Raw genomic sequence first — 56591 nt, 5'->3', positions numbered from 1 at the left:
GGTCTGGTGGCGCCCTGCGGGCCGCCTGTGAGGTGTCTGGACGCCGGTCAGCGGGGGAGGCCGGGGAGCACCCGGCCGCGGGCCACCAGCTCGGTGACGATCCACACGGCGAGCACCTCGGCGGCCAGCAGCCCGACCAGCACCAGCAGCTGCGCGGCGCCGGCGGCCGTCGGGCTGCCACCGCCGAGCAGGACGCCGACGTAGGCGCCGGGCAGCGTGACCAGCCCGACCGTGCGGGTCTGGTCCAGCGGCGGCACGAGCGCGGTGGCGGCCGAGGGGCGGCCGACCTCGAGGACGGCGTCGCGGGGGAGCAGCCCGAGGGCGAGCGCGGCCTCGACCTCGCCGCGGCGCCCGGCCAGCTCGTCGCGCAGGCGCCGGCCGGCCAGCGACGTCGCCGTCATCGCCCCGCCGATGACGATGCCCGCGACCGGGATGACCGCCTCGCCGCGCAGCGGGACGGTGCCGCTGGCGAGGACCAGCGCCACGACCGGCGCCGCGCCGCCGGCCACCGCGAGCGCCGCCGTCGCCACCCGGCGGGCCGCCCCGGGCGACCGCAGCGGCAGGCCGGTGACCCGCCCCGCCGCGGTGACCGACGCGACGGTGACCATGACCAGCACGAACGCCGCCGACAGCCACAGCGAGCGGACGACGGCCAGCAGCACCGCCGACACCGCGGCCAACTGCGCGGTGGCCCGCAGCGCCGCGACGGCGACCGGCCGCTCCTGCCCGAGCCCGGACAGCCGGCCCCCGGCCGCGGCCAGCGCGGTGAGCAGCGCCAGGACGACGGCCAGCGGCAGGCCGGGCTCGACGACGGAGGTCCCCACGTGCGGCGATCCTGCCGGGCGGCGTCCGGCGCGCCGCGACACGCCCGTGCACGGTGTGCGACCGGACGGTCGCGGGGTAGGAGGGGAGCCCGGCCGGTCCCCTGGGAGCGGCCGGGCTCGTCCTGCCCGGCCTGCCCTCCTGGAGGCTGCTCGTGTCCGACCGCGGACTGCCCGCCCGCCTGCTCCTGGGGCTCGCCGCCCTCACCGCGACGGCGGTGGCCGTCGTCGGCGGGCTCGCCCTGCGACCGCCCGGGCTGCTGGCGGTGGGGCTGGCGGCGGTCGTCACCGCCTGCCTCGCCGGTGGCGTCGCGCGGGAGTCCGGCGCCGAGTCCGGCGCGCCCGCCGACGGCCGCACCCCGCTGGAGGCGGCCTGGCGCACCGGCGTCGCCACGATCGGCGTCCTGCTGTTCATGTCCGGCACCGCCGCGCTCGGCGGCCCGGTGCTCACCGTGCTGGCCGGCGCCGTGCTCGCCGTCGGCGGGCTCGGGCTGTGGCTGCTGCACGCCGGGCGCCCGCCGCGGCGCAACGCCGTCCCGGCGCCGCCGTCGTCCGGGGGTGCGGCGCCGGCCGCGGGGCCGCGCCCGGTGGGCGCGCGGCCGGCGGAGGCCCGCGCCACGGTGACGTTCTCCCCGCCGGTGGCGACGCTGTCGACCGCGGCGCTGGGGCGGGAGTGGCTGAGCACCTCGACGGCGCTGGGCGGCCGGCTGGAGGCCGGCACCCGGCAGTCGGTCGTGCGCCGCCGCGAGGAGGTCCTCGACGAGCTCGAGCGGCGGGACCCGGAGGGCTTCGCCCGGTGGCTGGCCGACGGCGCGCTGGGCAGCGACCCGGCGGGCTACCTGCGGGAGGGCCCGGCCGCCGGCACCGACGCCGCCGCCTGAGCCGCCGGCTCGAACACCACTCCGGGGTCGACGTTCATCACGACCTCGCAGTCGCAGAAGCCGCCGTACTCCTCGAGTCCCTCGTGCAGGCGGTCGAGCGCGATGCCCTGCCGGGCCGCCCACTCGTCGGTGGCACGGGTGGTCTGGTCGCAGCCGGACGCGGCGAGCAGCGCCTCGACGTGCCCGCGCAGCGCGTCGAGCTGCGTGCGGTCCAGCGGCAGGAGGGAGGTCCCGTCGTCGGTGGGTGCCACGTCGGGATCATCGGCAGCCCGGGCGCGGACTCGACCCGTCCGCCGCGGCCGCGCCCGCCGTGTCCCTATCCTCGTGGTGCCGGGGACGGAGTCCCCGGTCCCGCCGGCGTGGCGCAACTGGTAGCGCACCCGACTTGTAATCGGGCGGTTGGGGGTTCGAGTCCCCCCGTCGGCTCAGTCGAAGCTGCCGGCCCCGCCGACGCGGTAGGGGAAGCGGGCCTCCACCCGGGCGTCGCGGCGCCGCTCGGCGCGCTCCTCGCGGATCCGCGCCGCCGTGCCCGCGGGGTAGCCGGCCTTGGCCACCCGGTGCTCGGTCGTCTCCACGATGAACGCCATCGAGTACATGAGACCCACCAGCACGCCCCCGAGCGCCGCCGTCAGCCGGTAGACCAGCGGCACGGGCACGAACAGGCAGAGCGCGACCAGCGGCGAGAGCTGCACCAGCGAGCGCGTGACGTGCCGCCGCACCCAGCCCGGCCGGGTCGTGTCCGACAGCACCCAGGCGGACAGGTCGCGGGGCAGCCGGCCGCCGAGGGCGTAGCGGAGCCACTGCAGGGCCGTGGGGGACGCCGGGGCGGCGTCGTGCCGGATGGTGCGCACGCGACGACGGTAGGCCCGTCCGGCCGGTCGCGTGCCTCCGCAGCGTCACGCCCGGCGGCGCCGCGTGACCGACACGCGTCCCGGGCGTGGCCCGCGCCGCGCCGCCCTCCGGCCGGGCCGCCGCGGAGCAGACTGCGGCCCGGCCGGAGGGAGGAGACCTCGTGCGCATCGCCCACCTGCTCCACCGCAAGGGTCCCGACGTCGTCACCGTCGAGCCCGGCGCCGGCGTCCGGGAGGCGCTGGCGCTGATGGCCCACCACGGCGTCGGCGCGCTCGTCGTCTCGCCGGGGGAGGGCCGGGTCGCCGGCATCCTGTCCGAGCGCGACGTCGTCCGCGCGCTGCACGCCTCGGGTGACGCCGTCCTCGACGGGCCGGTGTCGGCGCTCATGACCGCCGAGGTGCACACCTGCCCGCCCGGCGCCTCGGTGCACGACCTGGCCCGCACGATGACCGACCGCCGCGTGCGGCACGTCCCCGTCGTCGAGGACGGCAGGCTGGTCGGCATCGTCTCGATCGGCGACGTCGTCAAGGCGCGCCTCGACGAGCTCGAGGAGGAGCGCGCCCACCTCGTCGACTACATCCAGGCGGGCTGACCCCCGGGCGTAGCGTGCCCGCCGTGGACGAGCGGCGGGCGGGCACCGCGGCGGGGCTGTCGGCCTACCTGCTGTGGGGCTGCTTCCCGCTGTACTTCCCGCTCCTCGAGCCCGCCGGCGGCGTGGAGATCGTCGCCCACCGGGTGGTCTGGTCGCTGGTCTTCGTCGCCCTGCTGCTGACGGCGCTGCGCCGCTGGCCGCTGGTGCGGGCCGCGGTCACCGACCCGCGGACGATGCTGGTGCTCGCCGGCGCCTCGGCGCTGATCGCCGCCAACTGGCTGGTGTTCGTCTACGGCGTCAACTCCGGCCACGTCGTCGAGACCTCGCTCGGCTACTTCGTCAACCCGCTGGTGAGCGTCCTGCTCGGCGTCGTCGTCTTCGCCGAGCGGCTGCGGCCGCTGCAGTGGACGGCGGTCGGGCTGGCGGGCGTCGCGGTCGTCGTCCTGACCGTCGACCACGGCCGCCCGCCGTGGATCGCGCTGACCCTCGCCGCCACGTTCGGCGCCTACGGGCTGCTCAAGAAGCTGGTCCGGGTGGAGGCCGCGCCGGGGTTGTTCGTGGAGACGGCGGTGGCGTTCGTGCCGGCGCTGGTCCTCCTCGGCGTCCTGCACGGCACCGGCCGGGGGACGGCGGGCAGCGAGGGCACCGGCCACCTGCTGCTGCTCGTGGCCTCGGGCATCGCGACGGCGGTGCCGCTGCTGCTGTTCGCCGCGGCGGCCCGGCGGATCCCCCTGTCGACGATCGGCCTGCTGCAGTACGTGACGCCGCTGATGCAGCTCGCGCTGGGCGTCTTCGTCTTCCACGAGCCCATGCCGCCGGCGCGGCTGGCCGGCTTCGCGATCGTCTGGGCGGCGCTGGCCGTGTTCACCGTCGACAGCCTCCGCGCCGCGCGTGCGGCGGGCCGCCGGGCCGCGGCCGAGCAGGTGCCGGCCGTGGCCTGACGCCGCGCGCGAGCACGCGCGGAACGTCGGTACCCGGGCCTACCGTCGTGGGTGACGGCTTCCCCCCGATCGAACGGACCCGACCATGACCCCCGACCCAGCCCCCGCGGTCTCCCCGCCGGGGGGCTCGGCGTCCGGTGAGGTCCCCGCGCAGCCCGCGGGCCTGACCCGGCGCGAGCACGAGATGCTGGCCTTCGAACGGCAGTGGTGGCGCCGCGCCGGCGCCAAGGAGACGGCGATCCGCGAGCAGTTCGGCGTCCCGCCGACGCGGTACTACCAGGTGCTCAACGCCCTGGTCGACCGGCCCGCGGCTCTCGCCGCCGACCCCATGCTGGTGCGCCGGTTGCGGCATCTGCGCACCGCGCGGCGCGCGCGTCGTTCACCGTCCCTCCTGGGCAAGGGCTCTCCTGCCATCTAGATTTGGTCACCGTGGGCAGGCACGCGGCGTCAGGTGGTGACCAACCGGACCGGCCGTCAGCCCCGGTGGCCGGTGGGCGACGCCGCACCGACCAGCCCGCCGACCGCCCGGTGCCCGAGTTCGGGGCCGACACCCTGGCCCCTGGCTACGGGGACCTGAGCGACCACCCCACGACGCCCGGCCCGCTACGCAGCCGCGCCGACCGGCGCCGCGACGCGCTGCTCGGCGACGAGACCGACCGGCGCCGCCTGACCGGTGGCCCGGGAGCGCCCGCGGCCGCCCCGGCCCGGCCGTCCGCCCGGCCGCCCCGCCCGGCGGCGCCCACGCCGGCACCCGCCCAGCCCGCCACCTCACAGGCGCCGGCGCAGGCCCCGCCGGCCCGCCCGCAGCCCGCCGCGCCCCCGGCCGGGCGCGGTCGTACCCCTGCCGCGCGGCCGCCGGTGCCGGTGAACGGGGCGACCCGCCAGGCGCCGGCCGCGCAGCCGCCCGCCGCGCCGGCGCCCCCGGCTCCGCAGAAGCCCGCCGTGCCGCCCACCGCGGTGCGGCTGCCGGCGCCGCCGCCGAAGCCCGAGGCGCAGGCCCCGGCGCGGCCGGCCGCCCCCGAGACCTCCGTGGCGCCGTTCCAGGCGGTGCCCAGCCCCGCCCCCGACGCCCCCGCGCCGGACCGGCCCGCCGACCGGCAGCGGCCGGAGCGACCCCCGGCCCAGGCCCCCGCGGTCCAGGCCCCTGCGGCCCGGGCCCAGGCCCCGGCCGCCCCGGCCGGCGCGCCGGCCACCGCGGCCGCTCCCACCGTGGCCCCCGGCCCAGGCGCCACGCCCTACCGCGACTGGACCCGCCCGAAGGGTGCCCCCGAGCCCGCCGCACCCCCCGCCCCGGCCACCACGGCGATCCCGGACCGGGAGCCCGCCCGGGCCCGCGCCGCCGCGCCGCTGACCGAGGCGATCCCGGAGCGCGAGCCGGCCCGCGCCCGCGCCGCGGCGCCCCTGACCGAGGCCATCCCGGACCGCGAGCCGGCCCGCGCCCGCGCCGCGGCGCCGCTCACCGAGGCCATCCCGGACCGGCAGCCCGTCCGCACCCGCGAGGGACGCGACGACCGCGGCGACCGGGACGAGCGCCGGCCCGAGCGTCCCGAGACCGGCCCGGCCACCGGCGGCACCGGTGTCGTCGGCAACCGCGCCGCCATGCGCGCCGAGCGCCAGGCCCGGGAGGCCGAGCGCCAGGCGATGGAGGCCGAGCGCCGCAAGGCCGCCCGCCGCGCCGGTGTCTCGCGCGCCGCCCTGCGCGCCGCCGAGGGGGAGGACGCCCCGCCGCGGGGGCGCCGCACGGGGCTCCTGCTGCTCGCCGTCGTGGTGGTCGCGCTCGTCGTGCTCGGCGTCTACAGCTTCACCTCCCCGGCGGCGCAGGAGGCGGGCTCCACCACGCCGCCGGCCACCACCAGCGCGCCCGCTCCCGCACCCACCGCGCCGCCCAGCGGGGCGCTGCCACCGCTGTCGGTCGAGCCGCTGCCGCCGGTCGACCAGGCGCCCAGCACGCCGGTGCGCGTCCCGGTCACCGTGCTGAACGCCACGTCCACCAGCGGCCTGGCCGCCGACGTCGCCGCGCAGCTGGGTGCCCAGGGCTGGACCTCGGCCGGCGTCGGCTCCTACGACGGCCCCGACGTCGCCGTCACCACGGTCTTCTTCACCGCGGGCGACGAGACGCAGCGCCAGTCCGCCCTGCAGCTCATGGACGCCTTCCCGGCGGTGCAGACCGGCCCCGTCGACCGGTTCTTCGAGGTCCCCGGCGTGGCCGACCCGGGCCTGGTCGTCGTCGTCACCGGCGAGTGGCAGTCCTGACCGTCGCCTGCGATCCACCGCACGGCCGCCGCCGGAACCCGGGCGCGACACCGTCCGTTGGCCGCTCCGTGCGTTCCGCCCGCGCGGCCCTCGGTGCCGTGCTCGCCCTGCTGGTCACCGGCACGGTCCTCGTCTCGCTCCCCGGCACCGCGGTGGCCGCCGAGGACGTCCGCACGGAGGACGCCCGCGTCCCCTCCGGTTCCGGCGCGGACGCCGTCGAGCTCGACACCACGCTGTACCTGCCTGCCTCGGCCACCGCGGACGCCCCGGCGCCGGCCGTCGTCCTGGCGCACGGCTTCGGCGGCAGCAAGCGGTCGGTGGCCGACGACGCGCAGGACCTCGCGGGCCGCGGCTTCGTCGTCCTGACGTACTCGGCGCGCGGGTTCGGCGAGAGCACCGGCCAGATCGGCCTCGACGACCCGCGCTACGAGGTCGCCGACCTCTCCACGCTGCTCGACCTGCTCGCCGAGCGCGACGACGTCCTCCTCGACGGCGACGGCGACCCGCGGGTCGGCGTGGCCGGCGCCTCGTACGGCGGGGCGCTGTCGCTGCTCGGCGCCGCCTACGACGACCGGGTCGACGCCATCGCGCCGCAGATCACCTGGAACTCGCTGACCGCCGCGCTCTTCCCGTCGCAGACCGGCGCGGCCGACGACGCGCAGGCGCCCACGACGCCCGCCGCGACGCCGCAGACCGAGGGCACCGGCGTCTACAAGCGCCTGTGGGCCGGGCTGTTCTTCGGCGTCGGCTCGGTCCCCACCGGCGGACTGCTCGACGCGCTCGGCGGCGGGGGAGCGGGCGACGCCGGCGACGACGAGGGCACCACCGAGGACACCACCGCCGACACCGGCGGCGCGGCCCCGGCGTCCGCCCCGTCCCTGCCGCAGCTGCCCGACCTGGCCGGCGTCGACCCCGCGGCGGTGGAGCAGGCGCTGACCTGCGGCCGGTTCCGCGCCGACATCTGCGCCGCCTACCAGGACTCCGCCGCCACCGGCACCCTCACGCCCGAGGTGGCCGCGGTCCTCGACCGCAGCAGCCCGGCCGCCGTCCTCGACCGGATCACCGCGCCGACCCTGCTCGTGCAGGGCACCGAGGACTCGCTGTTCGGCCTCGGCCAGGCCGACGCCAACGCCCGCGGGATCGCCGCCAACGGCACCGAGGTGAAGGTCGTCTGGTACGCCGGGGGCCACGACTCGCAGGCCTCCGAGCGCGAGACCGCCGAGCTGCGCGACCTGGTCGCCGGCTGGTTCTCCTGGCACCTGCGCGACGGGGACGACCCGGCCCGCGGCGAGGACCCCGGCACCGGCTTCCAGTACCCCGCGCCGACCGGCCTGGGCAGCACGCTGGGCAGCGTCCAGGGCGGCACCCAGAGCGTCGTCGCCGACGCCTACCCGGGCCTCGACGGCGCCGCGTCGACCGAGCGCACCGACCTCGCCCTCGACGGCCCGCTGCAGCCGGTGGTCACCCCGGCCGGCGGCACGCCCGCGGCGATCACCACGGTGCCAGGCCTCGGGTCGATCGCCTCCGCGCTGGCCGGCACCGCCGTCGAGATCCCCGGCCAGTTCGCCGCGTTCTCCACCGAGCCGCTCGACGAGGCCGTCGAGGTGGTCGGCGCCCCCACCGTCGACCTCGCCGTCGCCTCGCCCAGCGGCACCGCGACGCTGTTCGCCAAGGTCTACGACGTCGGCCCCGACGGCGCGCAGACCCTGCCCGGCGGGCTGGTGGCGCCGCTGTCGCTGACCGGGCTGTCGGCCGACCCGACGGCGCCGACCGAGGTCACCGTCACGCTGCCGGGCATCGTGCACCGCTTCGAGGCCGGCCACACGATGCGCGTCGTCGTCTCCTCCACCGACCAGGCGTTCGCCCTCCCGGCCGAGGCGGGCGTATACTCCGTCGCGCTGGCCGGCGCGGGCAACGGGGGCAGCGCGCTCGCCGTCCCGACGGTCGAGGGGCAGGCGCAGGCCGACGGCGGCACCTCGCGCTGGTGGCTGCTGCTCGGCGCCGTCGTCCTCCTCGGCCTGCTCGGCTGGGCCGCGGCGGTCCTGTGGGGCCGCCGCCGTCGACGGGTCACCTCCGTCGTCGAGCCCGACGGCGAGGACGTGCCGCTGCGCTTCGAGGGCGTGACCAAGGCCTACAAGGACGGCTTCGTGGCGGTGAAGGACCTCTCCTTCGAGGTCCGCCGCGGCCAGGTGCTCGGCCTGCTCGGGCCCAACGGCGCGGGCAAGACGACGTCGCTGCGGATGCTCATGGGCCTGATCCGCCCGAACGCCGGCCGGATCAGCGTCTTCGGCCACGCCGCCGGCCCCGGGGCGCCGGTGCTGTCGCGGCTGGGCTCCTTCGTCGAGGGCACCGGCCTCATGCCGCACCTCTCGGGCCGCGACAACCTCACCCTCTACTGGGCCGCCACCGGCCGGCCGGCGGAGGACGCGCACATGGAGGAGGCGATCGAGGTCGCCGGCCTCGGCGCCGCCATCGACCGCCCGGTGCGCCGCTACAGCCAGGGCATGCGCCAGCGGGTGGCCATCGCCCAGGCGATGCTCGGCCTGCCCGACCTGCTGGTGCTCGACGAGCCGACCAACGGCCTCGACCCGCCGCAGATCCACGCGATGCGCGAGGTGCTGCAGTCCTACGCCGCCACCGGCCGCACGGTCATCGTGTCCAGCCACCTGCTCAGCGAGATCGAGCAGACCTGCACCCACGTGGTGGTCATGGCGCGGGGCCAGAAGATCGCGCAGGGGACGGTCGAGGAGATCGTCGGCACCGGGGGTGCGGTGCTCGTCGGGCTCGCCGACGACTCCGACGCCGACCGCGCGTCCGCCGTCCTGTCCGGGCTGCCCGGGGTCACCGTCGAGCGCACCGACGAGGGCCTGGTCGCCGACCTCGGCGCGCAGACCTCCCGGGCGCAGGCGCTGCAGGCGCTGGTGGCCGCCGACGTCGCCGTCGACCAGTTCACGCCGCGCCGCCGCCTGGAGGACGCGTTCCTGGCCCTGGTGGGGGAGAGCTGATGACCGCGACGGAGCACGTCCAGCCCACCGGGGCGGTCGCCGGCTACCGCCCCGGCCGCACGCTGCGGCTGTCGGTGGAGCTGCGCCGGCAGTTCAAGCGGCGGCGCACCATCGGCGTCTTCGCGCTCATGGTGGCCCTCCCGCTGGTGCTCATCGCCGCGCTGCAGCTCGGCGCCAGCGAGGAGGCCTCGGAGAACACCCGGATCAACCTCGTCGACGTCGCCACCTCCAGCGGGCTGAACTTCACGCTGTTCGTGCTGTTCGCGACGACGTCGTTTTTCCTCGTGGTGGTCTACGCGCTGTTCTTCGGCGACACCGTGGCCAGCGAGGCGCAGTGGGGGTCGCTGCGGTACACGCTGGCCACCCCGGTCCCGCGGGCGCGGCTGCTCCGGCAGAAGTGGGTCGCCGCGCTGGTGCTCTCGGTCGCGGCGCTGCTCACGCTCGCGGTGGTCGCCGTCGTGGCCGGCGGGATCGCCTTCGGCTTCGACGACATCCGGACGCCGATCGGGGTGACCCTGTCGCAGGGCGAGGGCCTGCTCCGGCTGGCCGGGATGCTCGGCTACCTCGCCGTCCACCTGCTCGTCGTCGGGGCGCTCGCGTTCTGGCTGTCCACGGTCACCGACGCGCCGCTGGCCGCCGTCGGCGGGGCGGTGTTCACGATGGTCGTGTTCGCGATCCTCGACCAGGTCGAGCAGCTCGGCGCCATCCGCGACTGGTTCCCCACGGCGGAGGAGTTCGCCTGGACCGACCTGCTGCAGACGCCGGTCGACTCCTCCGACCTCTTCCGCGGCGTCATCCAGTCGCTGGTCTACGCCGCGGTCTTCACCGCCCTGGCGTTCCGCTCCTTCTCCCGCCGCGACGTCACGAGCTAGAGCGAGGCCCGTACCGCCTGGGCCCAGCCGACGCCCATCGCCTCGTCGGTGACCGACGCGTTCGGGACGGCGGCCAGCAGCCCGGCCATGCCGTCGACCTCGGCCCCGTTCGCGGTGATCCACAGCCGGCCGACGGCGGGCGCCATCTCCAGGTCGCTGGCGCTGTCGCCGATCGCGACGGCGTCGGCGGGGTCGACGCCGCGCCGCTCGAGGTCCCAGGCGATCGCCTCGCCCTTGGAGATGCCGCGCGGCATCAGGTGGTAGACCCGGGCCAGCTGCCCCTCGGGCGCGAGGTCGAGCTTCGCCGTCGCCGGGATGGCGCCGTTGTCCTTGAGCGTCAGCCAGCCCAGGCCCCGCTCGGTCAGCCAGGCGTCGACGGCGACCGGGTCGACGTAGCCGCGCAGCAGCGCGTCGCCCTCGTGCGTGGTGTGCCAGGGCGCGTGCCACTCCAGCCGGCCCGGGTGGGCGGCGCACAGCGCGTCGACGACGCCGAGCTCGGCCATCACGTCCATCGGCGTGCGCCCGGCGTACTCCGCGGGCAGCGCGCCGGTGAGCTGGTGGCGCGACCGGCCGCCCTTCCACGTGACGAGCGAGCCCAACTCGGCGATCGCGCCGTCGGCGGCGAAGATCCGCCCGGCCTCGGTGACCTGGTCGGCGGTGCGCCCGCTGACGATCACCAGCGCCACCCCGGCGGTGTGCAGCTCGAGGAGGGCGGCCGCGGGCTCGGCGGTGGGAGAGCCGTCGGAGGCGTGCCAGAACGACCCCCGCGGGCCGACCATCGTGCCGTCGAGGTCGGTGTAGACGATGCGCGCAGCCACACGCCCAGCATGGCCGGGACCGGGACCGCCGCCGGACCCCGGGTAGACTCGGGGCGTTCCACTCATCCAGAGGGGCAGAGGGACACGGCCCGACGAAGCCCCGGCAACCGCGCTCGCGCGAGCGGCGAGAGGTGCCAATTCCGTCCCGCGCGGCTCGACGGCCCGACGCGGGGAAGATGAGGAGGTAGTCGTCGCATGACCCTGACCGCTCCCGGTTCTGTCCAGGCCGACTCCGCTGCCGGCGGCCCCGTGCCGCCCAGCCCCGCCCGCGGCCTCGTCTGTCGCAACTGCGGCGCCACCTTCGGCCTGATCGCCGAGCACGCGTGCGCGGAGTGCTTCGGCCCGCTGGAGGTCGACTACGACCCCGAGCTGATGGCCGCCGTCACCCGCGAGCAGATCGAGGCCGGCCCGCAGAACATCTGGCGCTACGCCGCCCTGCTGCCCGTGGGCCAGGACCCGGCCGACCGCGTCTCGCTCGACCCGGGCATGACGCCGCTGGTCCGCGCCGACCGGCTCGCCGCCGAGCTCGGCATCACCGGCGGCCTGTGGGTCAAGGACGACTCGGCCAACCCGACGCACTCGTTCAAGGACCGCGTGGTCAGCCTCGCCGCCACCGCGGCCAAGCGGCTCGGCTACCGCAAGATCGCCGCCGCCTCGACCGGCAACCTGGCGAACTCCGTGGCCGCCCACGCCGCCCGCGTCGGCCTGCCGTCCTACGTCTTCATCCCGTCCGACCTGGAGCCCGGCAAGGTCGTGCAGTCGGCGGTCTACGGGCAGACGCTGGTCGCCGTCGACGGCTCCTACGACGACGTCAACCGGCTCACCAGCGAGCTCGCCGAGACCGATGAGTTCGAGGACACCGCCTTCGTCAACCAGAACGTGCGGCCCTACTACGCCGAGGGCTCGAAGACGATGGGCTACGAGATCGCCGAGCAGCTCGGCTGGCGCATCCCGGCCCAGGTCGTCATCCCGATGGCGTCGGGCTCGCTGCTCACCAAGGTCGACAAGGCCTGGCGGGAGCTGGTCAAGGCCGGGATCGTCGCCGACACCGAGTGGCGCGTGTTCGGCGCCCAGTCGGCCGGCTGCGACCCGATCGCCACCGCCTTCGACAACGGCTGGGACGTCGTCAAGCCGGTCAAGCCCACCGGCATCGCGAAGTCGCTGAACATCGGCAACCCCGCCGACGGCCCGTACGCGCTCGACGCCATCCGCCGCACCGGCGGGTCGGTCGGCCGGGTGGGCGACGAGCAGATCGTCGAGGGCATCCGCGACCTCGCCCGCACCACCGGCGTCTTCGCCGAGACCGCCGGCGGCGTCACCGTCGCGGTGCTCCGGCAGCTGGTCGAGGACGGCCGGCTCGACCCCACGCAGGAGACCGTCGTCCTCAACACCGGGGAGGGCCTCAAGACCCTCGACCCGCTGCTGCCGGTGGTCGGGTTCACCCACCGGGTGGAGCCCTCGCTGCGGTCGGTCCGGTCGGCGGGCCTCATCTCCTGAGGCGTAGAGTCCTCGTCAGCGCCGATCCGGTCGGGTGACATCCCCGACCCGATCGTGGCCGAGTCGTGTGGGGAGGATCTCCCCGCGTCGGCCTCCTTGTTGTACCGTCTCGCGCGGTCAGTTCCACGCACGTGATCACGGGCGGAAGAGCTGGATCCCGGCCCCCGGATCACGGGGGTCGTCCGCACGCACGACCGTGGGAGCGCACGTGGCACAGGGCACCGTGAAGTGGTTCAACGCCGAGAAGGGCTTCGGCTTCATCGCCGTCGACGGCGGCCAGGACGTCTTCGTCCACTACTCGGCCATCCAGATGGACGGCTACAAGAGCCTCGACGAGGGCCAGCGCGTGTCCTTCGAGGTCGTCCAGGGCGAGAAGGGCCCGCAGGCCGACGCCGTCCGCGCCGTCTGACCCTGCGCCCGTCCCGAGGCCCGGTCCCCCGCGGGGGCCGGGCCTCGGTCGTGCCCGGGGCCAGGACGAGAGGAGCGGCCGTGCCGCGCTGGAGGATCACCTACCTGGAGGACGCGCCGGCGCTGGCGCACCGGCCGGGGCTGGAGCTCAAGTACGACGACGGGCGCAACCGCGTGTGGCTGCCCACCGGGGACGGCGCGGTGCTGGTCGAGCGGCTGGACCCCGCGACGGGGGTCTGGCACGCCGACCCGCCGAGGGACTGACCCGCCCCGGGGAACAGCCGGCCCCCACCCCCCGTTCTTGCACTCGGCAGGTGCGAGTGCCAGACTTCCGGTTGGCACTCGACAGTGCCGAGTGCCAATCAGGTCGGAACGGTGAGGCACCGGAGCGCGGACCGACGGAGCGTCCGCGGCGCCGGTGTCGTCCGTCGCGGGCGCCGGTCCCGGCCGTGCAGCGATCCATGCATGGAGGACATCACCACATGGCCAAGATGATCGCCTTCGAGGAAGAGGCGCGCCGCGGCCTCGAGCGGGGCATGAACACCCTCGCCGACGCCGTCAAGGTGACGCTCGGCCCCAAGGGCCGCAACGTCGTCCTCGAGAAGAAGTGGGGCGCTCCCACCATCACCAACGACGGTGTGAGCATCGCCAAGGAGATCGAGCTCGAGGACCCCTGGGAGAAGATCGGCGCCGAGCTGGTCAAGGAGGTCGCGAAGAAGACCGACGACGTCGCGGGTGACGGCACCACCACCGCCACCGTGCTCGCCCAGGCGCTCGTCCGCGAGGGTCTGCGCAACGTCGCCGCCGGCGCGAACCCGATGGCCCTGAAGAAGGGCATCGAGAAGGCCGTCGCCTCGGTCACCGAGTACCTCCTCTCGACCGCCAAGGACGTCGAGACCAAGGAGCAGATCGCCGCCACCGCGTCGATCTCCGCCGCTGACCCCGCCATCGGCGAGCTCATCGCCGAGGCGATGGACAAGGTCGGCAAGGAAGGCGTCATCACCGTCGAGGAGAGCAACACCTTCGGCCTCGAGCTCGAGCTCACCGAGGGCATGCGCTTCGACAAGGGCTACATCTCGCCCTACTTCGTGACCGACCCCGAGCGCATGGAGGCCGTCCTCGACGACCCGTACGTGCTCGTCGTCAACTCGAAGATCAGCTCGGTCAAGGACCTGCTCCCGCTGCTGGAGAAGGTCATGCAGTCGGGCAAGCCGCTGGCCATCATCGCCGAGGACGTCGAGGGCGAGGCCCTCGCGACCCTGGTCGTGAACAAGATCCGCGGCACCTTCAAGTCGCTGGCCGTCAAGGCCCCCGGCTTCGGCGACCGCCGCAAGGCCATGCTGACCGACATCGCCATCCTCACCGGTGGCCAGGTCATCAGCGAGGAGGTCGGCCTCAAGCTCGACACCGCCGACGTCTCCCTCCTGGGCCGCGCCCGCAAGGTCGTCGTCACCAAGGACGAGACGACGATCGTCGAGGGCGCCGGTGACAGCGAGCAGATCGCCGGCCGGGTCAACCAGATCCGCAACGAGATCGACAAGTCGGACTCCGACTACGACCGCGAGAAGCTCCAGGAGCGCCTGGCCAAGCTGGCCGGTGGCGTCGCCGTCATCAAGGCCGGCGCCGCAACCGAGGTCGAGCTCAAGGAGCGCAAGCACCGCATCGAGGACGCGGTGCGCAACGCCAAGGCCGCCGTCGAGGAGGGCATCGTCGCCGGTGGTGGCGTCGCCCTCGCGCAGGCCACCGCCGTCGCGTTCGACAAGCTCGAGCTCGAGGGTGACGAGGCGACCGGTGCCAACATCGTGCGCGTTGCGCTCGAGGCCCCGCTGAAGCAGATCGCCGTCAACGCCGGCCTCGAGGGCGGCGTCGTGGCGGAGAAGGTGCGCAACTCCGAGGTGGGCCACGGCCTCAACGCCGCCACCGGCGAGTACGTGGACCTGGTCTCGGCCGGCATCATCGACCCGGCCAAGGTCACCCGCTCGGCGCTGCAGAACGCCGCCTCCATCGCGGCGCTCTTCCTCACCACCGAGGCCGTCATCGCCGACAAGCCGGAGAAGTCCGCCCCGGCCATGCCGGGCGCCGACGGCGGCATGGGCGGCATGGACTTCTGAGTCCCGCCCGCTCCTCGCACTGAGGGGCACCGCACCACCAGCACTGCCCGGCAGGGGCGGTCCCGCACCACGCGGGGCCGCCCCTGTCGGCGTCCGCGCGGCGTTCCGCGGAGGACGACCACACGGTGAGCGCCCTCTCCGCCGGCGGGAGAGGGCTCCTGCCGTGTGGTCGTCCCGGGCGCCCCTACGGTGACCTCGTGCCCGGGGCCCTGTCGTGCAGGACTGGATGCTCGAGGCTCTGGCGGTGGCCCTGCGCGATGCGGGTTGTCCCGCCCCCGTGGCACACCGGCTCGCTCGAGGCGTGCGACTGGCCGAGCGGGACGGCGAGTGGCTCGCCCTCCTCGGCAGGCACGGCACCGGCGTAGCCGCGACTTCGGGGAAGTCGTCGTCCGCGGACGGCTCCAGGCGACGACTTCCCTGAAGTCGTCGATGGGCGACGGGCGTCAGTCCCGCGGGGGCGGGAAGCAGCAGAACTCGTTGCCCTCGGGGTCGGCGAGCACGTCCCAGCCGATCTCCCCGGCGTCCTCGTCCGCCTCGTGGCCGGGGCGCTCGTCGGACGCCCGCACCACCGTGGCACCGGCGGCCTGCAGCGCTGCGGAGTCGCCGACGACGTCGAGGTGCACGCGGTTCTTCACCACCTTCTCCTCGGGCACCGGGTTGACCCAGATCAGCGGCCCGGCGCCCGCCGGGTCGACGATCGGCACCGGCCACTCCCGCGGCCGCGTCCAGCCCGGCTCGGGTGGCGCCACCTCGTCCCGGCGGACGTAGCCCATGGCGGCGCACCACCAGTCGGCGAGCGCCTGGTGGTCGCGGGCGTCGATGCAGAGGTCCTTGAAGCGGGCGGGTGCGTCGGCCATGGGGGCGCAGGGTAGGCCGACGGCGTGGCCGTGGTGATCGGGACCTCGGGGTGGCAGTACCGCGACTGGCGCGGCCGCTTCTACCCGCAGCGCCTGCCGCAGCGGCTGTGGCTGGAGCACCACGCGCAGCACTTCGCCACGGTCGAGAGCAACGCGGCCTTCTACCGGCTGCCCGCCCGCGAGACCTTCGCCGCCTGGCGCGAGCGCACCCCGCCCGACTACCGCTGGGCGGTCAAGGCGAGCCGCTTCCTCACCCACGTCAAGCGGCTGCGCGAGCCCGAGGAGCCGGTGGCCCGCCTCGTGCAGCACGCCGAGGGCCTCGGCGACCGGCTCGACGTCGTCCTGCTGCAGCTGCCGCCCACGCTCAAGGCCGACGCCGGCCTGCTGCGCGACTGCCTCGCCTGCTTCCCGCCCGGCGTCCGCGTCGCCGTCGAGCCGCGGCACGTCACGTGGGAGACCGACGAGGTCCGCGACCTGCTCGAGCGCTACGGCGCGGCGCTGTGCTGGGCCGACCGCGCCGAGCGGCCGGTCACCCCGCTGTGGCGCACCGCCGGCTGGGGCTACCTCCGGCTGCACACCGGCGCGGAGGGCTGGGGCTACCCGCCGGCGGTGCTCGAGGAGTGGGCACAGCGCCTGGCGGCGGCCTACGCCGACGACGAGGACGTGTTCGTCTACCTCAACAACGACCCGGGCGGGGCCGCCGTCGTCGACGCCGTCGCGCTGGCCGGCGCGGTGCGGCGGGCCGGGCGCACACCCACCCGCGTGCCGACCCCGGAGCAGGCCACCGGATCGGCCTGGGCGGCCGCCTGACCTACAGGGCGTGCGGGTCCTCGCGGTGGTGGACGCCGAGCTGGTGCGCCGCCTGCTCGAGGACGTCCTGCACCGCCAGGGTGTCGGTCAGCGGCATGACGTCGCTCTCCGTGCGGCCCGCCTGCAGGCAGCGCGTCACCTCGGCCAGCTCGTGCGAGTAGCCCGTGCCGTCCGGCGGGAGGGTGATCTCCTCCGGGTCGGCGCCGGTGCGGTGCAGGACGATCGTCGCCGGGTGGTGGAAGCGGGGGAGGACGTCGATCCAGCCGCCGGTGCCGAACACCCGCGCCTGCCCGGGCGTCGGGTAGCGCAGCGAGGTGGTCAGCGTGGCGCTGCGGCCGTCGTCGTACGTGAGGAGCAGCGCGGCCTCGGCGTCGGCGCCGGTGGGGAACGTGGACCCGGCGGCGGTGACCCGGTCCGGCGCGCCGAGCAGCATCTGGGCGAAGGAGACGACGTACACGCCGAGGTCGAGCAGCGCGCCGCCGCCGAGCTCGAGGGCGAACAGCCGGTCGGCGGGGTCGTAGGCGCGGTCGACGCCGAGGTCGGCCTGCACCGAGCGCACCTCGCCGATGGCGCCGTCGGCGATCAGCTCCCGCATCCGGACGACGGCCGGCTGGAAGCGGGTCCACATCGCCTCCATGACGAACACCCCGCTCGCGCGGGCGGCGTCGACCACATCCCGCGCGCCGGCCGTCGTCGCGGTGAACGCCTTCTCCACCAGCAGCGCCTTGCCGGCCTCGATCGCCGCGAGCGCCACCGCGTGGTGCTGCGGGTGCGGGGTGGCGAGGTAGAGGACGTCGACGTCGGGGTCGGCGACGATCTCGGCGTACGAGCCGTACGCCCGCTCCAGCCCGTGCTGCTGCGCGAACGCCTGCGCCCGGTCGGCCGAGCGGGACGCCACGGCCACCGGCCGTGCCCCCTCCACGTGCCCGAAGTCGCCCATCACGCTCTGCGCGATGCGCCCCGGCCCGACGACGCCCCAGCGGATCTCGTTGCCCACGGCGACGACCGTAGCCGGAGGGCAGACTGCACCTCGTGTCCGTGCTGATCGACAGTCCCGTCTGGCCATGGCGCGGCCGCCGGTGGTCCCACCTGGTCAGCGACGTCTCCCACGAGGAGCTGCACGCGTTCGTCGCCGCCGAGCTCGGCATCCCGCGGCGGGCCTTCCAGGGCGACCACTACGACGTCCCCGAGGACCTGTACGACGTCGCGGTGGCCGCCGGCGCGGAGCCCGTGGGCGCCCGCGAGCTGCTCGCGCGGCTGACGGCGGCGGGCCTGCGGGTCAGGAAGCGCGACCGCGCAGCAGGCTGAGCTCCGCGGCCAGGTTGGCCCGCGCCCGCGGCTCCCACTCCCGGGTGGCCGGCAGCCGGTAGAGCGCGGGCAGCTCCAGCAGCGACTCGAGCACGGCGGTGCGCCCGGCGGTGAAGACGTCGTCGGGCAGGTGGCCGTACTCCTCGCGGACCGCGGACGCGTAGGCGGCGTAGGCCTCCGGCGGCCCGGCCAGCACGGCGAGGTCGGCGTCGCAGAGCACCGCGCCGTTCGTGTCGCCGGGCTCCGCGGCGTGCCCGGCGGTGAGCAGCACCAGCCGCTCCACCTCGGCCAGCCGCGCCTCCGGCACCAGCCCGGCGAGGCCCGCCCGCGCGCGGTCGGCGCTGGCCCGCTCGTTGTCGCCGCGGCGGGGGTCGTACACGACGTCGTGGTACCAGGCGGCCAGCGCGACGGCGGCCGGGTCGGTGGCGGCCGCGCCCAGCTCGCCGACCAGCCCGAGGACGGCGGCCAGGTGGCGCAGGTCGTGGTAGCGGCGGTGCGGCTCGCTCCACGCGGCCACGACGGCGGCCCACTCGTCGCGCGCGGCGGGGGAGTCACCGGTGAGCGCGGCGAAGTCCGCCTGGCCGATCACGCGACCCCGCAGCGGCGCAGGGTGAGCAACGCGAGCGCCCGCGCCACCGCCGTCACCTCGGCGACGGGCACCCGCTCGGCCGGGCCGTGCGCCAGGTGCAGGTCGCCCGGGCCGAGGTGCAGCGCGGGGATGCCGGCGGCGGCGTAGAGGCGCAGGTCGGTACCGGCGTTCACGGCTCGCTCGGCGGGCTCGCGGCCCCCGGCGTCGACCACCGCGCCGCGCACGTCGGCGAGGAGCGCGTCCCCGGGCGGGAGCTCGCCGGGCGCGAAGGCGCCGCCGGTCCAGGTGACCCGCACCGGGTGCACGGCGAGCCACGGGTGCCCGGCGCAGAAGCCGGCGACCCGCGCCTCGAACGCCGCGCGGGCGGCGGCCGGCGACTCGCCCAGCCGGACGCCGTAGCGGCCCTCGGCGACCAGTCGGTCGGGGACGGTGGAGGCCCAGTCACCGGCGCGCACGGTGCCGATCGAGAGCCCGTACGGGTAGCGCTCGCCGGCGAAGCGCGTGTCGGCGTCGCGCTGCCGGTCGGCCTCGAAGGCCCGCAGGTCGGCGTGCACCTCGGCGAACAGCTCCACCGCGCTCACCCCGCGGTCGCGCATCGCGGCGTGCGCGGCAAGGCCGGACACCTCCAGGCGGAAGGTGAGCGCCCCGGCGGCGGCGGTGACCAGCGCGCCGTCGGTGGGCTCGGGGATGACGCAGGCGTCGCCGCGGTGCCCGCGGGCCAGCGTCGCCCACGCGCCGAGGCCGCCGTCCTCCTCGCCGACGACGCTGTGCAGCGCCACCGGCCGGCGCAGCCGCACCCCGGCCGCCCGGATCGCGGCCAGCGCCGCCAGCGACGCGGCGACCCCGCCCTTCATGTCGCAGGCGCCGCGCCCGAGCACGTCGCCGCCGACGATCCGCGGGGTGAACGGGTCGCCGTCCCACAGCGCCCGGTCGCCGGTCGGGACGACGTCGGTGTGCCCGCACAGCACCAGCGCGGGGTCGCCGTCGTCGGCGCCGGGCAGCGTGCCGACGACGCCCCACGCCTCCTCGCGCCCGACCTCCTGACCGGGCGCGTCCGGCGCGGTCGCCGCGGCGGCGAGGTCGACGGCCCAGCGGTCGACGTCGCAGCCCAGCCCGTCGAGCTCGGCGGCGACGAGGTGCTGCACCTCCGACTCGGCCGCGGTGCCGCCCACGGAGGGGACGGCGACCAGCCGGCACAGCAGGTCGACGGCGGCGGCCTCGTCCACGGCGTCGAGCACGGCGGCCTCGGTCGGGGTCAGGTCGGCCACGGCTCGGCAGTCTGGCACGCCGGATCCGGCCCGACCCGTGTACCGCGGCCCGGGGAGGGGTACCGTCGGTGTCGTCCGGACCGGGCGATTCTGTGTCCCCGGGTGCCAATTGGATACCGCCTCCACGGACTACCGCCCCGGCCTCGGCCGGGGGCCTGGAGCCGTGTTGTGCAACTCGCCGCGAGGCGACCAGAGCCCGGTCCGGACCTCAACTCCCCAGCACCCACCCGCACGGGTCGGCGAGCGCCTGCGCGTCCGCCGGCCCCCAGGAGCCGGGCGCGTAGGGCTGCACCTCCGGCGGGGCGTCCAGCACCGGCCGCACCGCCCGCCAGGCCTGCTCGAGCCCCGCGCCGGTGGTGAACAGCGATCGGTCGCCCACGAGCACGTCGTGGATCAGCGAGGCGTAGGCCGGCAGCGGCTGGCCGCCGTCGACCTTGCCCAGGTCCAGCGTCGCCTCGGCCACCGCCATCTCCAGGTCGGGACCGGGCCGCTTGGTCACCAGGCCCAGGTCCAGCTCGCCCGCGCCGGACAGGGACAGCGACACCGTGTTGCCGCCGCCGGGCGTGGGGCCGGCCGGGCCGTCGGGCCGCTTCATGACCAGCGTGACCCGCTGGTGGCCCTCGGCCATGCGCTTGCCGGTGCGCAGCAGGAACGGCACGTCGCGCCAGCGGTCGGTGTCCACCCACAGCCGGGCGGCCACGAAGGTGTCGGTGCGGCTGTCGTCGGGGACGTCGTCGAGGTCGCGGTAGCCCTCGAACTGCCCGAGGACGACGTCCTCCCGGGCCAGCGGCCGGAACGCGGCCAGCACCGCCTCCCGCGCCTCCTGCAGGTCGGCCGGGCGCAGCGAGACCGGCGGCTCCATGGCCACCTCGGCGGCCACCTGGAACAGGTGGGTGACCAGCATGTCGAGCGTGGCGCCGGTGGCGTCGTAGAACTCGGCGCGGTCGGCGACGTCGAGGGTCTCGGGCACGTCGATCTGCACCTGCGCCACGTGCTCGCGGCTCCACACCGAGCTGAACAGCCCGTTGGCGAAGCGCAGGACGTGCAGGTCCTGGGTGCCCTCCTTGCCGAGGAAGTGGTCGATGCGGAAGACCTGCTCCTCGTCGAGGACGGAGTGCACCAGCTCGTCGAGCTCGCGGAACGCGTCGGGCGAGGTGCCGTAGGGCTTCTCGAACACGACGCGGGCGCCGGCGGCGAGGCCGTGGGCGTCGAGACCGCGGGTGATGCCCTCGAACGCGCCCGGCGGGACGGCGAGGTAGTGCACGAGCTGGGCGTCGCCGCCGAGCTCCTCGCGGGCCGCGGCGACGGCGTCGACCAGCTGACCCGGGTCCTCGGGGGTGAAGCCACCGCCGGCGAAGCGCAGCCGGTCGAGCAGGCCGTCGGCGGGCTCACCGTCGCCGTGCTCGGACAGGGCGTCGCGGACGATGCTGCGGAAGTCGTCGTCGGACCGCTCCCCGCGGCCGCTGCCGACCAGCCGCCAGTCCGGGGGCAGCAGCCCGCGCCGCTCGAGCTGGTCGAAGGCGGGCAGCACCATGCGCGCGGCGAGGTCGCCGGTGGCGCCGTAGAGGACGAAGACGGTGGGGGAGAGGTCGGCCACGTCCCCAGCCTTCTCCCGCCCCGGAGGCGGCGCGCGCCGGGTTCGACCTGCCGGGTGTGCCGTCCCTCACTAGCGTCGGTGCCCATGGCGCAGACGGCGAGCAGGCAGGGCACCGCCGAGCAGCACAGGCTGCCGGTGCGGACGCTGGTGTCGGCCAGCATCGGCAACGCCGTCGAGTGGTTCGACTGGACGGTGTACGCCACCTTCCTCGTGTACTTCTCCGGGCAGTTCTTCCCGTCGGAGAACGAGGCGCTGGCGCTGATCGGGACGACGTCGACCTACGCGCTGGCGTTCTTCTTCCGGCCGCTGGGCGGGGTGCTCATCGGCCGCTTCGCCGACCTGCGCGGCCGCAAGGCCGGCATGCTCCTGACCATCCTGCTGATGGCCGGCGGCTCGCTGGTGATCGCGCTCCTGCCCACCTACGAGCAGGTCGGCTGGTTCGCGCCGATCCTGTTGCTGCTGGCGCGCATCGCGCAGGGCCTGAGCCTCGGCGGCGAGGTGTCGGGCGCCTCGGCCTACCTCGCGGAGATCGCCCCGCCGGCGCGGCGGGGCCGGTACTCGGCGTTCTTCTACATCTCCACCGGGACGGCCCTGCTGCTCGCCTCGCTGCTCGGCGTGCTGCTCACCGGCGTGCTCGACCAGGCGCAGCTGGAGTCCTACGGCTGGCGGATCGCCTTCGCCGTCGGCGGGCTGCTCGGCTTCGTCGGCCTGTGGCTGCGCCGCTCGCTGAGCGAGAGCGAGAGCTTCGAGGAGAACGCGGAGAAGGCGCGGGCGACGACGAACCCGCTGCTGCGCACGATCAAGGAGCACCCGCGGTCGGTGCTGCAGCTGTGCGCCTTCACGCTGCTGTCGACGCTGAGCTACTACACCTTCTTCAGCGCGCTGACCCCGTTCGCCGTGAACTTCCGCGAGGCCGACGGCAACGACGTCTTCATCGCGCTGTCCATCGGCACCGCCCTGTTCATCGCGCTCTGCTACCCCTACGGCGCGCTGTCGGACCGGGTCGGCCGCAAGCCGGTGCTGCTCGCCTGGTCGGCGGCGACGGCGGTGCTCGTCGTCCCGCTGTCCTACCTCGTCCGCGACGACCTGGTCTCGCTGGTCGTCGTGTTCTGCGTCGGGCTGGGCCTGTACGCCGCGATGGCCTCCCTCGCGCCGGCGATCATGAGCGAGCTGTTCCCCACGGAGCTGCGGGCCACCGGCATCGGCGCCTGGTACAACACGACCGTCGCGCTGTTCGGCGGGACGGCGCCGCTGCTGATCACGTTCCTCTCCGACCGCGGCATGCCCACGGTGTTCTTCTGGTACGTCGCCGGTGCCGCCGTGGTCGCCTTCCTCGGCATCCTCACGCTGCCCGAGACGAGGGGCACCGAGCTCCGCTGAGGCCCGTCTGAGGGGGCCTCAGACCCCCTCAGGCCGCACTCAGGCCGCCACGCGCGCCGGGGACTGCGCGGTCGACCGATGCCCGGGGTGCCGCCTCACGCCGACCGTGGTCGTCGTCCACACGGGACGACGACACGAGGAGACGGCCGTGAGCATCTACCCCAACCCCGGGCTCGAGGCGGAGCTGGCCTACCGGCGCGAGGTCCTGCAGGCGATCGGGCACAACACCCGCACCCGGCGCGGCCCCTGGCGGCTGCGGCGCACCCGGCGGGCGGCCTGACGTCCCCCGCGCGGGCGGCCCGCGACCGGGGCCGGCCCGTCCTGTCCGCGGCGCGTGCCACGATCGGCGACGTGCCGCGGTGGGAGGACCGACCCCTGGTGGGCCGCGCGCGGGAGATCGCCGCGCTGGAGTCCGCCGTCGACCGCGCGGCGGCCGGGCGCGGCTCGGCGGTGCTGGTGGCCGGCGACGCCGGCGTCGGCAAGTCGCGGCTGCTCGACGAGCTGGCCGCCCGGGCCGCCGGCCGCGGCCTGCGGGTGCTCACCGGGCACTGCGTCGACCTCGGCGAGGTGGGCCTGCCCTACCTGCCCTTCGTGGACCTGCTGCGCCCCGTGGCCGCCGAGCTCGGCGAGGGCGCGGCCGGGCTGTTCGCCGCCCGGACGCGGGCGGCCGAGTCCGACGGCGCCGACCTCGACGCCGCGGTGCGCGCGCTGCGCCCGCCGGTCGACGACGGCCGGCTGCAGCTGTTCGAGGCGGTCGCCGGCGCGCTCGCCTCGCTCGCCGCGCAGGCGCCGGTGCTCGTGCTGCTGGAGGACCTGCACTGGGCCGACCGCTCGAGCCGCGACCTGCTGCGCTACCTGCTCGCCCGGCTGGCCGACGAGCCGGTCGCCGTCGTCGCCTCCTACCGCTCCGACGACCTGCACCGGCGGCACCCGCTGCGCCCGCTGCTGGCCGAGCTGGTGCGGCTGCCCGGCGTCGAGCGGCTCGACCTCGGCCCGCTGCCCGACCCCGCCGTCGAGGAGCTGGTGCGCGGCCTGGCCGCCGGGGTGGACGACCGCACGGTCGACGACGTCGTGGCGCGCGCCGAGGGCAACGCCTTCTACGCCGAGGAGCTGCTGGCCGCCGGCCTCGCGGGCGAGACGCTGCCGTGGGCGCTCACCGACGTTCTGCTCGCCCGGGTGGAGCAGCTGTCGCCGGCTGCCCAGCAGGTGCTGCGGGGCGTCGCGGTGGCCGGGCGGCGGGTGCGCCACGAGCTGCTGTCCGCCGTCGGCGGGCCGTCCGACGGCGACCTCGAGCGCGCGCTGGCCGAGGCCGTGCACTCGCACCTGCTCGTCGTCGACCCCGACGGCGCCTACCGCTTCCGGCACGCGCTGCTCCGCGAGGCCGTGCTGGCCGACCTGCTGCCCGGCGAGCGGGTGCGGCTGCACGCCGCCGTGGCCGCGCACCTGGCCGCCGTCCCCGGCGCGGGCACGGCGGCCGAGCGGGCCCACCACCTGCAGGAGAGCAACGACCTGCCGGGCGCGCTCACGGCGTCGCTGGAGGCCGCGGACGAGGCCGGGCGCGCCGGTGCCCCCGCCGAGCGGCTGCAGCACCTGGAGGCCGCGCTCGCGCTGTGGCCGGCCGTCCCCGACGCCGCCGCCCGCGCGGGGCGCAGCCAGGTCGAGCTGCTCAAGCAGACCTCGGCCGCCGCCCGCCGCAGCGGCGAGCTGCACCGGGCGGTGGCGCTGCTGCGCGCGGCCCAGGACGTGCTCGGGCCCGACGGCGACCCGGTGATGCGGGCGAAGGTGCACTACACGCTGGCACAGGCGCTGGCCCGCATCGAGGACCAGGCCGCCGCGGTGCGCGAGACCTCGGCGGCGATGGCGCTGGTCCCGGCCGACCCGCCGTCGCTGGCGCGCACCTGGGCCGCGGCCACGCACGCCCGGGCCTGCTACGAGGTGGGCCGCCGCGCGGAGGGCGACGCCGCCGCCGAGGAGGCGCTGGCCTCGGCCGACGCACTGGGCCTGGACAGCGCCTGGGCCGACGTCGCGGTCTCGCTGGCCCGCTCGCACGGCGGCGAGGAGCTGCCCGCGCGGCTGGAGGAGGCCCTCGTGCGGGCCCGGCGCTCCGGCGACCCCGACGTCGAGATGCGGGTGCTGTTCAACCTGGCGATCGTCGCCTACGAGGCGGGGGCGTCGGAGGAGACGCTGCGCTGGAGCGACGTCGGGCTGGCCCGGGCGCGGGAGCTCGGCGTCGAGTGGTCGTTCTACGCCGCGGAGCTGCGCCACCTGGGCGTGGTGTCGCGCTACGTCCGCGGCGACTGGGACGGCAGCCTGGCGCTGGCCGACCGGCTGGCCCGGATGCCGGAGATGGCCGCGCACGTGCGGGCGGCGGGGCTGCTCGTGCAGGTCGGCCGCGGCGACCCGGTGGCCGCCGAGCGGATCGCCTGGGCGCGCGGGCTCGTCGGCCGGCTCGACGCGCACGTGCTGCTGCTCCTGGCCACGGCGGGCGCGGAGATCGACCACGCCGCCTGGACCGGCGACCCGGCCACCGCGGTGCGCGCCGCCACCGACGCCGACGCCGCGCTCCGGCGGCTGTGGGGGCCCGAGCGGCTCGCCGTCCTCCGGCTGGTCACCACGGCGCTGGCCCCGGTGGGCGACGCCGTCGCCGCGGCCCGCCTCGCCGGGGACGCCGCCGCGGCGGCGGAGTGGACGGCGGCGGGAGAGGCGCTGCTCGCGCTGGGGCGGGAGGCGGTCGAGGACCACACGCGGTCCGTCGGGCCGCACGGCGTCGAGGCGGCGGCGTGGCTCGCCCGGATGGAGGCGGAGGCCGCGCGGCTGGCCGGCCGGGCCGAGCCCGCGCTGTGGGCGGCCGCCGTCGAGGCGTTCGGCTACGGGCACGTCTACGAGGAGGCCCGCTGCCGGTGGCGGCTGGCCGAGGCGCTGGTGGCCGCGGGGGACCGCGAGGCCGCGCTCGCGCCGCTGACCGCGGCGGCCGCGACCGCCCGCTCGCTGGGCGCGGCGCCGCTGCTCGACGCGGTGACCGCGCTGGCCCGCCGCGCCCGGCTCGAGCTGCCCGGCGCCGGCCGGGTGGTCGACGCGGCGGCGGTGTTCACCCCGCGCGAGACCGAGGTGCTGGCGCTGCTCGCCCGGGGCCGCACCAACCGGCAGATCGGCCGCGAGCTCTACATCAGCGAGAAGACCGCCAGCGTGCACGTGAGCAACATCCTGGCCAAGCTCGGCGCCGGCTCCCGCACGGAGGCGGTCGCCGTCGCGGCGTCGCGGGGCCTGCTGCCCGTCTCCTGAGTGCGGGGTCCGGGAGGAGCGGGGCCCGGAGGGTCCCCGACGAGCGGCCGGGCGGGCTCGGCGCAGGCCGGGGACGGCACCTGGCCGCGGTGTCAGAGCATGGTGCGGAGGCGTTCCCGGCGGGCGCGCAGCACCTCGACCGACGCCGAGGCCGACGGCGGCCCGGGCACGGACTTGCGCAGCTCCGTGTGCACGACGCCGTGCGGCCGCGACGTCTTCGCCGCCACGCGGGCGACGAGCCGGTTGACCTCCCGGCGCAGCTCGGCGGCGTCGCGCCAGGAGCGGCCGGCGTCGTCCTCGTCGGGGTGGTCCTCGACGAGCGGCAGCTCGCCGGTGTCGTCGTCGTGCACCCGCTGGGCGATCCGCAGCCGCAGCTCGTCGTCGCGGCGGGCGAGCAGCGACGCCGTCTGCTCGGCGGTGAGCAGGCCGGGGATGCCGAGGAAGTCCTCGTCCTCGGGCGCCACGGCGACACCGCCGTCGGAGCCGGTGTGCGCCGTGCCGCCGTGCAGCACGTGCGCGAAGCGGGCGTCGGCCTCCAGCGCCTCCCACTGCTTGAGCCCGACCGCCTCGCGCTCCTTGGGCGGCAGCGGGTCGAGGTCGAGCGCCTCCGGGTCCTGCGCCTTCGGCGGCGGCATGACGTGGTTGCGCTCCTTCTCCATCGACGCGGCCAGGCCGAGCAGCGGCCGGACGGCGGGGAGGAACACGGTGGCGGTCTCGTGCGACGCCCGAGACCGGACGACGCGGCCGACGGCCTGGGCGAAGAACAGCGGCGTCCGGTAGGAGGTCATCCACGCGAGGACGGCGGCGCGCGGGACGTCGACGCCCTCGGAGATCATCCGGACGCAGACGGCGATCCGCGCCGAGCCGGTGGCGAACCGCTCGATCTTCTTCGACGCCTTGGGGTCGTCGGAGAGGATCAGCTCGGGCGCCTTGCCGGTCACCCGGCGGACGATCTTGGCGTAGGCGCGGGCGTCGTCCTGGTCGCTGGCGAGGATCAGCCCGGCGGCGTCGGGCATGCCGCCCTCCTCGCGGAGGTGCGTGATCCGGTCGTCCATGGCGGCGATGACGTGCGGCACCCACTGGCCCTTGGGGTCCAGCGCGGTGCGCCAGGCGGCCATCTCCACCGAGCGCGTGCCGGCCTCCGACAGCGACGCGGCGACGACCTCGCCGGCGGAGTTCCGCCAGCGCGCGGTGCCGGTGTAGGCGGCGAAGACGACCGGGCGGACGACGTTGTCGGCCAGCGCCTCCTTGTAGCCGTAGGTGTAGTCCGCGCGGCTGACCAGGCCGGCGCCGTCGGCCGAGTCGCCCTCGAAGCCGTCCTCCTCGTAGCGCACGAAGGGGATCCGCTCGTCGGGCTTGGTGCGGAACGGCGTCCCGGTCAGGCACAGCCGGCGGGCGGCGAAGCCGTAGGCCTCCTCGATCGCCTCGCCCCAGGACAGGCCGTCACCGGCGTGGTGGACCTCGTCGAGGATCACCAGCGTCTTGACGGCGGTGGCGCGCGCCGCGTGCAGCATCGGCTTGCCCGCCACCTGCGCGTACGTCGTCACGTAGCCCTGGGTGCCGGCGCGCACCGGGCCGACGGCGTTGGTCAGGCCGGGGTCGAGCACGATGCCGAGCCGGTCGGCGGCGTCGGCCCACTGCAGCCGCAGGTGGTCGGTCGGGCAGACGACGATCACGCGGGCGACCTCGCGCCGCTGCAGCAGCCGCGCGGCCAGCGTCAGGGCGAAGGTCGTCTTGCCCGCGCCCGGGGTCGCGGTGACGAGGAAGTCCTTGGGGGAGGAGTCCTCGTAGCGCTCGAGGGCGGCCTGCTGCCACACCCGGAGCGGTCGGCTGGTCGTCTGCGGGGCGACCGCCCCGGCCCGTGCTGCGCTCGCCATCTCGGGAGCCATCCTGCCTGGCGTCCGCGAGACACGCCCGACCGGTCACCTCCCGCGCGCCTCCGCGGGGGCGTCGTATACGCGACGGTCCGTACGCTGCTGACCTGCGGTTTCCCTCAGCGGGGCGGTCGCGGCGTGGCGCTCCTCACACGGCGGCCGGACCGGTCCGTCACGCCTCGGACGCCTCACCCGTCCCGGGCCGGGACGCCCCGCCGTGCACCAGCCGCAGGTGCGGCCCGGTGGGCACGTCGGTGCGGGGGTCGGTCACCTCGGGCAGGCCGGCGGCCCGGCGCACGCGGTTCTCCGGCACGTCGAGGGCGCGCGCGAGGTGCCCGGCCATCCACGGGCTGATCAGCGCCCAGCCGCGGGTGTGCGCGAGCCGCTCGAGCACCTCCGGCCCCACCGCGCCGCGGGCGCGGCGGGAGGCCTGGTGCACGGTCTCGCCGAGCTCCCACAGCCGGCGCCGGACGAGGTCCTGCAGGTCCCTGGCGGCCACCGGTCGATGATGGCTCAGGGGAGCGCCGGCAGCAGCCGGTCCAGCGTCACCGGCAGCTCGCGCACCCGGACCCCGGTGGCGTGCCACACCGCGTTGGACACCGCGGCCGCCGTCCCGACGATGCCGATCTCGCCGATGCCCTTGGCGCCCATGACGTTGACGTAGGGGTCCTCCTCGTCGAGCCAGTGCGCCTGCACGTCGCCGACGTCGGCGTTGACCGTCACGTGGTACTCGGCGAGGTCGTGGTTGGCCACCTGCCCGATCCGCGGGTCCCAGACGCTGTTCTCGTGCAGCGCCATGGACAGGCCCATGGTCATGCCGCCGATGAACTGGGAGCGGGCGGTGCGCGGGTTGAGGATGCGCCCGCAGGCGAAGACGCCGAGCAGCCGCGGCACCCGGACCTCGCCGGTGTCGACGTCGACCCGCGCCTCGACGAACTGGGCGCCGAACGCGTAGGTGGCGTGCTCGTCGTCGGTGTCGGCCTGGTCCACCTGGCCCGACGCCTCGTCGCCGTCGCGCGGGTCGGAGCCGAACTTGCCGCGGAACTCGCGCGCCGCCACGGCGATCGCCGAGCCCCACGTGTTGGTGCCCGACGAGCCGCCGGCCACCGAGGCGATGGGGTAGCGGGTGTCGCCGATGCGCACCTCGACGTCGTCGACGTCGACCCCGAGCGCGTCCGCGGCGATCTGCGGCAGCACCGTCCAGGCGCCGGTGCCGAGGTCGGCGGCGCCGATCTCGACGACGTAGCGGCCGTGCTCGAAGCGCACGTCGGCGGTCGACTGCGCCTGGCGCATGGTCGGGTAGACCGACGACGCGACGCCGGTGCCGACCAGCCAGCGGCCCTCGCGGCGCACGCCCGGCCGCGGGTCGCGCCCGGCCCAGCCGAAGCGCTCGGCGCCCTCGCGCAGGCACTCCACCAGGTGCCGGCTCGACCACGGCTGGCCGGTCTCGGGGTCGCGCTCGGGGTCGTTGCGGACGCGCAGCTCGATCGGGTCGATGCCGAGCTCGTGCGCCAGCTCGTCCATCGCGACCTCGGGGCCGAACATGCCGGGGCACTCGCCGGGCGCGCGGAACCAGGAGGGCACCGGGACGTCGAGGGCGGCCAGCCGGTGCGTCGTCCGCCGGGCGTTCGCGGTGTACATCATCCGGGCGGGGACGCCGGTCTGTTCGGCGAACTCCTTGATCCGGGAGGTCTGCTCGACGACGTCGAGGGTGAGGGCCCGGATGCGGCCGTCGCGGTCGGCGCCGAGTTGCATCCTCTGGATGGTCGGCGTCCGGTAGCCGGCGAGGCTGAACATCTGCTGGCGGGTGAGGGCGAGCTTCACCGGCCGGCCGGGCAGTGCGCGGGCGGCCATGGTCACCAGGACGACGTTGGCGTGCGGGGTGCCCTTGGAGCCGAACCCGCCACCGACGTAGGGACAGACGACCCGGACCTGCTCCTCCTCCAGCCCGAAGACCGTGCACACGGCCTTGCGGTCGGGGTGCACGCCCTGGGTCGAGTCCCACAGGGTCAGCGAGGAGCCGTCCCACAGTGCCGTGGAGGCGTGCGGCTCGAGCGGGTTGTTGTGCACCATCGCCGTCGCGTAGGTGTGGCTGACGACGACGGCGCTGGCGGCGAGCTCGGCGTCGACGTCGCCCTGGACGACGTCGGTGTCGTAGGACGGGTTGACCTTCTCCGGGGCGTAGAGGCCGGGGTGGTCGACCGTGAGCGCGCTGTCGTGCTCCTGCTCGGCGTAGGTGACGACGACGAGGTCGGCGCCCTGCCGGGCGAGCTCGGACGTCTCGGCGACGACGACGCCCACCACCTGGCCGCGGAAGGCGACGTCGGGGGACTGCAGCACGGCCAGCTCGGCGTCGTCGGTGGAGGCCAGCCGCTCGGCGTTCTCGGAGGTGAGCACGGCGAGGACCCCGTCGAGCGCCTCGGCGGCCTCGGTGTCGATGCCGGTGATGCGCCCGCGGGCGACGGTGGCCTGGACGGGGTGGCAGAACGCCGGCGACTCCACCGGCGTCTCGTACGCGTAGGTGGCGGTGCCGCGGACCTTCTGGACGCCGTCGCGGCGGACCAGGTCGCGGCCCATGGCGCGGGGCTCGAGGAGGTCGGTCACGAGGTCGCTCCCTCGGTCAGGTCGCGCAGGGTGGCGGGAATCGTGCGGGTGAGCAGCGGGATCTTGAAGCCGTTGCCGCCGTCGACGCCGGGCTGCGGCTGGGCGGCGGCGAGCTCGGCCTCGGCGGCGGCGCGGAAGGCGTGCTCGGTGGCGGGGCCGCCGCGCAGCACCTCCTCGGCGCGGGTCGCGCGCCAGGGCACGTGCGCGACGCCGCCGAGGGCCAGGCGCACGTCGCGCACGGTGTCGCCGTCGAGGTCGAGCGCGGCGGCGACCGAGACGAGCGCGAAGGCGTAGGACGCGCGGTCGCGGACCTTGCGGTAGGTGGAGCGGGCGGCCATCGGCAGCGGCGGGAGCTCGATGGCGGTGACGAGGTCGCCGTGCCCGAGGACGGTGTCGCGGCTCGGGTCGTCGCCGGGGAGCCGGTGCAGCTCGCGGAAGGGCAGCGTGCGCGCGCCCTGCGGGCCGAGGACGTGGACGACGGCGTCGAGGGCGGCCAGCGCCACCGCCATGTCGGAGGGGTGCGTGGCGATGCACGTCTCCGCCGCGGTGGCGTCGGGCAGCGCGGCCGGGACGCCCAGGACGGCGTGGTAGCGGGTGTATCCGCCGACCGCCGCGCAGCCGCTGCCGGGCTCGCGCTTGTTGCAGGCGGTGGTGACGTCCTGGAAGTAGACGCAGCGGGTGCGCTGCAGCGGGTTGCCGCCGACGGTCGCGAGGTTGCGCAGCTGGCCGTTCGCGCCGGCGAGCAGGGCCTGGGCGAGCACCGGGTAGCGCTCGCGGACCCGGCGGTCGGCGGCGAGCTCGCTGTTGCTGACGGCGGCGCCGACCAGCAGGCCGCCGTCGTCGGTGTCGGTGGTCTCCCGCGAGGTGAGGGTGCGGACGTCGACCACGAGGTCGGGCCGGGCGACGCCGAGCTTGAGGTGGTCGACGAGGTTGGTGCCGCCGCCGAGGAAGACGGCGTTGGGCTCGGCGCTGACCTCGCGGACGGCCTCGGCGACGGAGCCGGGGCGGGTGAAGGCGAACGGCTTCACCGGGCACCGCCGGCCTGCTGCACCGCCGGGGTGATGGTGGCGTAGGCGGCGCAGCGGCAGAGGTTGCCGCTCATCCGCTCGCTGACCTCGGCGTCGCTGAGCTCGGGGTCGCTCGTGAGGTCGGCGGTGGCGTGGCTCGGCCAGCCGCGGTCGACCTCGCTGAGGAGGCCGACGGCCGAGCAGACCTGCCCGGGCGTGCAGTAGCCGCACTGGAAGGCGTCGTGGTCGAGGAAGGCCTGCTGCACCGGGTGGAGCTCGCCCTCGGGTGCGAGGCCGTTCGCCGTCGTGATCTCCGCACCGTCGTGGGCGACGGCGAGGGCGAGGCAGAGCAGGGCGCGCTCGCCGTCGAGGATCACCGTGCAGGCGCCGCACTGGCCGTGGTCGCAGCCCTTCTTCGGGCTGGTGTTGCCCAGCCGCTCGCGGAGGAGGTCGAGCAGGGTGGTGCGGGTGTCGACGGTGAGCTCGTGCAGCTCGCCGTCCACCGTGAGCCTGATGTCGGCGTCCATGGGCTCGTCGGTGCCCGCTGGCCGTCGCGCGGTAACCGGGGAATCCGGACGTCGGCGTCTCGTTTCGCCGTGTCTCCCGATCGGGTGATACGGCACTGCCCCTGACCTGCGGATTCCTGTCAGAGGTGCCCCGTAGCTTCCTGGGTGTGGACGACGTGCTGACCGGCGTGGCGCCCGCGCCGTCGGTCGGCTGGGCGCGGGGTCCGCTGGGGCTGGTGCAGGCCGCGGACCGGGAGCTGTCGCGGCAGTCGGCGCTGCGGTACCGGGCGGTGGCGGCGTTCGCGCTCTCGCGGCCGTCCTCGGTCGACCGGCCGCAGGGCGCGCGGGGTGCGATGGCGGCCGACCGGTGGGCTGTGCGGCCGGAGCTGCTGCGGTCGGTGAGCGAGTGGGCCACCCAGGAGCTGTCGATCGCCCTGTCGCTCACCTCTCACGCCGCCGAGTCCCTCTTGACCACCTCCCTGACGCTCGTGCACCGGCTCCCGGCCACCCTGAACGCGCTCGAGGCCGGTGCCGTCCACGCCGGGCACGTCACCGCGCTGCTCGACCACGTCGCACCGATCGCCGACGACACGGTGCGCGCCGCGCTGGAGCGGGACCTCCTGGCGTGGGCCGCCCGCCGGGGGACCGCGTGCACGCCGGCGCAGCTGCGCGACAAGGCCCGCCGGGAGGTGCTCAAGCGCAAGGCCCGATCGGCCGCCGAGGACCTCGCGCGGGCCATCACGCGGCGCGGGCTCTCGTGCCGGCCCGACAGCTGTGACGGCATGGCGGTCGTCTCCGCTCTCCTGACGACGCCCGAGGCAGCGGCGCTCATGGCGGCGCTGGGCGCCTACGCCGACGCGCTGCCCGACGACGGCCGCACGCGGGGCCAGAAGATGGCCGATGCCCTGCTCGACCTGGTGCTGCGGCCCGGCGAGAACGGGCTGTCCCCGGTGCAGGTGGTCCTCAACGTGGTCGCTCCGGTCGGCGCGCTGCTCGGTGGTGACCAGCCGTGCGAGATCGACGGTCAGGTCGTCCCGGCCGAGGTGGTGCGCGCCCTGCTCGCGGCCTTGACCGGCACGCGCACCACCGCCGAGGACGTGACCGCCGAGGGCGACGCGGCGCTCGCCGAGGGCACCGCGACCGCCGACACCGCGGTCGAGGCCCCGGCTGTCGAGGCCCCGGCTGTCGAGGCCCCGGCTGTCGAGGCCCCGGCTGTCGAGGCCCCGGCGGTCGAGGACCCGGCGGTCGAGGACCCGGCGGTCGAGGACCCGGCGGTCGAGGACCCGGCGGTCGAGGACCCGGCGGTCGAGGACCCGGCGGTCGAGGACCCGGCGGTCGAGGACCCGGCGGTCGAGGACCCCGCGGCCGAGGACACGACGCCGGATGTCCCCGCAGACCCGACCGCCGAGACCCTCCCCGGTGGCTGGGACGACCCCGTCCCGGCAGAGGTCCTCGAACGGTGGGCCGCCGAAGAGGACGCCCGCACCGCCGACCACCTCCTCGCCGGACGGGACGATCCGATCCCCGAAGAGGTGCTCATCCGGTGGGCCGCCGCGGAGGACGCCCGCGCGGCCGGGCAGCCACCACCGCGCCGGCGCAGCGAGCCCGCACCCGACTCCCGACCGACCGGCAGCCCGCCGGCACAGCGACCCGTGCCCGACGGGTGGTGGTCGCGCGCCGATCGCGCGGTCGATGACGCAGGCGCCGCGCTGCTCGTCGCTGAGCAGGCGGTCGGTCGTGCCCGCCGCCTGGTGGCGACCGCCGAGCGCGCCGACACTGCCGACGAGGCGGCCTGGGCCGACGGTCCCGGCGGCCAGGTGAGCGCGGCGGCCGAGGCGATGACCGCGCTGGCCGCGGCGACCGACGACACCCGCCTCGATCTGGCCGACCTGCTCGACCGCACCGCCGGCGGCGGCCTCGCCGACCGGCCCCGCATCGCGGTCACCCACGCCCTCACCGGCGCCCTGCTGGCCCTGACCGACCTGCCCGGGCTCCGCCGCGCCACCCGCGCCGGCACCGGCCTGCACGCACCCGCCGGGACCGACCGCTACCGGCCCGGCGCCGCCCTCGACCGGCACGTCCGCGCCCGCGACCGCCGCTGCCGCTTTCCCGGCTGCCGCCGCCCCGTGCCGAAGAAGGGGGAGCTCGACCACGGCACGCCGTGGCCGCTCGGGCCCACCAGCGCCGGTAACCTCACCGGCTTCTGTACCGGCCACCACCGCGGCAAGCACCAGGCCCCCGGCTGGAGCCACGACCTGCAGCCCGACGGCACCCTCACCGTCACCACACCCAGCGGCCTCACCGCGAGCACGGAGCCACCGCCGTACTGACCGCCCGGAGGCGTCCCGGACCGCGGTGAGAGGGTGCCGAGAGGAGCGCTCAGGGGAGGACGCCGTGGTGCTGGAGCTCGACCGTCCGATCGTCCAGGCGCCGATGGCCGGCGGGCCGTCCACGCCGGCGCTGGCTGCCGCGGTCAGCGAGGCCGGCGGGCTCGGCTGCCTCGCCGCCGGCTACAGGACGCCGGACGCAGTGCGCGACGACGTCCGCGCCACCCGGGCCCTCACGAGCCGCCGGTTCGGGCTCAACGTCTTCGTCCCCGGCCCGCCCGGTGACCCGGAGGTGGTCCGCCGCTACGCCGACGCGCTGCGGGAGGACGCCCGCCGGGCCGGCGTCGAGCTCGGCGACCCGGTCCACGACGACGACGCCTGGGAGGCCAAGGTCGCCGTCGCGGTCGAGGAGCGGGTCCCGGTCGTGTCCTTCACCTTCGGCCTGCCCCGCCCCGACATGGTCGCCGCCCTGCACGACGCCGGCGCCACCGTCCTGGTCACCGTCACCACGCCTCAGGAGGCCGCCGACGCCCGTGACACCGGCGCCGACGCGCTCGTCGTCCAGGGCATCGAGGCCGGCGGCCACCGCGGCGGGCCCTCCGACGAGGACGGCGTGGGGGAGTACGGCCTGCTGACGCTGCTGCGGCTCGTCCGCGACACGGTCGACCTCCCGCTCGTCGCCGCCGGCGGCCTGATGGACGGCGCGGGGGTCGCCGCGGTCCTCGTCGCCGGCGCGGAGGCGGCCCAGCTCGGCACGGCCTTCCTGCTCAGCCCCGAGGCGGGCACCAGCGCGATGCACCGCGCCGCACTCGGCACCGCCACGCCCACCGCGCTCACCCGCGCCTTCAGCGGCCGGCGCGCCCGCGGCCTGGTCAACCGCTTCCTCACCGAGCACTCCGCCGCGGCGCCGGCCGCCTACCCGGAGGTGCACCACCTGACGACGCCGCTGCGCGCCGCGGCCCGCGCGTCCGGCGACACCGAGGTGGTCAACCTGTGGGCCGGGCAGGGCCACGCGCTGTGCCGGGCCAAGCCCGCCGGCGACCTGGTGCGCCGCATCGCCGCCGACGCCGTCGACGTCCTCCGCCGGCACACCGGCGGCTGAGACGACCGCGGCCCCCCGGTCACGAGGACCAGGGGGCCGCGGTCCGGCCACCCTTCAGGGGCCCGCGCCGAGCCTGCGAGGCGTGGGGGGAAGGGTGGTCCTTCTTCAGTCGGCGGGCTCGTCGACCCAGTCGGGGCCGTTGACCTCGCCCGGGCCGGCCAGGTCGGCGGCGTCGACGATCGTGTACGCGTAGCCCTGCTCGGCGAGGAACCGCTGCCGGTGGGCGGCGTACTCCGCGTCGAGGGTGTCGCGGCTGACGACCGTGTAGAAGTGCGCCTGCCGGCCGTCGGCCTTGGGGCGGAGCACCCGCCCGAGGCGCTGCGCCTCCTCCTGCCGCGAGCCGAAGGTCCCCGACACCTGGACGGCGACCGCGGCCTCCGGCAGGTCGATCGAGAAGTTGGCGACCTTCGAGACCACCAGCGTCTTGACCTCGCCGCGGCGGAAGGCGTCGAACAGCTTCTCCCGCTCCCGGTTGGTCGTGGAGCCCTGGATGACCGGGGCGTCGAGCGCCCGCCCGAGCTCCTCGAGCTGGTCGAGGTAGGCGCCGATGACGAGCTTCTGCTCGTCGGGGTGCCGCTCGAGCACCCGCCGGATCACCGGCAGCTTCGACGTCGCCGTGGCCGCGATCCGGTAGCGCTCCTCGGGCTCGGCGACGGCGTAGGTCATCCGCTCCTCGTCGTCGAGCGCGACGCGGACCTCGATGCACTCGGCCGGGGCGATGTAGCCCTGCGACTCGATGTCCTTCCACGGCGCGTCGTAGCGCTTGGGCCCGATGAGGGAGAAGACGTCGTCCTCGCGCCCGTCCTCGCGCACCAGCGTGGCCGTGAGCCCGAGCCGGCGGCGGGACTGCAGGTCGGCGGTGAGCCGGAAGATCGGCGCGGGCAGCAGGTGCACCTCGTCGTAGACGATCAGGCCCCAGTCCTGCGCGTCGAACAGGTCCAGGTGCCGGTACTCGCCCTTCCGGCGGGTGGTCATCACCTGGTAGGTGGCGATGGTGACCGGGCGGATCTCCTTGCGCTCGCCCGAGTACTCGCCGATCTCGTCCTCGGTGAGCGAGGTGCGCGCGATGAGCTCGCGCTTCCACTGCCGCCCCGAGACGGTGTTGGTGACCAGGATCAGCGTGGTCGCGCCGGCCTGGGCCATCGCCGCGGCGCCGACCAGCGTCTTGCCCGCGCCACACGGGAGCACGACGACGCCCGAGCCACCCGCCCAGAAGCCCTCGACGGCTTCCTGCTGGTAGTCGCGCAGGTGCCAGCCGTCCTGCGCCAGCTCGATCGGGTGCGCCTGGCCGTCGACGTAGCCCGCGAGGTCCTCCGCCGGCCAGCCGACCTTGAGCAGCGCCTGCTTGAGCCGGCCGCGCTCGGAGGGGTGGACGACGACGGTGTCCGCGTCGATCCGCGCGCCGATCATCGGGGCCACCCGCTTGGAGCGGACGACCTCCTCGAGCACCGCCCGGTCGGTGGTGGTGAGCACCAGCCCGTGCACCGGGTCGTTCTGCAGCGTCAGCCGGCCGAAGCGGTCCATCGTGTCGGCGACGTCGACCAGCAGCGCGTGCGGCACCGGGTAGCGCGAGTAGCGCACCAGCGCGTCGACGACCTGCTCGGCGTCGTGCCCCGCGGCGCGGGCGTTCCACAGCGCCAGCGGGGTGACCCGGTAGGTGTGCACGTGCTCGGGCGAGCGCTCGAGCTCGGCGAACGGCGCGATGGCCGCGCGGCAGTCGCGGGCCTGCGGGTGGTCGACCTCGAGCAGCAGCGTCTTGTCCGACTGGACGATGAGGGGTCCGTCGTTCACGGGATGGGTGGCCTCTCCTCGGCGGGTGGGCGTCTGTCAGGTCAACCGTTGCCGGCGGCCGGTGCTTCCTCCTCGACCAGCGCCACCGAGGTGATCCGGTGCACCGCGAAGGTGCGGTTCTCCTGCCGGCGCTCGTCCCAGCCCTGGAGGAAACCACCGGCCAGTGACACCGGCTGCACCACGCGCTGGCTGCCGCTGCCCTGTGCGTCGACGTAGCCGAGCCACACCGGCACGCCGTCGCGGATCGCGCGGGAGAGCACCTCCAGCGTGCCCGCCGTCGTCACGCCCGGGACCTGCCGGACCGGCGCCGCGGGCCGGGCGGCCAGGGCGGCGTCGCCGGCGCGGATCTCGCGCACGGTGGCGTCGGCCTCCGCCGCCGTCAGCGGGCGGCCCGCGGCGGCCGCCGGCAGCCCGGGACGGCGCCCCGCGGCCCGCGGCCGCGCCGGCGGCCGGGTGAGCACCGCGCCGCCCGGCGACTCCCCGGCCGGGGCGTACCCGGCGGCACGCAGCACGGTCAGCACCTCGTCGGCACCCAGCCCGCTGACCAGCACTCCGGGCGCCAGGCGGCGCAGCTCGGCGTCGGCCGTGCGCCGGTCGCCGAGGACCTGGGAGAGCAGGCCGTGGTCGTCGGAGCGCACGTAGCACTCGATCGAGCCGACCCGCAGCCGCCCGTGCTGCCGGGCGACGTCGTCGACCAGGTAGTCCAGGGCCTGCGGCACCGGCGTGCGCGAGGCGCGGGTGAAGAACTCGTGCAGGTCGGTGGCCGACCAGCCCGCGTCCAGCGCCCGCCGCACCGACGCCTCCGACACCCGGAACACCGTGGCCCCGCCCGAGGACTCGACGTCGGCGACGACCGACAGCGTGTCGGCGAGCTCGGCCACCAGCGGCCCGGGCGCCACCAGCGTCAGGTCCGGCTGGGCGAGCACGTGGTCGACCGGCTCGGGCAGCAGTCCCTGCATCCCGTCGGCCGCGCCCTCCTCGCCGGCGACCAGCAGCCCGCGCCCGCCCGAGGACAGCACCCCGCCCACCAGGACGCCGATGCGCGCGGCCTCGGCCAGCATGTCCGGCACCGGGGCCAGCCGGTCGCCCCGCCGCGGCGTGCGCCACCGCAGCAGGTCCACCAGGTCGTCGGGGGCCAGGCCGCGGCCCGGCGGGTACCCGGCGAGCGCCTCCAGCGCCGACCGGCGGATCGACGGCGCGGTGTGCCGCACGAGGTCGGGGGAGAGGGCGTTGACCGCCTTCCCGGCGACGTCGCGCTGCCCCACCAGCGACGGCAGCCGGGTGCTCGCCAGCCACCCGGCGGCGAGCGTCGCCCACCGGTCGGCCAGCGGCTGCTCCCGCCAGAGGTCGTAGCCGCGGGTGGGCAGCCACTCGTCGCGGTGCGGCCCGCCGACGTCGAGCAGCCCGGCCGAGAAGGCCAGCTCCAGCAGCCACCCGGCGTCGGCCTCCGACACCGTCAGCGCCTTCGCGAGCCGCTTGCGGTCGCGGACGGCGACCCCGCCGCTGCGCAGCAGCCCGGCCGGCTCCTCCTCGAGCACCGCCAGCAGCTCGCCGATCCGCCCGACCGCCTCCAGCGCCGCACCCGCGGCCTGCCGGTCGACGACGGCCCGGTCGCGCTCGACCACCGCCGGTCGCGGCTCCACCCGCGAGGGGCCGAGCGGCTCGGTGCCCCGCAGCAGCAGGCCGATCTCGCGCGGCAGCTCCACGTTGAGCGCGTCGATGCGGGCCAGCAGCCCGGCCTGCAGCAGCCGCCGCGCCGGCGACGCGGTGCCGCCGCCGGCCTCGGGCAGGTGACCCACGGGGCGGTCGCCGGCCAGCCGCTCGAGCACCTGCCGCTCGGCCGGCTCCAGCGCGGCGACGGCGGCGGGCAGGTCGGCCGGCAGCGTCACCCGCAGCTCGGCGGCGCGGCGCCCGAGCCCCGCGGGGTAGCGGACGGCGCGGCGCACCTGGTCGGGGGCGTGCAGGACGTCGTCGCCCCACAGCAGCGCCCGCGTGGTCAGCCGCTCGACCGCGTCCGCGACGACGTCCTCGGGCAGCCCGCGCAGGGCGCCCACGACCTCGGCGGCGTCCACCCCGTCGGTGGGCGCGAGCAGCACGACGTCGAGCACCTGGAGGGTGGCGGCGTCGAGGTTGTCGAGCGCGCGGTCGACGGAGACCGGCACCGCCAGCCGGCTGGCCAGCGCGACGACGTCCGACGGCGCGGGGCGCGCCACGTCGGGACGGGCGGCCAGCAGCGCCGCGAGCTGGGCGTCACTGCGGGTGCGCAGCCACGCGGCCAGCGTGGCGGGACGGTCGGCAGGCATCCGGACCACGTTACGTCCACCGCCCGGGACACCGCCCGTGCCCTGCGACGATGACGTCGTGCAACCGGCCGCCGACGACCCGCACACCCGGACCGCCCTCGAGGGCTACCGGGCCGGCGCGCTGCGCTGGCTCGTCGGCGGCGCCATCGCCGTCGTGCTCGCCGTGCTGCTCGGCGCGGTCGCGGTCAGCCTCGCCGACGACCGCGGCCGCCCGGTCCCGCTGGCCGGGCTCGTCGTCGTCGCGCTCACCGTCGGCGGCGCCTGCGCGGTGGCCGCGGGCCTCGGCGCCCTGGCCCGGGCCACCCGCTGGCGGCGGGCGCTGTCGGCCGTCCCGTGGCAGCGCGGGCTGCTGCGGATCGCCGGCCCGGCGATCGTCGCCTTCGAGCCGGAGGGCTACGACGAGTGGGACCCCGACGACGAGCCGGTGCGGCTGCGGCTGGTGAGCACCTCGGTCTGGCGCACCCGGCAGGTGCAGGCCCTCGACGGCGGCGAGGTGCGCGCGGCACCCGTGGGCGGCGGGCAGTGGGTGCTCACCGCCGAGGGGCTGCCCACGCTCTTCGGCGCCCGCACGGCCCGGCGGCCGCGCTGACCGTGTCGGGGGAGGCCTGCTGCGGGTAGGAGCCCGCGCACGGGAGAATGGCGGGGACGCGCACCCCCGGGGTGCGCCCGGAGCACGGAGGCGACATGGCCAAGCGCAAGGAGAAGCACGCCCACCTGGTCGAGCCGACCTGGGGACAGTCGGAGAACGCCGGCCCGCCGGTCACCGAGCTGCTCGGTGAGATGGCCGGGTCGCTGTCCCCGTTCGGCGAGGACCACAGCTTCCCCCTGCCGCCGGAGCGGATCCGATACGCGCACCCCACCGACAAGCCCAACCGGGCCGGGGTGCAGCTGCCGGAGAACCGGCGCCCCTGAGCCCCTCCCCGCGCCGTCGCCGGGTCCGGCGGCGGCGCGGGCGCGTCAGGACCGGGACGGCGACGGCGCCAGCCGGGTGAGCAGCTTCGACACGAGGTTGCCGGCCACGACCCAGACCAGCGCGGCGAGCGCGGCGTTGACCGTCTCACCGGTCTTCGGGTCCGACGGCCGGAACAGGTCGACGGTGAACCAGCCGAGGTCGCGGCGCACCGACGCCGCGGCCGACACCAACGAGTTCGCCGGGTTCGCCTCGAAGAACGTGAAGACCGCGTGCACCACGATGACGACGGCGACCAGCGACGCGACCACGCGCACCGCCGACGCGACCAGGGTGAACGCGCGGGTCCCGACGTCGGCAGCCATGCGCGCATCGTGACACCGGACATTGTCACGACGCCAACCGCTTGCCCGATCAGGTGGGTTCGACGTCCACCACGAGCGCGCGGTGGTCCGACAGCGGCAGCCGCACCGCCTCGGCCGGGCCGGTCGCCCGCAGCCCGCCGCGCACCAGCACGTGGTCCAGCTGCCGGGTCGGCTCCTCCAGCGGGAACGTCGGGCCCGACGCCAGCGGCCGCAGCCCGCTGACCCGCCGGGCCTTCGGCGGCTCCATGTTGAGGTCGCCGAGCACGACGAGCGGCTCGCGCGTGCCCCGCATCGACCGCACGAGACGGCGCAGCTGCACCGTGTTCCAGTACGGCACGAACGACAGGTGCGTGCAGGCCACGGTGAACTGCCCGTGCGGGCCGTCCACCACCGCAGCCACCGCGACCCGCGGCTCCTCGCTGACCAGCTTCGGCGCCCGGGCGCCGGGGAACCACACCGGCACGCGGCCCCGCAGCGCCGGCAGCCGGACCACCCGCCACGAGACGACGGGGTGCCGCGAGAGCAGCGCGATGCCGTAGCTCGCCGCCCCGGGCTGCTCGTCGCCGGTCGCCGCCATCCACGTCCCGCCGGGGGTGCCCGACAGCGCGGCGACGAACTGGGAGTCGACGGCGCCCATCGCCTCGGCGGCCACGGCGGTCAGGTCGGCGTTCATCGACCGCGGCTGGTCGCGGTCGACCTCCTGCAGGCCCAGGACGTCGGCGTCCAGCGCCTTCACCGCCGTGGCGAGCCGGTCGACGTCGACCCGGTCGTCCTCCGGTGAGCGCCCGTGCAGGATGTTGAAGGTCGCGATGCGCACCCGCTCCCCGTGCCCCGGGCGGTGCCGGTTCACCCGTGCGTGAGCAGTTCGGCGCCGGGTAGCAGCACCCCCGTGCAGCCCTCCGACCGCGACGAGATCCGGGACCTCCTCAAGCGCACCGCCGTGGCCCTCAAGGAGGGCGGCGTGCCGTTCGCCCTGTGCGGCGGCTACGCGGCGTGGGTCCGCGGCGCACCCGAGCCCGACCACGACGCGGACTTCCTGGTGACCGCCGACGAGGCCGAGCGGGCGGTCAAGGTCCTGCGCGACGCCGGCCTGGAGGTCGAGGACCCGGCCGAGGACTGGCTGACCAAGGTCGTGCAGGGCAACTCGTTCGTCGACGTCCTGTGGCGCACCTGCGGCCACCCCGTCGAGGCCGACCTCATCGAGCGCTCCGAGGAGCGGTCCGTGCTGTCGGTGCACATGCCCGTGCTCGCGGCCACCGACATCCTCACCACCAAGCTGATGGCCCTCGACGAGCACTACTGCGACCTCGCCCGCCTGCTGCCCGTGGCACGGGCACTGCGCGAGCAGGTCGACTGGGCCACGGTGCGCCGGGAGGTCGCCGACAACGACTTCGCCTCGGTCTTCCTCGACCTGCTCGGCCGCCTCGGCGTCGTCGACCCGGCGGAGTTCGCGGACGGCGGGGGCGTCCGGGCGGACGGCTAACCTGGGGACGCGCGGCAGTCCTGCCGCCGACGCCGGCACCCGTGCCGGACCACCCCAGCGAGCGACCGAGGGATCTCACCGTGCCCACCGGCAGAGTCAAGTGGTTCAACCCCGAGAAGGGGTTCGGCTTCCTCTCGCGCGAGGACGGGCCCGACGTCTTCGTGCACAAGGACGCGCTGCCCTCCGGCACGGCCGAGCTCAAGCCCGGCCAGCGGGTGGAGTTCGGCATCGTCGCCGGCCGGCGGGGTGACCAGGCGCTGCAGGTCCGCGTCCTCGACCCGCTGCCGTCGGTGGCGGCCAAGGTGGCCGAGGCGAAGCGGAAGAAGCCCGACGAGCTGGTCCCGATCATCGAGGACCTCATCCGGCTGCTCGACGACGTCTCCACCTCGCTGCGCCGCGGCCGGCACCCCGACCGCGCCGAGTCGCGCAAGGTCGCGGCGGTGCTGCGCGCCGTCGCCGGCGACCTGGAGGCCTGAGGCCCGCGGGTCAGCCGGCGGGGGTGGCCGACGGCGCCGTCGGCGTCGGCTCGACCACCTCGCCGCCGGCGCGCAGGAAGCCGACCGGCCACGAGCCGGTCAGCAGGCACTCGCCGTGCCGGTCCTCGACGACGACGAGGTAGAACGCCGCCGGGACGACGTCGGAGCTGGTGATCCCCTCGTAGGTGGTCGTGCCGGCCTCGACGTCGACCTCGCCGATCCGCTCCTCGAGCCGCTCGTCGAAGACCTGCACGCTCCAGCCGTTGGCGGCCACGTCGTCGGGCACGGTCAGCGCGATCGGGGTGCCGGGGGAGACCTCGATGATCGGCGGGGTAACCCCGCTGTAGCGCTGGCCCTCGCCCTCGGCGCAGTACTGCGTGGGGCGCGCGGTGACCTCCTGCGGCCCGGCGGTCACGGTGACGTCGGGCGGGGTGTCCGACGCCGACGGGCCGCCGCAGCCGGCCAGCACGACGGGGAGCGCGCCGGCCAGGACGAGGGCGGCGGCGCGGGGGGAGGAGCTCACGGGCGGGGTGCCTCCGGCACGGTCGGGGCGTCGGGCGCGGGCCAGGCCTGCGGTCCGGCGCCGGGCACGGTGGGTGCCTCGGGGTCGACGGGCCGCCAGCTGCGCCGCCGCGGGGTCCACAGCACCAGGCCGACGGCGAGGACGAGCAGCGCGGCGGCCACGGTGAACCCGAGCCAGCCGATCGGTGGGAGCGCGATGCCGATGGCGCCGCCGACCACCCAGGCCAGCTGCAGCACCGTCTCCGAGCGGGCGAACGCCGAGGCCCGCAGGCTCTCCGGGACCTCGCGCTGGATGATCGCGTCGAGCGCGACCTTGCCCAGCGCGTTGGCGACCGCCGAGACGCCCGCGACCGCGGCCGCCGTCGCGAGGCCGAAGAAGACCGCCGCGAGCACGGTGACGGCGGCGGCCACGCCGGCCGACCAGACCACCACCCGGTCGGGGTCGGCGGAGTGCAGCCGCGACCCGACGCCGGTGCCCAGGACGCTGCCGGCCCCCGCGGCGCCGGCGATCGCGCCGAGCGCCAGCGTGGACTCCCAGCCGCCCTCGACGGTGGCCTGCACCAGGAACGCCGAGAAGATCGTGAGGAAGCCGCCGAGACCGCGCAGCGCGGCGTTGGCCCGCAGCGCGAGCACCACGTGCGGGTTGACCGGGCGGCGCCGGCGGCCGGCCACCGGGACCTCGCCGGTGCTCAGCACGTCGGCGGGCTGCTCGCCGGTGGGGACGTCGACGTGCCGGGGCAGCCGGACGGCCAGGACGCCGGTGACGGCGAAGACGACCGCGGTGACCCACAGCAGGGGCGGGAAGCCGAACGCCCAGGCCAGCCCCGCGCCGATCCCGCCGAAGACGCCCGCGGTGACCAGGCCGAACACCGACAGCCGGGCGTTGGCCGACGTCAGCGACATCGCGCCGGGCAGCACCCGCGGGACGACGGCGGCGCGCAGCACGTTGTGCGCCTTGGACAGCACGAGCACGCCGAGGGCCGCGGGGTAGAGCCACCAGTCGTCCTGGTGGGCGGCCATGACCAGCGCCAGCAGCGCCCGCCCGAAGGAGGCCGCGCCGAGCGCCCAGCGGCGGCCGCGCTGCAGCCGGTCCAGCAGCGGGCCGATCACCGGCGCGACGACGGCGAACGGCGCCATCGTCACCAGCAGGTAGAGGGCCACGTTGCCGCGCTGGGCGTCGGCCGCGGCGGCGAAGAACAGGGTGCCGGCCAGCGAGACGGCGATCATCGCGTCGCCGGCCATGTGCATCGCGTTGACCCACAGCAGCTGGGTCAGCCCGCTCTCCCCGGCGCCGTCGGCCCGGCTGGCCCGCCGGACCCGGGCGACACCGGCGCGGGTCAGTTCCCGGCTGCGGGCGACGGCGACGCGGGTGACGGTGACCCGCGGCTCCGCCGCGGACTGCGGCGCGGGCGCCGGCTCCGGCTGCGGGACCGTCGGCGGTGGCGGGGGCAGGGCCTGCGGCGGCGGGCCGTAGCCCGGGTCGTACGGCGGCGGGCCGTACCCCGGCGGCGGCCCGTACCCCGGCGGGGGGAGGTCGAGCGGGGCGGTGTCCATCCGGTCGGGCGGGGGCGGCCCGGTCCGGGCGCGGCGCAGCGGACCCCGGCGGGACCCGGGCGGACGCGAGGACGGCACGCCCCCATGGTGCCGTACCGACCTGGGCGTCCGGGGCGACCGTGATCACGGTCCCGGCCCGGCGCGCGGGTGCCTCCCGGCGCGTCTGGGACGATGGACGGGTGCGCCCGGACCCCGACCCCGCCCCCGCGGGCAGTGACGTGCTGACCGCCGCCGTCGACACCGCCCGCGCCGCGGCCGAGGAGACGGCCGGCGACCCCGCGCTGGTCGGCGAGCACCTCGGCGCGGCCGCCGAGCCGCTCGGCCCCGCGGCCGGGGGCGTGGACGAGGCCGCGCTCGGCGCGGTGGTCACCCACTCCTTCGCCAGCCGGCTGCCCGGCTACGCCGGCTGGCACTGGGCCGTCACCCTGGCCGCCGTCCCCGGCGCGGGCGAGGTCACCGTCGACGAGGTCGTGCTGCTGCCCGGCGACGCCGCGCTGCTGGCGCCGGCCTGGGTGCCCTGGCACGAGCGGCTGCGCCCCGGCGACCTGTCGGTCGGCGACGTGCTCCCGGCCACCGAGGACGACCCGCGGCTCGTCCCCTCCTACACCGCCGACGACGACGCGGCCGCCGACCCCGAGGCGCAGGCCGTGGCCACCGAGGTGGGCCTGGGCCGCGAGCGGGTGCTGTCGCCCGAGGGCCGCGGCGGCGCCGCCGCCCGCTGGCTGGCCGGCGACTTCGGCCCGCGCGCCCCGATGGCCCGACAGGCCCCCGGGCCGTGCGGCACCTGTGGCTTCTTCCTGCCGCTGGCCGGGTCGCTGCGCGGCCTGTTCGGCGCCTGCGGCAACGAGTACTCCCCGGCCGACGGCCGCGTCGTCGCCGTCGAGTACGGCTGCGGCGCGCACAGCCAGGCCACCCTGGCCGCGGGCGAGCCGGCGGAGGTCGTGACGTCGGCCCGCTACGACACCGCGGACTTCGACGTCCTCACCGACTGACCACCGCGGCCGCGCGGCCTCAGCTCCGCGGGCTCAGCTCCGCGGCCGGTCGATGAGCCGGGAGAGCACCACCGCGCTCTCCGTCCGCGCGACGGTGGGCAGCGCCCGCAGCCGGCGCACGGCGCGCTCGAGCTCGGCGGTGTCGCGCGCCTGGAGCCGCAGCACGGCGTCGGCGGTGCCGGAGATCGTCGTCGCCTGCACGACCTCGGGCACGTCCTCGAGCTGGCGGCGCACCTCCTCCGGGTCGGGCGCCCCCTCGCAGTAGACCCACACGTAGGCCTCCACGGACCACTCGAGCACGGCGGGGTCGAGCACGGCGGTGAACCCGCGGATCGCCCCGCTGCGGAGCAGGCGGTCGACGCGCCGCTTCACCGCCGGGGCGCTCAGCGACACCTCCGCCCCGATCCGGCCGTAGGTGCTGCGGGCGTCGCGCACGAGCCGCTGCACGATCGCCCTGTCCAGCTCGTCCACCGCGGTCCTCCGTTGCGTCGGGTGCCCTGTAGACGCAACGGATCGTAGGTCGGACGCAGTCGATGGGACTCCCGCCGGACGCCCGGGCTCCCTAGCGTTCCCTCCACTCGCCACGGTGGCGGCCGGCGGAGGAGGAGACGTGACGCTGACGGGGTGGGCGCCCGAGACCGGGGCGCCGCGGGGCGGGACCAGCCGGGTCGAGGAGGCCGTCCTCGACGCCCTCGACGTCGCCGCGCTGCACCGGACCCTGGCCGACCTCGTGCGCGTGCCCAGCGTGACCGGCAGCGACGCCGAGTCCGACCTGCTCGCCGGCCTGGCGGAGCGCACCGCGCGCGCCGGGATGGACGTCGACCACTGGCGGCTCGACGTCGACGCGCTCGCCGCCCGGCCCGGCTTCCCGGGCACGGAGGTGCCGCGGCGCGAGGCGTGGGGGCTGGTGGCCTCGACCGGGACCGGCGACGGGCCGACCGTGGTGCTCCAGGGACACGTGGACGTCGTCCCGCCCGGCGACCCCCGGCGCTGGGGCGGGGACCCGTGGACCCCCCGGCCGGCCGGTCCGCGTCTGTACGGCCGCGGCGCCTGCGACATGAAGGCCGGGGTGGCCGCGAACCTGGCGGTCGCCGAGGCGGTGCTGGCCAGCGGCGTGCGGCTGCCCGGCCGGCTCGCGCTGCACCTGGTCGGCGGCGAGGAGGACGGCGGCCTGGGTGCCTTCGCGACGCTGGCCCGCGGGCACCGCGGGGACGCCTGTGTCATCACCGAGCCCACCAGCGGCACCCTCACCACCGCGGCCGGCGGCGCGCTCACCTTCCGGCTCGTCGTCCCGGGCGAGCCGGCGCACGGCAGCACCCGCTGGGCCGGGCACAGCGCGGTGGAGCACTTCGGGTACCTCGACGCCGTGCTGCGCGAGCTCGAGGCCGAGCGCAACGCCGTCGTCGACCCGCTGATGGCGGAGTACCCCGTCGCGCACACGCTCTCCGTCGGGACCGTCGTGGCCGGCGACTGGGCCAGCACCGTGCCCGACTCCCTCACCGCCACCGGCCGCCTGGGCGTGCGCCTGGACGAGGACCCGGCCGACGCGCGCGCCGCCGTCGAGGAGCGCCTGGCCGCCGCCTGCGCCGGGCACCCGTTCCTGCGGGCACACCCGGTGGAGGTGACGTGGCCCGGCGGGCAGTTCGCCCCGGGGCGCACGCCGGCCGGCGCCCCGCTGCGGGACGTGGTGGCCTCGGCCCAGGCCGACCTGACCGGCACCGCGCCGCGGGAACGGGGCGTGCCCTACGGCAGCGACCTGCGGCTCTACGCCGCCGAGGGTGTCCCGACGCTGCACTACGGCCCCGGCGACGTCGTGCACGCGCACTCCTACGACGAGCACGTCGACCTGACCGAGCTGACCGCGGTCACCCGCGTGCTGGCCCTGGCGACGGTGCGCCTGCTGCAGGCGTAGCGGCGGGCCGCCGGCGGCTAGCGGTCGGGGTCGGCGTCGGGCCCGCGGCGGCCGAGCTGGCCCTGCCAGCGCATGATCGCGAGCCCCAGGAAGGGCAGCCCGATCCCGGCCACGCACGTCCAGGTCCAGGTCCGGTCGAGCCGGTCGCCGAGCAGCAGCACGACGACGAGCGCCACCACCCACACGCCGATCCCGGCCAGGACGACGCGGGCGGTGTCGACGCGCAGCGGGGGCGGAGCCTGCTTCAGGGGGCCGGGCACGCCTGCGACCCTAGGCCCGCTCGCTCGCGATCCTGCGGAGAGGCCGGCGCGGCGTGTGGCACGCTCTTGCCGCTCGTCGCCCGGTCGCAGCAGCACGCAGGAGCCCGCATGCCCGAGAAGTCCCGACCCTCCCGCGGTGCCTCCGCCGCCCGGCCCGCCGCGCGGACGGCGACCGGGGACACCCCCGCCGACGTCGCCGCCGGCACGCCGGCCCCGCGCCGCAGCGACGGCCCGCAGCTGCGGCCGCGCAACGGGCTGGACCGCTACTTCGGCATCAGCGCCCGGCGCAGCACGCTCGGCCGCGAGGTGCGCGGCGGGCTGACCACCTTCTTCACGATGGCCTACATCGTGGTGCTCAACCCGATCATCTTGTCCGGCGCCGACGTCACCGGGGCCACGCTGCCCTTCGGCGCGGTCGCCGCGGTGACCGCGCTGGTCGCCGGCGCGCTCACCGTCGTCATGGGCGTCGTGGGCCGCTACCCGTTCGCGCTGGCCACCGGGCTCGGCATCAACGCGATCGTCGCCGTCTTCGCGGCCACGCAGCTGTCCTGGCCGGAGATCATGGGCCTGGTCGTGCTCGAGGGCCTGCTCATCACCGTGCTGGTGCTCACCGGGTTCCGCCGGGCGGTGTTCGAGGCGATCCCGCCGCAGCTCAAGACCGCGATCGCCGTCGGCATCGGCTTCTTCCTCACCATCATCGGCCTGGCCGACGCCGGCGTGATCCGGCCCGGCTCGCCGCTGATCAGCTTCGGCGTGGGCGGGCAGCTCGCCGGGTGGCCGCTGCTGGTGTTCGTCGTCGGCCTGCTGCTCACCGCGGTGCTCGTCGTGCGCCGGGTGAAGGGCGCGCTGCTCATCGGCATCGTCGTCTCGACCGTGCTGGCGATCGTCGTCGAGGCGGTGGCCGACGTCGGCCCCCGCTTCGCCGAGGACGGCACCGAGAACGCGCGCGGCTGGGCGCTGCAGGTGCCCGCGCTGCCCGACGACGTCGTCGGCGCCCCCGACCTGTCGATCGTCGGCCAGTTCTCGCTGTTCGGCGGGTTCGAGCGGATCGGCGTCGTCGCCGCGCTGCTCATCGTCTTCTCGATCATGATCGCCGACTTCTTCGACACCGTCGGCACGGTCACCGCGGTCGGCGCCGAGGGCCGCCTGCTCGACGAGAAGCGCAACCTGCCGGGCTCCCAGCCGGTGCTGCTGGTCGACTCGATCGCCGCCGCGGCCGGCGGCGCGGCGAGCGTCTCGTCGAACACGACCTACATCGAGAGCGCCTCCGGCGTCGCCGACGGCGCCCGCACGGGGCTGGCCAGCGTCGTCACCGGCGTGCTGTTCCTCGTGGCGATGTTCTTCACGCCGCTGGTGCAGGTGGTGCCGTCGGAGGCCGCCGCCCCCGCGCTGGTGATCGTGGGCGCGCTGATGATCAGCCAGATCCGCACCCTCGAGTGGGACGACATGAGCCTGGTCATCCCGGCCTTCCTCACCATCGCCCTCATGCCGTTCACCTACTCGATCACCAACGGCATCGGCGCCGGCGTCATCAGCTACGTGCTGCTGCGGACGGCGGTCGGCCGGCGGCGCGAGGTCCACCCGCTGATGTGGGTCATCGCGGTGCTGTTCCTCGTCTACTTCGCGCTGGAGCCGCTCCAGCAACTGTTCTGAGCACTGCTAACGACCCGGGTAGGCTGACCCCGTGACGAGGTCGACGCTGGACACCGCGGCGCTCGCCCACGACCTGCGCCTGGCCGTCATGCGGTTCTCCCGGCGGCTGCGCAACCAGCGGGTCGACACCTCCGTCACGCTCACCCACCTGGCCGCGCTGTCGACGCTCAAGCGGCACGGCCCCATGAGCCCGGGGGAGCTGGCCGCGCACGAGCGGGTGCAGCCGCCGTCGATGACCCGCGTCGTCGTCGCGCTCGAGGCGCGGGGCCTGGTCACCCGGACCCCGCACCCGACCGACGGCCGGCAGGTGGTCATCGGCCTCACCGACGCCGCCGAGACGCTGCTCACCGAGGAGGCCCGGGCACGCGAGGCGTGGCTGTCGGGCCGGCTGCAGAGCCTGACCCCGGAGAAGCGGGCCGTCCTGCGCGAGGCCGCCGAGATCATGGAGGAGCTCGCCGGTGGGTGACGTCCACGGCTGCTGAGACCGCCACCGCGGAGGCCGCGGATCCGGGCCACGGGTCCTTCCGCTCCCTGCGGGTGCACAACTTCCGGCTCTACGCGTCGGCGAACCTGGTCAGCCTGACCGGGACGTGGATGCAGCGCATCGGCCAGGACTGGCTGGTCCTGCAGCTCTCCGGCGACAGCGGAGTCGCCCTCGGGCTGGTGACCGCGCTGCAGTTCGGGCCGACGCTGGTCCTCGGCCTGCTCGGCGGGATCCTGGCCGACCGCCACGACAAGCGCCGCGTCCTCGTCGTCACCCAGGCGCTCATGGGCCTGCTCGCGCTGTGCCTGGCCACGCTGGTGGTCACCGACGCGATCGCGCTGTGGCACGTGTTCGTCCTCGCCGCGGGCCTCGGCTCGGTGGCCGCGGTCGACGCGCCGGTCCGGCAGGCGTTCGTCTCGGAGATGGTCGGCCCCGGCCTGCTCGCCAACGCCGTCGGGCTCAACTCGACGATCTTCAACGGCGCCCGGCTGGTCGGCCCGTCGCTGGCCGGCCTGCTCATCGGCGCCGCCGGCGGCGACACCGCGCCGGCGTTCTTCGTCAACGCCGCCAGCTTCGTGTTCACCATCGGCGCGCTGTCGGCGATGCGGCCCGACGAGCTGCACCGCAGCGCGCCGGTGGCCCGCGGACGTGGGCAGCTACGGGAGGGGCTGGCCTACGCCTGGAACCGCGCCGACCTGCGGCTGGCCATGGTGCTGGCCTTCGTCATCGGCACCTTCGGCTTCAACTTCCAGGTGACCATCGCGCTGATGGCCCGCGAGGTGCTGGGCCTGGGCGCGGAGGGCTTCGGCCTGCTCTCCACGCTGTTCGCGGTCGGCTCGCTGTCCGGCGCGTTCGTCTCCACCCGGCGCAGCGCCCGCCCGCGGCGGCGGTTCCTCGTGGTGTCCGCGGTCGTCTTCGGGCTGCTCACCGTGGTGTGCGGGCTGGTCTCCGGGTTCTGGCCGTTCGCCGTCCTGCTGGTGCCCACGGGTGCCGCCGCCCTGGTGTTCAGCGTGGCCAACAACAGCTTCGTCCAGCTCGGCGCCGACCCGCAGATGCGCGGGCGGGTGATGGCGCTCTACTTCACCTGCTTCATGGGCGGCACGCCGCTCGGGGCGCCGCTGGTCGGCTGGGTGAGCGAGCACCTGGGCGCGCGGTGGGGGATGTCGCTCGGCGGGGCGGTCGTCGTCGTCGCCGGGGTGGCGGCCGGGCTGTCGCTGCTGCGGGCCCGCCGGTCGTCCGCGCCGGCCGCGCCGGCGCCCTGACCGGGGCGCTGACCGGCGTCCTGACCGGCGACGTGGCGCACGACACTCCGCCGACGTACCGTCGCGGCCACCGCCGTCCCCCGGTCGCCACGGGAGCGCGCCGCATGAGCCCGATGGTCCCCGCCCTGCTCCAGCTCGCCGGCATCACCGCGATGCTCGTCGGCGCCTTCGCCGCGCTCGGCTTCCTCTTCCGCCTGTTCTCCGGCCAGTTCACCCAGGACCTGCGCGCCCGCCGCCGCGCGCGGGAGGTCGCCGCGGGCACCGCGCCCCCGGCCCCGGTGCACCGGCCCGTGCAGGCGGTCGCCGCCGACCTGCGCCGGCTGGCCCGCCAGCTCGACGGGGTGCCGGCCGGGTCGCCGCAGGTGCGCCGCCGCGGCTTCCAGGCGGCCTACGACGACGTGCTGGTCGAGGCGGCCGCCCAGTTCGCCGTGCCGACGACGCTGCGGCGCCTGCCGCCCGGCTTCCCGCGCGACGTGGAGCGGCTGCGGGTGGAGACGGCGCTGGCCGCGGCCGGCCTGGTGGTGCGCTGAGCGGGCCGGCGCCGCTGCGGCTGTTCGTCGCCGCCGCCCCGCCCGCGGGCGCCCGCGCCTCGCTCGCCGCGGCGCTGGAGCCGCTGCGCGAGGTCCCCGGCGCGCCGCGCTGGGGCGACCCGGCCCGCTGGCACCTCACGCTGCTGTTCCTCGGCGCGGTGCCGCCGGAGCTGCTGCCCGGCCTGACCGCCGCCGTCGGGGCCGCCGTCGCCCCGACCCCGCCGGCCACGCTGCGGCTGGCCGGCGCCGGGCGCTTCGGCCCGCGGCGCCGGCCGCAGGTGTTCTGGGCCGGGGTGGACGGCGACGTCGGCGTGCTCGCCGAGCTGGCCGGGCGGCTGGCCGGCGCCGCCCGGGGGCTCGGCCTGCCGGTGGAGGACCGGCCGTTCCGGCCGCACCTCACGCTGGGCCGCTGGGACCCGCGCCGCCCCGCGGACGCCGACCTGCCCGGCCGGCTGGCCGGCTACCGCGGGCCGGACTGGCCGCTGGCGGAGGTGGCGCTGGTGCGCAGCGCCGCCGGCCGGCACGAGCCGCTGGCCGCCTTCGCTACCAGGCGTACTCCATCGGGGCGGCCCTGAAGCCCGGGAAGACCTCGTCGAGCCGGTCGAGCTGCGCCTGCTCCAGCGTCACGTCGAGTGCGGCCAGCGACCCCTCGAGCTGGGCCATCGTGCGCGGCCCGACGATCGGCGCGGTGACGCCGTCCTGGTGCAGCAGCCAGGCCAGCGCGACGTCGGCCGGCGCGAGCCCCCACTCGCGGCAGGCGTCCTCGAAGGCCTGCAGCGCGGGGCGGTGCGCCTCGATCCGCTCCCGGTTGCGCTCCATCTGCCGCCGGGCGCCCTCCTGCTCGCCGAGCACGCCGGCCAGCAGGCCCTGCGCCAGCGGGCTCCACGGGATCACGCCGATGCCGTAGTGCCGCGCGGCCGGCAGCACCTCGAGCTCCACGTGCCGGGTGAGCAGGTTGTAGTGCGACTGCTCGCTGACCAGGCCGAGGAAGTGCCGGCGGGCGGCGGCCTCGTTGGCCGCGGCGAGCTGCCAGGCCGCGTGGTTCGACGAGCCGACGTAGAGCACCTTGCCCTGCGCCACCAGCGTCTCGCAGGCCTGCCAGATCTCCTCCCACGGCGTCGCGAGGTCCACGTGGTGGAACTGGTACAGGTCGATCCAGTCGGTCTGCAGGCGGCGCAGCGACGCGTCGCAGGCCCGCACGACGTTGCGGGCCGACAGGAACGTGTCGTTGGGCCAGTCGGACATCCCGCCGTAGACCTTGGTGGCCAGCACGGTGCGCTCCCGGCGGCCGGCGCCCTGGGCGAACCAGGTGCCGATCACCTCCTCGGTGCGGCCCTTGCCGGCCTCGAAGCCGTAGACGTTGGCGGTGTCGAAGAAGTTGATCCCGGCCTCGTGCGCCCGGTCCATGACCGCGTGCGAGTCGCCCTCCTCCGTCTTCCACCCGAAGTTCATCGTGCCCAGGCAGAGCCGGGAGACCGACAGGCCGCTGCGTCCGAGGTGCGTGTACTCCACGTCCGAGCACCCTGGCACCCTGGCGGCCGTGCCGCAGAACGGGTCCGTCTTCGACCGCGCCACCGCCGTCACCCGCACCGAGGGCGGCGGGATCCGCGCGGAGCTCGACCCGGCCTGGGACGTCGGCGCCGGCGTCCTCAACGGCGGCTACCTGCTCGGCGTGGTGGCCCGCGCGGCGCTGCTCGACAGCCCCCACCCGCACCCGGTGGCGCTGTCGGCGAGCTACCTGCGCGCGACCCCGGGCGGCCCGGCCGACCTGACCGTCACCGCGGGGCCCGCCGGGCGCACGCTCGCCCACGCCTCGGTGCTGCTCAGCCCCGCGGGCGGCCCCTCGCTCGCCGTCCAGGTGACGACGGCGACCCTCGGCCGCGACGGCAGCGACTACTCGGTCAACCCGGTGCCCGAGGTGCCCGGCCCCGACGGGTGCGTGGCCACCCGCACCGCCGAGGGCGGCCCGGCGGTGGGGCTGGCCCGGCAGATCGACACCCGGCTGGACCCGGCGACGGCGGGCTGGACGGTGGGCCGGCCCTCCGACACCCGCCTGCTGCGCGCCTGGATCCGGCTGGCCGACGGCCGCGACCCCGACCCGCTGGCCCTCCTGCTGTTCGCCGACGCGCTGCCGCCCACCGCGTTCGCCGTCGGCCGGCCGGGCTGGGCCCCCACGGTGCAGCTGCAGGTGCTGGTCCGCGCGCTGCCGGCGCCGGGCTGGTGCCTGGTCGAGTCGCGCTCCACCGAGGTGACCGGCGGCTGGTCGGACGAGGAGTGCCGGATCTGGGACTCGGCCGGCCGGCTGGTCGCCCAGGCCCGCCAGCTCGCCCGCGTCGCCCGCTAGTCCCGGCGGCCCGGCAGCGCGACGTCGCCGGTGAGGTAGCGCTGCACGGTCGGCCCGACCGCGGCCACCAGCTCCTCGGCCGGCGCCGAGGCCAGCGGCTCCACGCGCAGCACGTAGCGGGCCATCACCACGCCGATCAGCTGCGACGCGGTGAGCGCGCCGCGGGCCTCCGCCTCGGCCGGCGGCAGGTCGAGCGTGCCGACCACCCGGCGCAGCACCTGCGAGACGAGGAACTCGCGCAGCAGCCGGGCGGTCCACTCGTTGCCGACCGCGGAGCGGACCAGCGCCAGCCCGGCGGGGCGGGCGGGGCCGTCCCAGACCCGCAGCAGCAGGCGGACGACGCTCTCGCCGAGCCGCTCGGGGCCGGCCTCGAGCACCTCGGGGAGGAGGGTCCCGGGGTCGACCGGCGCCTCGATCGCGGCGAGGAAGAGCTTGTCCTTGGTGCCGAAGTAGTGGTGCACGAGCGCGGGGTCGACGCCGGCCGCGGTGGCCACCGCGCGGATCGACGTCGCGTCGAAGCCGCGCTCGGCGAAGGCCGCGCGGGCGGCGTCGAGGACCGCCGCCCGCGTGCCGGGGTTGCCCGGCCGCCGTCCGGTCGGGCGCCGCGCTGGGCTCAGCTGCTCCTCCTCCGCAGGGTCGCCGCCGCCAGGGCGAGGGCGAGGACCGCCGCGCCGGCCACCACGCCGACGTCGGTCCACATCGTGCCGGTCCCGGTGGACGACCGCCCGACCTCCTGCAGCGCCTCCACCGCGTAGGTCAGCGGCAGCACGTCGCTGACGGCCTGCAGCCAGCCGGCCATCTGCTCGCGGGGCACCAGCAGCCCGCAGAGGAAGAACTGCGGCAGGACGACGACCGGCATGAACTGCACGGCCTGGAACTCGCTGCGGGCGAAGGCGCTGGCCAGCAGGCCGAGCGCCACCCCGAGCAGGGCGTCGGCGACGGCGATGAGGACCACCAGCCACAGCGACCCGGCGACGTCGAGGTCGTAGAGCGTCGTCGCCACGGTGACCGTGACGGCGGCCTGGACCGCGGCCGCCAGCCCGAACGCCGTGCCGTAGCCGAGCAGCAGGTCCAGCCGCGACAGCGGGGTGGTCAGCAGCCGCTCGAGCGTGCCCGACGTGCGCTCGCGCAGCATGGCGATGCTGGTCACCAGGAACATCACGACGAACGGGAAGACGCCGAGCATCGTCAGCCCGACCCGGTCGAACACCGTCGGCTGCCCCGGCAGCGCGGGCACGTCCCGCCAGAGCAGGTACAGCAGGCCGAGCAGCAGGCTCGGCAGCAGCACCATCATCGCGATCGTGCGGTGGTCGTGGCGCAGCTGCCGCAGCACCCGCCCCGTGGTGGCGGCGGTGAGCCGGGGGCTCAGGACGGCGGTCGCGGTGCTCACGCCGCCACCTGCTCCCCGCGCCGCACCAGGGTCAGGAAGGCCTCCTCGAGGTCGGCCGTGCCGGCGTCCTCGCGCAGCTCCCCGGGTGTCACGTCGGCCAGCAGCGCGCCCTCGCGGAGCAGCAGCAGCCGGTCGCAGCGGCCGGCCTCGTCCATGACGTGGCTGGAGACCAGCAGCGTGGTGCCGGCCGCGGCCAGGGCGTGGAACCGGTCCCACAGCTCGACCCGCAGCACCGGGTCCAGGCCGACGGTGGGCTCGTCGAGCACCAGCAGCTCGGGCTCGCCGACCAGCGCGCAGGCCAGCGACGCCCGGCCGCGCTGCCCGCCGGAGAGGTCGGCCACCAGCTGCCCGGCGGCGCCGGCCATCCCGACGGCGGCGAGCGCGTCGTCGGCCGCCGCGGCGCCCCGGCCGTACAGGGCGGCGAAGTGGCGGGCGTTCTCCCGGACGGTGAGGTCGGGGTAGACGCTCGGTGCCTGGGTGACGTAGCCGACCCGCGAGCGCAGGCCGGGGGAGCCGGCGGGCTCGCCGAGCACGGTGACCGTGCCCGAGCGGATCCGCTGCACGCCCACGAGCGCCCGCAGCAGCGTCGTCTTCCCGCTGCCGCTGGGGCCGAGCAGGCCGGTGACCCGGCCGGCGGGGACCGCGCAGGACAGCCCGGGCAGCACGCGGCGGTGCCCGCGGTCGACGACGAGGTCGGTGACGGTGACGGCGTCGGTCATGGGAGCCTCCCGAGGGCGAGAACTCAACGCCTGATGAACTCAACGCTAGGTGAGTTCCGTCGCCGTGGTCAAGCGGTCC

The 56591-nt window shown here is 76.4% G+C and carries 57 protein-coding genes, 1 tRNA gene and 1 riboswitch (1 of these 59 cut by a window edge); of the genes, 31 read left to right on the top strand and 27 right to left on the bottom strand.

Annotated features, from left to right (window positions below; all coding sequences use genetic code 11):
* Positions 1–47 precede the first annotated feature (47 nt).
* Positions 48–824, bottom strand: a complete 777-nt coding sequence (locus tag ACI78R_RS13100; RefSeq protein ID WP_457041033.1) for an ABC transporter permease — start codon at positions 822–824, stop codon at positions 48–50.
* A gap of 152 nt (positions 825–976) precedes the next feature.
* Here ACI78R_RS13100 and ACI78R_RS13095 point away from each other — a divergent pair, with 152 nt between their 5' ends.
* Positions 977–1702, top strand: a complete 726-nt coding sequence (locus ACI78R_RS13095) for a hypothetical protein (protein WP_457041032.1) — start codon at positions 977–979, stop codon at positions 1700–1702.
* Here the strand turns inward: ACI78R_RS13095 and ACI78R_RS13090 are convergent.
* A complete protein-coding gene (locus ACI78R_RS13090; protein WP_457041031.1) occupies positions 1657–1953 on the bottom strand; it encodes a DUF2695 domain-containing protein in 297 nt (98 codons plus the stop codon). The two genes, ACI78R_RS13095 and ACI78R_RS13090, sit on opposite strands and share 46 nt — an antisense overlap.
* 102 nt (positions 1954–2055) lie before the next feature.
* On the opposite strand from ACI78R_RS13090, the gene ACI78R_RS13085 reads away from it, so the two are divergent.
* A tRNA-Thr gene (locus tag ACI78R_RS13085) sits at positions 2056–2128 on the top strand.
* Here the strand turns inward: ACI78R_RS13085 and ACI78R_RS13080 are convergent.
* Positions 2128–2553, bottom strand: a complete 426-nt coding sequence (locus ACI78R_RS13080; RefSeq protein WP_454556058.1) for a DUF5313 family protein — start codon at positions 2551–2553, stop codon at positions 2128–2130. The genes ACI78R_RS13085 and ACI78R_RS13080 overlap by 1 nt on opposite strands.
* Before the next feature lie 161 nt (positions 2554–2714).
* Between ACI78R_RS13080 and ACI78R_RS13075 the strand changes: the two genes are divergently transcribed.
* The 6 genes from ACI78R_RS13075 (at position 2715) to ACI78R_RS13050 (ending at position 10217) form a co-directional block, all read left to right on the top strand.
* A complete protein-coding gene (locus ACI78R_RS13075) occupies positions 2715–3146 on the top strand; it encodes a CBS domain-containing protein (protein ID WP_457041030.1) in 432 nt (143 codons plus the stop codon).
* 23 nt (positions 3147–3169) lie between these two features.
* Positions 3170–4087: an EamA family transporter RarD gene (gene rarD / locus ACI78R_RS13070; RefSeq protein WP_457041029.1), complete on the top strand. Its 918-nt coding sequence runs from the start codon at positions 3170–3172 to the stop codon at positions 4085–4087.
* Between the two features lie 85 nt (positions 4088–4172).
* Positions 4173–4505 carry a DUF3263 domain-containing protein gene (locus tag ACI78R_RS13065; RefSeq protein ID WP_457041028.1) on the top strand — a complete coding sequence of 111 codons (333 nt, stop codon included), beginning with the start codon at positions 4173–4175 and terminating at the stop codon, positions 4503–4505.
* Positions 4506–4615: 110 nt separating this feature from the next.
* Positions 4616–6340 (top strand): LytR C-terminal domain-containing protein, encoded by a 1725-nt coding sequence (locus ACI78R_RS13060; RefSeq protein ID WP_457041027.1) that lies wholly within the window; start codon positions 4616–4618, stop codon positions 6338–6340.
* A 68-nt stretch (positions 6341–6408) separates the two neighbouring features.
* Positions 6409–9345, top strand: coding sequence for an alpha/beta fold hydrolase (locus ACI78R_RS13055; RefSeq protein WP_457041026.1), 2937 nt, complete (start codon positions 6409–6411; stop codon positions 9343–9345).
* The gene (locus tag ACI78R_RS13050) at positions 9345–10217 is read left to right on the top strand and encodes an ABC transporter permease (protein WP_073418407.1); all 873 of its coding nucleotides are present in this window, start codon (positions 9345–9347) and stop codon (positions 10215–10217) included. The genes ACI78R_RS13055 and ACI78R_RS13050 overlap by 1 nt, the downstream gene beginning before the upstream one ends.
* On the opposite strand, the gene ACI78R_RS13045 is transcribed toward ACI78R_RS13050, so the two are convergent.
* Positions 10214–11035: an HAD family hydrolase gene (locus ACI78R_RS13045; RefSeq protein WP_457041025.1), complete on the bottom strand. Its 822-nt coding sequence runs from the start codon at positions 11033–11035 to the stop codon at positions 10214–10216. The two genes, ACI78R_RS13050 and ACI78R_RS13045, sit on opposite strands and share 4 nt — an antisense overlap.
* A gap of 59 nt (positions 11036–11094) precedes the next feature.
* A riboswitch (SAM riboswitch) is annotated at positions 11095–11218 on the top strand.
* 12 nt (positions 11219–11230) lie between these two features.
* On the opposite strand from ACI78R_RS13045, the gene thrC reads away from it, so the two are divergent.
* From thrC to groL, 4 genes are all read left to right on the top strand, one after another.
* Positions 11231–12532, top strand: a complete 1302-nt coding sequence (gene thrC, locus ACI78R_RS13040; RefSeq protein ID WP_457041024.1) for a threonine synthase — start codon at positions 11231–11233, stop codon at positions 12530–12532.
* Between the two features lie 208 nt (positions 12533–12740).
* Positions 12741–12941 (top strand): cold-shock protein, encoded by a 201-nt coding sequence (locus ACI78R_RS13035; protein WP_073418412.1) that lies wholly within the window; start codon positions 12741–12743, stop codon positions 12939–12941.
* An 80-nt stretch (positions 12942–13021) separates the two neighbouring features.
* On the top strand, positions 13022–13204 hold the full coding sequence (locus ACI78R_RS13030) for a hypothetical protein (protein WP_457041023.1): 183 nt from the start codon (positions 13022–13024) through the stop codon (positions 13202–13204).
* Positions 13205–13422: 218 nt separating this feature from the next.
* Positions 13423–15051 carry a chaperonin GroEL gene (gene groL, locus ACI78R_RS13025; protein WP_073418416.1) on the top strand — a complete coding sequence of 543 codons (1629 nt, stop codon included), beginning with the start codon at positions 13423–13425 and terminating at the stop codon, positions 15049–15051.
* 443 nt (positions 15052–15494) lie between these two features.
* Here groL and ACI78R_RS13020 read toward each other — a convergent pair whose 3' ends face one another.
* Complete coding sequence (locus tag ACI78R_RS13020) at positions 15495–15908, bottom strand: VOC family protein (protein WP_073418418.1); 414 nt, start codon at positions 15906–15908, stop codon at positions 15495–15497.
* Positions 15909–15932: 24 nt separating this feature from the next.
* Here ACI78R_RS13020 and ACI78R_RS13015 point away from each other — a divergent pair, with 24 nt between their 5' ends.
* Positions 15933–16718, top strand: coding sequence for a DUF72 domain-containing protein (locus ACI78R_RS13015; protein WP_457041022.1), 786 nt, complete (start codon positions 15933–15935; stop codon positions 16716–16718).
* Position 16719: 1 nt separating this feature from the next.
* Here the strand turns inward: ACI78R_RS13015 and ACI78R_RS13010 are convergent, their stop codons facing one another.
* Positions 16720–17715, bottom strand: a complete 996-nt coding sequence (locus ACI78R_RS13010) for a Gfo/Idh/MocA family protein (protein WP_457041021.1) — start codon at positions 17713–17715, stop codon at positions 16720–16722.
* A gap of 35 nt (positions 17716–17750) precedes the next feature.
* On the opposite strand from ACI78R_RS13010, the gene ACI78R_RS13005 reads away from it, so the two are divergent.
* Positions 17751–18026 (top strand): DUF4031 domain-containing protein, encoded by a 276-nt coding sequence (locus tag ACI78R_RS13005; protein WP_073418424.1) that lies wholly within the window; start codon positions 17751–17753, stop codon positions 18024–18026.
* Here ACI78R_RS13005 and ACI78R_RS13000 read toward each other — a convergent pair.
* The 3 genes from ACI78R_RS13000 to ACI78R_RS12990 all read right to left on the bottom strand — a co-directional run bounded on the left by ACI78R_RS13000 (position 17998) and on the right by ACI78R_RS12990 (position 21480).
* Entirely contained in the window at positions 17998–18615 is a 618-nt protein-coding gene (locus tag ACI78R_RS13000; RefSeq protein ID WP_457041020.1) for an HD domain-containing protein, read from the bottom strand. The genes ACI78R_RS13005 and ACI78R_RS13000 overlap by 29 nt on opposite strands.
* Positions 18612–19883: an ArgE/DapE family deacylase gene (locus ACI78R_RS12995; protein WP_457041019.1), complete on the bottom strand. Its 1272-nt coding sequence runs from the start codon at positions 19881–19883 to the stop codon at positions 18612–18614. Before ACI78R_RS12995 ends, ACI78R_RS13000 begins: the two co-directional genes overlap by 4 nt.
* Before the next feature lie 208 nt (positions 19884–20091).
* Complete coding sequence (locus ACI78R_RS12990) at positions 20092–21480, bottom strand: glucose-6-phosphate dehydrogenase (RefSeq protein ID WP_457041018.1); 1389 nt, start codon at positions 21478–21480, stop codon at positions 20092–20094.
* Between the two features lie 84 nt (positions 21481–21564).
* On the opposite strand from ACI78R_RS12990, the gene ACI78R_RS12985 reads away from it, so the two are divergent.
* The 3 genes from ACI78R_RS12985 to ACI78R_RS12975 all read left to right on the top strand — a co-directional run bounded on the left by ACI78R_RS12985 (position 21565) and on the right by ACI78R_RS12975 (position 26142).
* Positions 21565–22860 carry an MFS transporter gene (locus ACI78R_RS12985; RefSeq protein WP_457041017.1) on the top strand — a complete coding sequence of 432 codons (1296 nt, stop codon included), beginning with the start codon at positions 21565–21567 and terminating at the stop codon, positions 22858–22860.
* Between the two features lie 148 nt (positions 22861–23008).
* On the top strand, positions 23009–23140 hold the full coding sequence (locus tag ACI78R_RS12980; protein WP_336030049.1) for a hypothetical protein: 132 nt from the start codon (positions 23009–23011) through the stop codon (positions 23138–23140).
* A 71-nt stretch (positions 23141–23211) separates the two neighbouring features.
* Positions 23212–26142, top strand: coding sequence for a helix-turn-helix transcriptional regulator (locus ACI78R_RS12975; protein ID WP_457041016.1), 2931 nt, complete (start codon positions 23212–23214; stop codon positions 26140–26142).
* A gap of 92 nt (positions 26143–26234) precedes the next feature.
* Here ACI78R_RS12975 and ACI78R_RS12970 read toward each other — a convergent pair whose 3' ends face one another.
* From ACI78R_RS12970 to ACI78R_RS12950, 5 genes are all read right to left on the bottom strand, one after another.
* On the bottom strand, positions 26235–28019 hold the full coding sequence (locus ACI78R_RS12970; protein WP_073419486.1) for a DEAD/DEAH box helicase: 1785 nt from the start codon (positions 28017–28019) through the stop codon (positions 26235–26237).
* Positions 28020–28188: 169 nt separating this feature from the next.
* Positions 28189–28515 carry a hypothetical protein gene (locus ACI78R_RS12965; protein WP_457041015.1) on the bottom strand — a complete coding sequence of 109 codons (327 nt, stop codon included), beginning with the start codon at positions 28513–28515 and terminating at the stop codon, positions 28189–28191.
* A 14-nt stretch (positions 28516–28529) separates the two neighbouring features.
* Positions 28530–30620, bottom strand: a complete 2091-nt coding sequence (locus ACI78R_RS12960; protein WP_457041014.1) for a xanthine dehydrogenase family protein molybdopterin-binding subunit — start codon at positions 30618–30620, stop codon at positions 28530–28532.
* On the bottom strand, positions 30617–31648 hold the full coding sequence (locus ACI78R_RS12955) for an FAD binding domain-containing protein (RefSeq protein WP_457041013.1): 1032 nt from the start codon (positions 31646–31648) through the stop codon (positions 30617–30619). The genes ACI78R_RS12960 and ACI78R_RS12955 overlap by 4 nt, the downstream gene beginning before the upstream one ends.
* A complete protein-coding gene (locus ACI78R_RS12950) occupies positions 31645–32154 on the bottom strand; it encodes a 2Fe-2S iron-sulfur cluster-binding protein (RefSeq protein WP_073418440.1) in 510 nt (169 codons plus the stop codon). The genes ACI78R_RS12955 and ACI78R_RS12950 overlap by 4 nt, the downstream gene beginning before the upstream one ends.
* Before the next feature lie 146 nt (positions 32155–32300).
* On the opposite strand from ACI78R_RS12950, the gene ACI78R_RS12945 reads away from it, so the two are divergent.
* Together ACI78R_RS12945 and ACI78R_RS12940 are read left to right on the top strand one after the other, a co-directional pair.
* Positions 32301–34463: a DUF222 domain-containing protein gene (locus ACI78R_RS12945; protein WP_457041012.1), complete on the top strand. Its 2163-nt coding sequence runs from the start codon at positions 32301–32303 to the stop codon at positions 34461–34463.
* Positions 34464–34527: 64 nt separating this feature from the next.
* Complete coding sequence (locus ACI78R_RS12940) at positions 34528–35562, top strand: NAD(P)H-dependent flavin oxidoreductase (protein WP_457041011.1); 1035 nt, start codon at positions 34528–34530, stop codon at positions 35560–35562.
* A 105-nt stretch (positions 35563–35667) separates the two neighbouring features.
* Here the strand turns inward: ACI78R_RS12940 and ACI78R_RS12935 are convergent, their stop codons facing one another.
* Together ACI78R_RS12935 and ACI78R_RS12930 are read right to left on the bottom strand one after the other, a co-directional pair.
* The gene (locus ACI78R_RS12935) at positions 35668–37353 is read right to left on the bottom strand and encodes a DNA repair helicase XPB (RefSeq protein ID WP_457041010.1); all 1686 of its coding nucleotides are present in this window, start codon (positions 37351–37353) and stop codon (positions 35668–35670) included.
* 41 nt (positions 37354–37394) lie between these two features.
* Positions 37395–39656, bottom strand: a complete 2262-nt coding sequence (locus ACI78R_RS12930) for a helicase-associated domain-containing protein (protein WP_457041009.1) — start codon at positions 39654–39656, stop codon at positions 37395–37397.
* A gap of 58 nt (positions 39657–39714) precedes the next feature.
* Here ACI78R_RS12930 and ACI78R_RS12925 point away from each other — a divergent pair, with 58 nt between their 5' ends.
* Positions 39715–40245, top strand: a complete 531-nt coding sequence (locus ACI78R_RS12925; protein ID WP_073419489.1) for a hypothetical protein — start codon at positions 39715–39717, stop codon at positions 40243–40245.
* Between the two features lie 95 nt (positions 40246–40340).
* Positions 40341–40568: a hypothetical protein gene (locus ACI78R_RS12920; protein ID WP_073419490.1), complete on the top strand. Its 228-nt coding sequence runs from the start codon at positions 40341–40343 to the stop codon at positions 40566–40568.
* A 45-nt stretch (positions 40569–40613) separates the two neighbouring features.
* Here ACI78R_RS12920 and ACI78R_RS12915 read toward each other — a convergent pair whose 3' ends face one another.
* Positions 40614–40931 (bottom strand): hypothetical protein, encoded by a 318-nt coding sequence (locus ACI78R_RS12915; protein ID WP_457041008.1) that lies wholly within the window; start codon positions 40929–40931, stop codon positions 40614–40616.
* A 49-nt stretch (positions 40932–40980) separates the two neighbouring features.
* Complete coding sequence (locus ACI78R_RS12910; protein WP_336030020.1) at positions 40981–41748, bottom strand: endonuclease/exonuclease/phosphatase family protein; 768 nt, start codon at positions 41746–41748, stop codon at positions 40981–40983.
* 72 nt (positions 41749–41820) lie between these two features.
* Between ACI78R_RS12910 and ACI78R_RS12905 the strand changes: the two genes are divergently transcribed.
* Both ACI78R_RS12905 and ACI78R_RS12900 read left to right on the top strand, forming a co-directional pair.
* Positions 41821–42414, top strand: a complete 594-nt coding sequence (locus ACI78R_RS12905; RefSeq protein ID WP_336030018.1) for a nucleotidyltransferase family protein — start codon at positions 41821–41823, stop codon at positions 42412–42414.
* 80 nt (positions 42415–42494) lie between these two features.
* Positions 42495–42890: a cold-shock protein gene (locus ACI78R_RS12900; RefSeq protein WP_073418450.1), complete on the top strand. Its 396-nt coding sequence runs from the start codon at positions 42495–42497 to the stop codon at positions 42888–42890.
* Positions 42891–42900: 10 nt separating this feature from the next.
* Here ACI78R_RS12900 and ACI78R_RS12895 read toward each other — a convergent pair whose 3' ends face one another.
* Both ACI78R_RS12895 and ACI78R_RS12890 read right to left on the bottom strand, forming a co-directional pair.
* Entirely contained in the window at positions 42901–43413 is a 513-nt protein-coding gene (locus tag ACI78R_RS12895) for a DUF2771 family protein (RefSeq protein ID WP_073418452.1), read from the bottom strand.
* Positions 43410–45044 carry an MFS transporter gene (locus ACI78R_RS12890; RefSeq protein WP_457041007.1) on the bottom strand — a complete coding sequence of 545 codons (1635 nt, stop codon included), beginning with the start codon at positions 45042–45044 and terminating at the stop codon, positions 43410–43412. Before ACI78R_RS12890 ends, ACI78R_RS12895 begins: the two co-directional genes overlap by 4 nt.
* A gap of 101 nt (positions 45045–45145) precedes the next feature.
* Here ACI78R_RS12890 and ACI78R_RS12885 point away from each other — a divergent pair, with 101 nt between their 5' ends.
* A complete protein-coding gene (locus tag ACI78R_RS12885) occupies positions 45146–45958 on the top strand; it encodes a DUF3027 domain-containing protein (protein WP_336030012.1) in 813 nt (270 codons plus the stop codon).
* Positions 45959–45991: 33 nt separating this feature from the next.
* Here ACI78R_RS12885 and ACI78R_RS12880 read toward each other — a convergent pair whose 3' ends face one another.
* Entirely contained in the window at positions 45992–46429 is a 438-nt protein-coding gene (locus ACI78R_RS12880; protein ID WP_073418458.1) for an Lrp/AsnC family transcriptional regulator, read from the bottom strand.
* A 139-nt stretch (positions 46430–46568) separates the two neighbouring features.
* On the opposite strand from ACI78R_RS12880, the gene ACI78R_RS12875 reads away from it, so the two are divergent.
* Positions 46569–47870 carry an ArgE/DapE family deacylase gene (locus ACI78R_RS12875; protein WP_245794252.1) on the top strand — a complete coding sequence of 434 codons (1302 nt, stop codon included), beginning with the start codon at positions 46569–46571 and terminating at the stop codon, positions 47868–47870.
* A 17-nt stretch (positions 47871–47887) separates the two neighbouring features.
* On the opposite strand, the gene ACI78R_RS12870 is transcribed toward ACI78R_RS12875, so the two are convergent.
* A complete protein-coding gene (locus ACI78R_RS12870) occupies positions 47888–48130 on the bottom strand; it encodes a DUF2530 domain-containing protein (RefSeq protein ID WP_073418460.1) in 243 nt (80 codons plus the stop codon).
* A 108-nt stretch (positions 48131–48238) separates the two neighbouring features.
* On the opposite strand from ACI78R_RS12870, the gene ACI78R_RS12865 reads away from it, so the two are divergent.
* The 5 genes from ACI78R_RS12865 (at position 48239) to thpR (ending at position 52634) form a co-directional block, all read left to right on the top strand.
* Entirely contained in the window at positions 48239–49783 is a 1545-nt protein-coding gene (locus tag ACI78R_RS12865; RefSeq protein WP_457041006.1) for an NCS2 family permease, read from the top strand.
* Positions 49784–49814: 31 nt separating this feature from the next.
* A complete protein-coding gene (locus ACI78R_RS12860; protein WP_083628203.1) occupies positions 49815–50249 on the top strand; it encodes a MarR family winged helix-turn-helix transcriptional regulator in 435 nt (144 codons plus the stop codon).
* Positions 50246–51529 (top strand): MFS transporter, encoded by a 1284-nt coding sequence (locus ACI78R_RS12855; protein WP_457041005.1) that lies wholly within the window; start codon positions 50246–50248, stop codon positions 51527–51529. Before ACI78R_RS12860 ends, ACI78R_RS12855 begins: the two co-directional genes overlap by 4 nt.
* Before the next feature lie 104 nt (positions 51530–51633).
* Positions 51634–52059 (top strand): hypothetical protein, encoded by a 426-nt coding sequence (locus ACI78R_RS12850; protein ID WP_457041004.1) that lies wholly within the window; start codon positions 51634–51636, stop codon positions 52057–52059.
* Complete coding sequence (gene thpR, locus ACI78R_RS12845; protein ID WP_457041039.1) at positions 52056–52634, top strand: RNA 2',3'-cyclic phosphodiesterase; 579 nt, start codon at positions 52056–52058, stop codon at positions 52632–52634. Before ACI78R_RS12850 ends, thpR begins: the two co-directional genes overlap by 4 nt.
* Here thpR and ACI78R_RS12840 read toward each other — a convergent pair.
* On the bottom strand, positions 52603–53571 hold the full coding sequence (locus ACI78R_RS12840) for an aldo/keto reductase (RefSeq protein ID WP_457041003.1): 969 nt from the start codon (positions 53569–53571) through the stop codon (positions 52603–52605). The two genes, thpR and ACI78R_RS12840, sit on opposite strands and share 32 nt — an antisense overlap.
* 28 nt (positions 53572–53599) lie before the next feature.
* On the opposite strand from ACI78R_RS12840, the gene ACI78R_RS12835 reads away from it, so the two are divergent.
* Positions 53600–54403 carry a thioesterase family protein gene (locus tag ACI78R_RS12835; RefSeq protein WP_457041002.1) on the top strand — a complete coding sequence of 268 codons (804 nt, stop codon included), beginning with the start codon at positions 53600–53602 and terminating at the stop codon, positions 54401–54403.
* Here ACI78R_RS12835 and ACI78R_RS12830 read toward each other — a convergent pair.
* The 4 genes from ACI78R_RS12830 to ACI78R_RS12815 form a co-directional block, all read right to left on the bottom strand.
* Positions 54400–55101 (bottom strand): TetR/AcrR family transcriptional regulator, encoded by a 702-nt coding sequence (locus ACI78R_RS12830; protein WP_457041001.1) that lies wholly within the window; start codon positions 55099–55101, stop codon positions 54400–54402. The two genes, ACI78R_RS12835 and ACI78R_RS12830, sit on opposite strands and share 4 nt — an antisense overlap.
* The gene (locus ACI78R_RS12825; protein ID WP_457041000.1) at positions 55017–55793 is read right to left on the bottom strand and encodes an ABC transporter permease; all 777 of its coding nucleotides are present in this window, start codon (positions 55791–55793) and stop codon (positions 55017–55019) included. Before ACI78R_RS12825 ends, ACI78R_RS12830 begins: the two co-directional genes overlap by 85 nt.
* Positions 55790–56512 carry an ABC transporter ATP-binding protein gene (locus tag ACI78R_RS12820; protein WP_457040999.1) on the bottom strand — a complete coding sequence of 241 codons (723 nt, stop codon included), beginning with the start codon at positions 56510–56512 and terminating at the stop codon, positions 55790–55792. The genes ACI78R_RS12825 and ACI78R_RS12820 overlap by 4 nt, the downstream gene beginning before the upstream one ends.
* A gap of 68 nt (positions 56513–56580) precedes the next feature.
* Positions 56581–56591, bottom strand: the 3' end of a protein-coding gene (locus tag ACI78R_RS12815) for a hypothetical protein (RefSeq protein WP_457040998.1). 1033 nt of this gene lie beyond the right edge of the window; only the last 11 of its 1044 coding nucleotides appear in the window; the start codon falls outside the window, past its right edge; the stop codon is at positions 56581–56583.

This window comes from Geodermatophilus sp. SYSU D01106 (genome assembly GCF_054049995.1).
This window is presented reverse-complemented; position numbering and strand designations above follow the sequence as displayed.

What these genes read in the sequence shown, in the direction of transcription:
- ACI78R_RS13065 (WP_457041028.1), top strand. Translation starts at nt 4,173, where the DNA reads ATGACCCCCGACCCAGCCCCCGCGGTCTCCCCGCCGGGGGGCTCGGCG.
- ACI78R_RS13050 (WP_073418407.1), top strand. Translation starts at nt 9,345, where the DNA reads ATGACCGCGACGGAGCACGTCCAGCCCACCGGGGCGGTCGCCGGCTAC.
- thrC (WP_457041024.1), top strand. Translation starts at nt 11,231, where the DNA reads ATGACCCTGACCGCTCCCGGTTCTGTCCAGGCCGACTCCGCTGCCGGC.
- groL (WP_073418416.1), top strand. Translation starts at nt 13,423, where the DNA reads ATGGCCAAGATGATCGCCTTCGAGGAAGAGGCGCGCCGCGGCCTCGAG.
- ACI78R_RS13020 (WP_073418418.1), bottom strand. Translation starts at nt 15,908, where the DNA reads ATGGCCGACGCACCCGCCCGCTTCAAGGACCTCTGCATCGACGCCCGC.
- ACI78R_RS12985 (WP_457041017.1), top strand. Translation starts at nt 21,565, where the DNA reads ATGGCGCAGACGGCGAGCAGGCAGGGCACCGCCGAGCAGCACAGGCTG.
- ACI78R_RS12970 (WP_073419486.1), bottom strand. Translation starts at nt 28,019, where the DNA reads ATGGCGAGCGCAGCACGGGCCGGGGCGGTCGCCCCGCAGACGACCAGC.
- ACI78R_RS12950 (WP_073418440.1), bottom strand. Translation starts at nt 32,154, where the DNA reads ATGGACGCCGACATCAGGCTCACGGTGGACGGCGAGCTGCACGAGCTC.
- ACI78R_RS12930 (WP_457041009.1), bottom strand. Translation starts at nt 39,656, where the DNA reads ATGCCTGCCGACCGTCCCGCCACGCTGGCCGCGTGGCTGCGCACCCGC.
- ACI78R_RS12920 (WP_073419490.1), top strand. Translation starts at nt 40,341, where the DNA reads ATGGCCAAGCGCAAGGAGAAGCACGCCCACCTGGTCGAGCCGACCTGG.
- ACI78R_RS12915 (WP_457041008.1), bottom strand. Translation starts at nt 40,931, where the DNA reads ATGGCTGCCGACGTCGGGACCCGCGCGTTCACCCTGGTCGCGTCGGCG.
- ACI78R_RS12865 (WP_457041006.1), top strand. Translation starts at nt 48,239, where the DNA reads ATGCCCGAGAAGTCCCGACCCTCCCGCGGTGCCTCCGCCGCCCGGCCC.
- ACI78R_RS12850 (WP_457041004.1), top strand. Translation starts at nt 51,634, where the DNA reads ATGAGCCCGATGGTCCCCGCCCTGCTCCAGCTCGCCGGCATCACCGCG.
- ACI78R_RS12820 (WP_457040999.1), bottom strand. Translation starts at nt 56,512, where the DNA reads ATGACCGACGCCGTCACCGTCACCGACCTCGTCGTCGACCGCGGGCAC.